Annotated in this window: 57 protein-coding genes and 1 pseudogene (2 of these 58 only partly in view); 23 read left to right on the top strand and 35 right to left on the bottom strand. The window is 46.3% G+C overall.

The features are described 5' to 3' along the window. On the top strand, positions 1–256 hold the 3' end of the coding sequence (locus NYE69_RS02650) for an amino acid ABC transporter ATP-binding protein (protein ID WP_340923620.1). The gene continues 482 nt to the left of window position 1, outside the view; the window shows 256 of its 738 coding nt (coding positions 483–738); its start codon lies off the left edge, out of view; its stop codon occupies positions 254–256. A gap of 163 nt (positions 257–419) precedes the next feature. Here the strand turns inward: NYE69_RS02650 and NYE69_RS02645 are convergent, their stop codons facing one another. Next, positions 420–1,373 (bottom strand): Rpn family recombination-promoting nuclease/putative transposase, encoded by a 954-nt coding sequence (locus NYE69_RS02645; RefSeq protein WP_340923617.1) that lies wholly within the window; start codon positions 1,371–1,373, stop codon positions 420–422. Positions 1,374–1,921: 548 nt separating this feature from the next. Here NYE69_RS02645 and NYE69_RS02640 point away from each other — a divergent pair. From NYE69_RS02640 to NYE69_RS02625, 4 genes are all read left to right on the top strand, one after another. Continuing rightward, positions 1,922–2,986: a helix-turn-helix domain-containing protein gene (locus NYE69_RS02640; RefSeq protein WP_340923615.1), complete on the top strand. Its 1,065-nt coding sequence runs from the start codon at positions 1,922–1,924 to the stop codon at positions 2,984–2,986. Next, the gene (locus tag NYE69_RS02635; RefSeq protein ID WP_340923612.1) at positions 2,983–3,279 is read left to right on the top strand and encodes a hypothetical protein; all 297 of its coding nucleotides are present in this window, start codon (positions 2,983–2,985) and stop codon (positions 3,277–3,279) included. Before NYE69_RS02640 ends, NYE69_RS02635 begins: the two co-directional genes overlap by 4 nt. Before the next feature lie 168 nt (positions 3,280–3,447). Beyond that, positions 3,448–4,830 carry a helix-turn-helix domain-containing protein gene (locus NYE69_RS02630; protein WP_340923609.1) on the top strand — a complete coding sequence of 461 codons (1,383 nt, stop codon included), beginning with the start codon at positions 3,448–3,450 and terminating at the stop codon, positions 4,828–4,830. Positions 4,831–5,338: 508 nt separating this feature from the next. After that, positions 5,339–5,551 (top strand): aspartyl-phosphate phosphatase Spo0E family protein, encoded by a 213-nt coding sequence (locus NYE69_RS02625; RefSeq protein ID WP_340923606.1) that lies wholly within the window; start codon positions 5,339–5,341, stop codon positions 5,549–5,551. On the opposite strand, the gene NYE69_RS33605 is transcribed toward NYE69_RS02625, so the two are convergent. Further along, on the bottom strand, positions 5,493–5,846 hold the full coding sequence (locus NYE69_RS33605) for a GGDEF domain-containing protein (protein WP_445744811.1): 354 nt from the start codon (positions 5,844–5,846) through the stop codon (positions 5,493–5,495). The genes NYE69_RS02625 and NYE69_RS33605 overlap by 59 nt on opposite strands. A gap of 3 nt (positions 5,847–5,849) precedes the next feature. Between NYE69_RS33605 and NYE69_RS02620 the strand changes: the two genes are divergently transcribed. Beyond that, the gene (locus NYE69_RS02620) at positions 5,850–5,996 is read left to right on the top strand and encodes a hypothetical protein (protein WP_340923602.1); all 147 of its coding nucleotides are present in this window, start codon (positions 5,850–5,852) and stop codon (positions 5,994–5,996) included. On the opposite strand, the gene NYE69_RS02615 is transcribed toward NYE69_RS02620, so the two are convergent. After that, complete coding sequence (locus NYE69_RS02615; protein WP_340923599.1) at positions 5,986–6,222, bottom strand: hypothetical protein; 237 nt, start codon at positions 6,220–6,222, stop codon at positions 5,986–5,988. The genes NYE69_RS02620 and NYE69_RS02615 overlap by 11 nt on opposite strands. A gap of 33 nt (positions 6,223–6,255) precedes the next feature. Continuing rightward, positions 6,256–7,650 (bottom strand): family 4 glycosyl hydrolase, encoded by a 1,395-nt coding sequence (locus NYE69_RS02610; protein WP_340923596.1) that lies wholly within the window; start codon positions 7,648–7,650, stop codon positions 6,256–6,258. Between the two features lie 154 nt (positions 7,651–7,804). Here NYE69_RS02610 and NYE69_RS02605 point away from each other — a divergent pair, with 154 nt between their 5' ends. After that, entirely contained in the window at positions 7,805–8,671 is an 867-nt protein-coding gene (locus NYE69_RS02605; protein ID WP_340923593.1) for an AraC family transcriptional regulator, read from the top strand. A gap of 1,223 nt (positions 8,672–9,894) precedes the next feature. Here NYE69_RS02605 and NYE69_RS02600 read toward each other — a convergent pair. After that, positions 9,895–10,308, bottom strand: a complete 414-nt coding sequence (locus tag NYE69_RS02600; protein ID WP_340923590.1) for a hypothetical protein — start codon at positions 10,306–10,308, stop codon at positions 9,895–9,897. Between the two features lie 153 nt (positions 10,309–10,461). Between NYE69_RS02600 and NYE69_RS02595 the strand changes: the two genes are divergently transcribed. After that, positions 10,462–10,638, top strand: coding sequence for a hypothetical protein (locus NYE69_RS02595; RefSeq protein ID WP_340923587.1), 177 nt, complete (start codon positions 10,462–10,464; stop codon positions 10,636–10,638). A 42-nt stretch (positions 10,639–10,680) separates the two neighbouring features. On the opposite strand, the gene NYE69_RS02590 is transcribed toward NYE69_RS02595, so the two are convergent. The 8 genes from NYE69_RS02590 to NYE69_RS02555 form a co-directional block, all read right to left on the bottom strand. Continuing rightward, positions 10,681–12,018: a 6-phospho-beta-glucosidase gene (locus tag NYE69_RS02590; protein ID WP_340923584.1), complete on the bottom strand. Its 1,338-nt coding sequence runs from the start codon at positions 12,016–12,018 to the stop codon at positions 10,681–10,683. A gap of 761 nt (positions 12,019–12,779) precedes the next feature. Then, positions 12,780–14,057, bottom strand: a complete 1,278-nt coding sequence (locus tag NYE69_RS02585) for an IS110 family transposase (protein ID WP_326045729.1) — start codon at positions 14,055–14,057, stop codon at positions 12,780–12,782. A 765-nt stretch (positions 14,058–14,822) separates the two neighbouring features. Continuing rightward, positions 14,823–15,818 carry an N-acetylglucosamine kinase gene (locus NYE69_RS02580; RefSeq protein WP_340923573.1) on the bottom strand — a complete coding sequence of 332 codons (996 nt, stop codon included), beginning with the start codon at positions 15,816–15,818 and terminating at the stop codon, positions 14,823–14,825. A gap of 7 nt (positions 15,819–15,825) precedes the next feature. Further along, positions 15,826–16,818: a LacI family DNA-binding transcriptional regulator gene (locus NYE69_RS02575; protein ID WP_340923570.1), complete on the bottom strand. Its 993-nt coding sequence runs from the start codon at positions 16,816–16,818 to the stop codon at positions 15,826–15,828. Positions 16,819–16,913: 95 nt separating this feature from the next. After that, positions 16,914–18,338, bottom strand: coding sequence for an ABC transporter substrate-binding protein (locus NYE69_RS02570; protein ID WP_340923567.1), 1,425 nt, complete (start codon positions 18,336–18,338; stop codon positions 16,914–16,916). Positions 18,339–18,394: 56 nt separating this feature from the next. Further along, positions 18,395–19,282, bottom strand: a complete 888-nt coding sequence (locus tag NYE69_RS02565) for a carbohydrate ABC transporter permease (RefSeq protein WP_340923564.1) — start codon at positions 19,280–19,282, stop codon at positions 18,395–18,397. Then, on the bottom strand, positions 19,283–20,137 hold the full coding sequence (locus NYE69_RS02560; RefSeq protein WP_340923560.1) for a carbohydrate ABC transporter permease: 855 nt from the start codon (positions 20,135–20,137) through the stop codon (positions 19,283–19,285). Positions 20,138–20,703: 566 nt separating this feature from the next. After that, positions 20,704–20,913 (bottom strand): hypothetical protein, encoded by a 210-nt coding sequence (locus tag NYE69_RS02555; protein ID WP_340923557.1) that lies wholly within the window; start codon positions 20,911–20,913, stop codon positions 20,704–20,706. A gap of 346 nt (positions 20,914–21,259) precedes the next feature. On the opposite strand from NYE69_RS02555, the gene NYE69_RS02550 reads away from it, so the two are divergent. From NYE69_RS02550 to NYE69_RS02525, 6 genes are all read left to right on the top strand, one after another. Then, positions 21,260–22,516 carry a S1C family serine protease gene (locus NYE69_RS02550; RefSeq protein ID WP_340930249.1) on the top strand — a complete coding sequence of 419 codons (1,257 nt, stop codon included), beginning with the start codon at positions 21,260–21,262 and terminating at the stop codon, positions 22,514–22,516. A 149-nt stretch (positions 22,517–22,665) separates the two neighbouring features. Further along, positions 22,666–23,247, top strand: coding sequence for a hypothetical protein (locus tag NYE69_RS02545; RefSeq protein ID WP_340923554.1), 582 nt, complete (start codon positions 22,666–22,668; stop codon positions 23,245–23,247). Between the two features lie 196 nt (positions 23,248–23,443). After that, positions 23,444–23,611, top strand: coding sequence for a CxxH/CxxC protein (locus NYE69_RS02540; RefSeq protein ID WP_063836288.1), 168 nt, complete (start codon positions 23,444–23,446; stop codon positions 23,609–23,611). 129 nt (positions 23,612–23,740) lie between these two features. Beyond that, positions 23,741–24,436 (top strand): hypothetical protein, encoded by a 696-nt coding sequence (locus NYE69_RS02535; RefSeq protein ID WP_340923547.1) that lies wholly within the window; start codon positions 23,741–23,743, stop codon positions 24,434–24,436. A gap of 122 nt (positions 24,437–24,558) precedes the next feature. Next, a complete protein-coding gene (rlmH, locus tag NYE69_RS02530) occupies positions 24,559–25,038 on the top strand; it encodes a 23S rRNA (pseudouridine(1915)-N(3))-methyltransferase RlmH (protein ID WP_340923544.1) in 480 nt (159 codons plus the stop codon). A 172-nt stretch (positions 25,039–25,210) separates the two neighbouring features. After that, positions 25,211–25,669, top strand: a complete 459-nt coding sequence (locus tag NYE69_RS02525) for a hypothetical protein (RefSeq protein ID WP_274337832.1) — start codon at positions 25,211–25,213, stop codon at positions 25,667–25,669. 455 nt (positions 25,670–26,124) lie between these two features. On the opposite strand, the gene NYE69_RS02520 is transcribed toward NYE69_RS02525, so the two are convergent. Continuing rightward, positions 26,125–26,586, bottom strand: coding sequence for a DUF4365 domain-containing protein (locus NYE69_RS02520; RefSeq protein WP_274337830.1), 462 nt, complete (start codon positions 26,584–26,586; stop codon positions 26,125–26,127). 73 nt (positions 26,587–26,659) lie between these two features. Continuing rightward, the gene (locus NYE69_RS02515; RefSeq protein ID WP_274337829.1) at positions 26,660–26,887 is read right to left on the bottom strand and encodes an HTH-like domain-containing protein; all 228 of its coding nucleotides are present in this window, start codon (positions 26,885–26,887) and stop codon (positions 26,660–26,662) included. A gap of 220 nt (positions 26,888–27,107) precedes the next feature. On the opposite strand from NYE69_RS02515, the gene NYE69_RS02510 reads away from it, so the two are divergent. After that, positions 27,108–27,401, top strand: a complete 294-nt coding sequence (locus NYE69_RS02510) for a hypothetical protein (RefSeq protein WP_340923536.1) — start codon at positions 27,108–27,110, stop codon at positions 27,399–27,401. Here the strand turns inward: NYE69_RS02510 and NYE69_RS02505 are convergent, their stop codons facing one another. The 10 genes from NYE69_RS02505 to NYE69_RS02460 all read right to left on the bottom strand — a co-directional run bounded on the left by NYE69_RS02505 (position 27,402) and on the right by NYE69_RS02460 (position 39,436). Continuing rightward, complete coding sequence (locus NYE69_RS02505; protein WP_340923533.1) at positions 27,402–29,072, bottom strand: recombinase family protein; 1,671 nt, start codon at positions 29,070–29,072, stop codon at positions 27,402–27,404. It abuts the gene before it with no gap. After that, a complete protein-coding gene (locus tag NYE69_RS02500; protein ID WP_274337826.1) occupies positions 29,069–30,628 on the bottom strand; it encodes a recombinase family protein in 1,560 nt (519 codons plus the stop codon). Before NYE69_RS02500 ends, NYE69_RS02505 begins: the two co-directional genes overlap by 4 nt. A gap of 11 nt (positions 30,629–30,639) precedes the next feature. Then, on the bottom strand, positions 30,640–30,792 hold the full coding sequence (locus NYE69_RS02495) for a hypothetical protein (protein ID WP_274337825.1): 153 nt from the start codon (positions 30,790–30,792) through the stop codon (positions 30,640–30,642). 383 nt (positions 30,793–31,175) lie between these two features. Further along, the gene (locus tag NYE69_RS02490) at positions 31,176–33,029 is read right to left on the bottom strand and encodes a DNA primase family protein (protein ID WP_340923528.1); all 1,854 of its coding nucleotides are present in this window, start codon (positions 33,027–33,029) and stop codon (positions 31,176–31,178) included. Then, positions 32,981–33,529 (bottom strand): bifunctional DNA primase/polymerase, encoded by a 549-nt coding sequence (locus NYE69_RS02485; protein WP_274337823.1) that lies wholly within the window; start codon positions 33,527–33,529, stop codon positions 32,981–32,983. Before NYE69_RS02485 ends, NYE69_RS02490 begins: the two co-directional genes overlap by 49 nt. Before the next feature lie 35 nt (positions 33,530–33,564). Further along, on the bottom strand, positions 33,565–34,602 hold the full coding sequence (locus tag NYE69_RS02480) for a hypothetical protein (protein WP_274337822.1): 1,038 nt from the start codon (positions 34,600–34,602) through the stop codon (positions 33,565–33,567). 315 nt (positions 34,603–34,917) lie between these two features. Further along, positions 34,918–35,574 carry a hypothetical protein gene (locus tag NYE69_RS02475; protein WP_340923524.1) on the bottom strand — a complete coding sequence of 219 codons (657 nt, stop codon included), beginning with the start codon at positions 35,572–35,574 and terminating at the stop codon, positions 34,918–34,920. A gap of 108 nt (positions 35,575–35,682) precedes the next feature. Further along, on the bottom strand, positions 35,683–36,183 hold the full coding sequence (locus NYE69_RS02470; protein WP_274337820.1) for a JAB domain-containing protein: 501 nt from the start codon (positions 36,181–36,183) through the stop codon (positions 35,683–35,685). A 315-nt stretch (positions 36,184–36,498) separates the two neighbouring features. Beyond that, positions 36,499–37,806 (bottom strand): hypothetical protein, encoded by a 1,308-nt coding sequence (locus NYE69_RS02465; RefSeq protein WP_274338500.1) that lies wholly within the window; start codon positions 37,804–37,806, stop codon positions 36,499–36,501. A gap of 49 nt (positions 37,807–37,855) precedes the next feature. Next, entirely contained in the window at positions 37,856–39,436 is a 1,581-nt protein-coding gene (locus tag NYE69_RS02460; RefSeq protein WP_274337818.1) for a hypothetical protein, read from the bottom strand. Between the two features lie 220 nt (positions 39,437–39,656). Here NYE69_RS02460 and NYE69_RS02455 point away from each other — a divergent pair, with 220 nt between their 5' ends. Continuing rightward, complete coding sequence (locus tag NYE69_RS02455) at positions 39,657–40,025, top strand: helix-turn-helix domain-containing protein (RefSeq protein WP_274337817.1); 369 nt, start codon at positions 39,657–39,659, stop codon at positions 40,023–40,025. Positions 40,026–40,256: 231 nt separating this feature from the next. Here NYE69_RS02455 and NYE69_RS02450 read toward each other — a convergent pair whose 3' ends face one another. Genes NYE69_RS02450 through NYE69_RS02440 form a run of 3 tightly spaced genes read right to left on the bottom strand, consistent with a single transcriptional unit; the run spans position 40,257 to position 42,124 of the window. Further along, positions 40,257–41,288, bottom strand: coding sequence for a hypothetical protein (locus NYE69_RS02450; protein WP_340923514.1), 1,032 nt, complete (start codon positions 41,286–41,288; stop codon positions 40,257–40,259). After that, complete coding sequence (locus NYE69_RS02445) at positions 41,289–41,705, bottom strand: hypothetical protein (RefSeq protein ID WP_274337815.1); 417 nt, start codon at positions 41,703–41,705, stop codon at positions 41,289–41,291. After that, a complete protein-coding gene (locus NYE69_RS02440; RefSeq protein ID WP_274337814.1) occupies positions 41,702–42,124 on the bottom strand; it encodes a hypothetical protein in 423 nt (140 codons plus the stop codon). The genes NYE69_RS02445 and NYE69_RS02440 overlap by 4 nt, the downstream gene beginning before the upstream one ends. A 396-nt stretch (positions 42,125–42,520) precedes the next feature. Between NYE69_RS02440 and NYE69_RS02435 the strand changes: the two genes are divergently transcribed. The 3 genes and pseudogenes from NYE69_RS02435 to NYE69_RS02425 form a co-directional block, all read left to right on the top strand. Further along, positions 42,521–43,270, top strand: coding sequence for a DUF5986 family protein (locus NYE69_RS02435; RefSeq protein ID WP_340923509.1), 750 nt, complete (start codon positions 42,521–42,523; stop codon positions 43,268–43,270). Between the two features lie 32 nt (positions 43,271–43,302). Beyond that, positions 43,303–44,463, top strand: a complete 1,161-nt coding sequence (locus NYE69_RS02430; protein ID WP_340923505.1) for a helix-turn-helix domain-containing protein — start codon at positions 43,303–43,305, stop codon at positions 44,461–44,463. 62 nt (positions 44,464–44,525) lie between these two features. Beyond that, positions 44,526–44,678: pseudogene (locus NYE69_RS02425) on the top strand (DUF2188 domain-containing protein); the annotation flags it as partial. 596 nt (positions 44,679–45,274) lie between these two features. Here NYE69_RS02425 and NYE69_RS02420 read toward each other — a convergent pair. From NYE69_RS02420 to NYE69_RS02395, 6 genes are all read right to left on the bottom strand, one after another. After that, the gene (locus NYE69_RS02420) at positions 45,275–46,471 is read right to left on the bottom strand and encodes a phospholipase D family protein (protein ID WP_340923502.1); all 1,197 of its coding nucleotides are present in this window, start codon (positions 46,469–46,471) and stop codon (positions 45,275–45,277) included. 270 nt (positions 46,472–46,741) lie between these two features. Continuing rightward, entirely contained in the window at positions 46,742–48,391 is a 1,650-nt protein-coding gene (locus NYE69_RS02415; RefSeq protein WP_274337811.1) for a class I SAM-dependent methyltransferase, read from the bottom strand. 331 nt (positions 48,392–48,722) lie between these two features. Beyond that, positions 48,723–49,898, bottom strand: a complete 1,176-nt coding sequence (locus NYE69_RS02410) for a hypothetical protein (protein ID WP_340923496.1) — start codon at positions 49,896–49,898, stop codon at positions 48,723–48,725. Further along, the gene (locus tag NYE69_RS02405) at positions 49,858–50,502 is read right to left on the bottom strand and encodes a hypothetical protein (RefSeq protein WP_340923493.1); all 645 of its coding nucleotides are present in this window, start codon (positions 50,500–50,502) and stop codon (positions 49,858–49,860) included. The genes NYE69_RS02410 and NYE69_RS02405 overlap by 41 nt, the downstream gene beginning before the upstream one ends. Before the next feature lie 1,674 nt (positions 50,503–52,176). Continuing rightward, complete coding sequence (locus NYE69_RS02400) at positions 52,177–53,673, bottom strand: monooxygenase (protein WP_278739313.1); 1,497 nt, start codon at positions 53,671–53,673, stop codon at positions 52,177–52,179. Positions 53,674–53,697: 24 nt separating this feature from the next. Beyond that, positions 53,698–54,099, bottom strand: coding sequence for a RidA family protein (locus NYE69_RS02395; RefSeq protein ID WP_036618356.1), 402 nt, complete (start codon positions 54,097–54,099; stop codon positions 53,698–53,700). Positions 54,100–54,333: 234 nt separating this feature from the next. On the opposite strand from NYE69_RS02395, the gene NYE69_RS02390 reads away from it, so the two are divergent. Together NYE69_RS02390 and NYE69_RS02385 are read left to right on the top strand one after the other, a co-directional pair. Continuing rightward, the gene (locus NYE69_RS02390) at positions 54,334–54,810 is read left to right on the top strand and encodes a MarR family transcriptional regulator (protein ID WP_036618357.1); all 477 of its coding nucleotides are present in this window, start codon (positions 54,334–54,336) and stop codon (positions 54,808–54,810) included. A 277-nt stretch (positions 54,811–55,087) separates the two neighbouring features. Next, positions 55,088–56,167 carry an ankyrin repeat domain-containing protein gene (locus tag NYE69_RS02385; RefSeq protein ID WP_340923485.1) on the top strand — a complete coding sequence of 360 codons (1,080 nt, stop codon included), beginning with the start codon at positions 55,088–55,090 and terminating at the stop codon, positions 56,165–56,167. Positions 56,168–56,238: 71 nt separating this feature from the next. Here NYE69_RS02385 and NYE69_RS02380 read toward each other — a convergent pair whose 3' ends face one another. After that, positions 56,239–56,682 carry a hypothetical protein gene (locus NYE69_RS02380; protein ID WP_340923482.1) on the bottom strand — a complete coding sequence of 148 codons (444 nt, stop codon included), beginning with the start codon at positions 56,680–56,682 and terminating at the stop codon, positions 56,239–56,241. Positions 56,683–56,842: 160 nt separating this feature from the next. Here NYE69_RS02380 and NYE69_RS02375 point away from each other — a divergent pair, with 160 nt between their 5' ends. Together NYE69_RS02375 and NYE69_RS02370 are read left to right on the top strand one after the other, a co-directional pair. After that, positions 56,843–57,409, top strand: coding sequence for a hypothetical protein (locus tag NYE69_RS02375; RefSeq protein WP_340923479.1), 567 nt, complete (start codon positions 56,843–56,845; stop codon positions 57,407–57,409). Positions 57,410–57,586: 177 nt separating this feature from the next. Continuing rightward, on the top strand, positions 57,587–57,671 hold the 5' end (the start) of the coding sequence (locus tag NYE69_RS02370; RefSeq protein WP_340923476.1) for an SDR family oxidoreductase. 740 nt of this gene lie beyond the right edge of the window; 85 of the gene's 825 nt are visible here — the first part of the coding sequence; the start codon lies at positions 57,587–57,589; the stop codon falls past the right edge of the window.

The raw sequence follows: 57,671 nt of genomic DNA, 5'->3' as shown, positions 1-57,671 counted from the left end.
TTTGTTCGACGAACCGACCTCATCGCTCGATCCGGAGCTGGTGGCCGAAGTGCTGCAGGTTATTAAATCGATCGCGGAGATGGACACGACCATGATCATCGTAACGCACGAAATGGGCTTTGCCCGCGAGGTATCGGATCACATCGTGTTTGTCGAAGGCGGCCACATCGTTGAGCAAGGCCCGCCCGATCAATTTTTCAACCATCCGCAGAAAGATCGGACGAAGCAGTTTCTTAAAAACTTTTCAAATGGATAGAACAGGTTGATTTAACTGGAGACCGGATCCCGGAGGGGAGAAGGTTTCTTTTTTTTGACATATTATTCATGTTCCCAAGGATTACAAACCGAAACCTGGCAACGCTCGATGTCTTTAACGTTTCGGGTTACAACGGTTAGATTGTGGGAGTATTATCTTTTATTTAGTTCGTCTTATATAGCTTGCTTGTTTTCTTCAGTTTCGCCACCTGCTCTTCGGACAACCCCGTAACTTTGGCCACCAGCGATGTTTCCATTCCCTCGCGAAGCATATTGAGCGCTGTCTTTTCTATCCCTTGCTCGATTCCTTTCTCCAAACCTTTCTCGTACCCCAAACGACTCCATGCGGGCATCAGTTCCATAAGGGACTCACCTTCCTCCGGGTATTGTTCTTTCAACTCTTCCAGCAACCGCTTGTCTTGCTCGGGATCGGCATTGAAATACTGATCGGCCACCGACATGATCAGGGCCATTCGTGCATCATCCAACTTTCCTTGCAGCCTTAAAATCATCCGTAAATACGCCAGGCGTATTTCTCGCTCTTCTCCCTTAGTATAGCCCATTTTCGCCAGCAGTGCAGCAGCCACCGGATTGCCGGAATCGATAAATTGCCGCCAGGGTTGCTTTCGCAGTTCCACCTTCATATACTCAAACTGCAAAATCGGCTGCTGCGGCGTGCTCATAACCAGCGTATTCTTCTCCTCCTTAGCCTCGTCCGCTGTAAAAACGGCGATGGGAATAATGAGTTTATACTCCTTCCGATGCCGCTCAAATAAACGGCTGAAGTAGATGAACATTCGCTCATGGAAGTCGTTCTCCCGATAGGACTGCGGCTCAATGTGGATCAATATGTACGCATCCAACTCCAAGTATCTCGTCTCCAGCAGCAGATCCAGCGTCCGCTTCTCCTCGCCAACGATATCTACTAGCAGCTCCTGCATCAAAAAACGGGTATGACGATGATCGAGCAGCTTGTCCAGCTCAGGAAAGAACAGTTCAATGAACTCCGCAAAAAAGGTTTGCAGCAGCTTCTTAAACGCTTCGTCGTGCGGGGTAAACGTCCTGCCATCCGGCCATTTCGCTTTCTTTTCTCTTACGGCTAGTTCATAAGCACTCATGATTAATCCCTCCTCCTTCCTCTTCCATAATCCAACAATTTCGCAACAAAAAAAGCACACCGCCACAACGCCCCTTAGGCGCCAGCAAGTGTGCTTCACTTTTCGTTCGTTTTTTATATGTAAACTATATCATCGATCAGCATGGAGAAGCAATGTTATTTTTACTGAAACAAATCCGCGTTTACTCAGGACATTGAGGAGGCTATAACTTTTATCAAAGTTCTTACTTTCACGGTTTTTTTCCATTATAGCTTTCAATTACATTTGTTGGATCAACATTATACAAAAGTATAAGAAATAAGAATAGTGCTACTAATACTATTAATATTGAACCCCAAATAACTTTAGCTTTTCGACTAATTTTTATCAGCTCCCCTACAGTATTTAAAATGTTTTGACCTCCACTAGTAACGTTTCATACCTTATCACCTTATTTATTCTGACCCAATCATGCACATTTTTGCCTTATTGCTCCATAATGCAGCTGGCCGTATTATAAAATTAGTGTATATTATTGTTCCGGTTTATTTGGTGAAGGAGGGGCCTGCTTGAAATCCGTGGCTACGATTCGCACGCAATTGGAAGAGTATTTGAAAAGCAACCGGATGACGCTGAATCAGTTTTCCGGAAAAACGCAGATTAACTCCGGGACGTTAAGCGGGATTATCAACGGTCATCGCCCCATTGCCATGCAGCAGCTGGACCGGATCACGGCGGGGATGGGATTGCCCGAAGGTTTTTTCTATGAGGCGTATATTGAAGAATGCTTTTTTCATGCTGCGCCGGATTGGCGCAGGTTGGGCCCCTTTTTGAGGCGATGCGCCGAGTTGAACAAGCTGGAATGTATTGAGCGAATGGTTCGGTTATTGATGGACAACCTCTCCTATATTCCACTGCTTTTTGATTTGGCCGAACAGTTTTTTCATGAAGGCAAGCGGGAGGCGGCCGTACTATTGTACGAAGCAGTTTCGGAGGGTGAACGGATGCAGCACTCCGAGCGGCTGGCGCTCTGCCGTTACCGTTTATTTACATTAAATTTGTCCAAGGACCAAAACAAGAACTTATTGCTGGCTGCCCAATTTGAACCTTATGTGGATCGGCTGGATGAACCTTATCAGTTGGATGGGTTAAATGATTTACTTAATGTGTTTCTTTCATTGCGTAGATGGAATAAGGTCAAAGAACTGGCGGAAAAATTAAAAGTAAGGGCAACTATTTATTATGAGATGAATGGTGGTAAAAAGCCGGCGGAAACCAAAAAACAGATTATTTTTTATGTTTTATATGCCTATTTAGAATTAGGTGACGCACTTTTCAATTTAGAAGACTATGAAAATGCGTTGCAATATGTTTCCCTGTATAAGGACTGCGATTGGGTGAAAAATCCAAATGAAGATGAACTGGTCGTGATTCACCAGTTTCAGGAGTTTGCTGAGGGCAATCGTTATCTGTATCAATTAATGTCGGGAAAGTGGAGGTTTTGCCGGAGTACGAGAGGTATATTTCTACCCGGGAAAACGAAATTTTCATCGCTTTATGCGAGATTGTCGTTGCGGCCAACCGGTTCGATTTTAACATCGATTTTATACTTGAGAAGTACAAGACTTATTTGAATTACCAGGAGCAGCACAACCGTGTCGGAAAAATCTTCGAACAGTATACTAAAGACCGTTACCTAAATTTATTAACGGGTTTGGGGGAATACTATTTAAAGAAAAAAGATTTTGACCGGGGCTTGAGGTTTGTCCTGGATAGTTTGGCGCTCGCGATTAAAATCCGCAGCGGACACGGAATGCTGAAAAGTGTAGAGTTGTTTGGACAATATCGAAGGTATGCCTCTGATGAAGTAAACCGGGAGTACAAACGGTTATATGAGAAAATGAATTTTACGGATATCAGTGTATAAAAATTAGATTACCTTGATCGGTCCTGCACCATCGAGGTTTTATTTTTTTAGAAAAAGTTAATTTTATAACATTTATTTCCTTTTCCTTATTGACCGATGTTATATTAGCCTATACTATTAGTCATATATGGTTGTTTATTCCATTATTGTGCTAAAGGAGGTGTTCACTTGAAAGCGGCAACGATGATTCGCTCCCAGTTGGAGGCTTATTTAAAAAACAAGAGTATCACGCTCAATCAATTCTCTGAACTTACGCAGATCAATTCCGGAACGTTAAGCGGTATTATCAATGGGCATCGGCCTATTGCCATGCAACAGCTTGACCGGATTACGACGGGGATGGGGCTCCCCGAAGGATATTTTTATGAGATGTATATTGATGAATGCTTTTTTCAGGCCGCGCCGGACTGGCGCAGATTGGGACCGTTTTTGCAGCGGTGCGCCGAGCTGAATAAGCTCGACTGTATTGAGCAATCGGTTCGGTTAATGATGGATAATCTTGCTTACATACCGTTGTTGTTTAACTTGGCCGAGCAGTTTTTTCATGAGAACAAATGGAAAGCGGCTGCTATACTTTATGAATCAATCGCAGAAAGTGAGCAGAAGCAGCATTCTGAGCGGCTGGCGCTTTGCCAATACCGGTTGTTTACGTTAGGGTTGTCCAAGGATCAGAATCGAAATTTGTTGCTGGCTTTGCAATTTGAACATTTTGTGGATCGGCTCGATGAACCTTATCAACTGGATGCGCTTAATGATTTAATTAATGTGTTTGCTTCTCTGCGTCGTTGGGATAAGTTAAAAGAATTAGCAGAAAAACTGAAAGTAAAAGCAACCATTCATTATGAGTTAAGCGGGAGCAAAAAATCAGTAGAAACCAAAAAGCAGACCATTTTTTACATTTTGTATGCCTATTTAGTGTTGGGTGAAGCTCATTTTTATTTGGCTGACTATGAGAATGCATTGAATTATGTTTCTTTCTATACGGATTGTAGTTGGGTGAAGCACCCCGATGAAGATGAAATTGGTGTGATCCTTCAATTTCAGGAATGGGCAGAAGGTAATCGTTACTTATATCAATTGATGGCTGGCAAAGTAGAGGTTATGCAGGATTATGTAGAGTATATTTCCACGAGGGAAAATGAAATCTTTCCGGCACTTTGCGAGATCGTAATTGCGGCAAACAAGTTTGATATAAATATTGATTTTGTACTTGAAAGATTTCAACCCTATCTAACATATCAAGAACAGCACTACCGATTCGGGAAAATTAGCGTGCAATATACCGATGATCGGTATGCAAGCTTATTAGCGGGTTTAGGTAAGTATTATTTAAACAAAAATGAGTTTGACCGAGGACTAACGTATGTCCTTGACAGTTTAGCATTCGCTATTGAAATTTGCAGCGTCATCGGTATGCTTAAAAGTATAGGGCTATTTGAACAAAACAGGGATTTAGCAACTGAAGAGGCTAACCGGCGGTACAAAATTTTAATTGGCGAGGTGCAAGAACTGAATGAAAAGAAAATTGACTTTATTAATAGCTGCATGTAGTCTGACGGCAGTCGTAACGGCACAGGTTATTTCACTTGTCCCTATTGGAAAACAGCCCAATCCAGGCATCACAATAAATGGCCACGGCTTGGGAGCTTAATTTCAGACAGAAAAAGTGCTCTTGGATTTTTTAATCCGGGAGCTTTTTTTATCTCGACCAAGCTGAACACTTTCCATACTCGCAAGAAGAACTACCAACTTAGCTTATTCAACTGCAAAAGTGCATTCTATCCTCCTTAAATTACCGCTCTAGGGTGATTGGAATGCAAAACTACATTTGAAAAGGGGCTATTTGATAAAAAAGAGAATTTTGACGGGAAATGAAGTGCACATTTGCATTTGGCGAGCTATGATCGGGGTATTTGGGCGGAAATGAGGTGCACTTTTGCATTTCGTGGATTGCTTAACAAGTCCTTAATCCATGTTCTCTCACTCCCTCCTCCCTCTGTAAGAAAGTTCCATTGCTGACAAACGGGCCACACCCTGGAATTAAACATCATAAATTAGAATGGTGGCGGTAGGAGGGAAAGCGTTGATGGAAAGCCCCGAAAAACTAAAAATAAGGATTGAATCAGCCCGAAGGAGGCTTGTCCAATTAGAGAGGATCTACGGGATCGGTCACGCTCTGGTCCTGAAACAATCCGTACGGTTGGACGAGCTCATTAATCAATATAACAGGTTCGGCAATTTGATGTCGGTAAAGAAAAAAGCCGATGTATAAACATAAACGAATCGACTTTATCATGCGCCCCTGCGTATTGGGCGGCGCCGAAGCTTGCAGTAATTGGGATGAACTCGCCAGCAGTGCCATTACCCAACGGCTCTCCCTCCAAAGCAGTTCGGAGCCTTTCCGCGACTTCCCCAGCTTCCCGGATGGAAGCCCCCGGCAGGCCGATGATAAATTCCTCGCCGCCATACCTGGCAAACAAGGCCCCCGACCGAAAAATAGTCCTGTACACTGCGGTGATATGCCTTAGGGCTTTGTCCCCGGCTTCATGGCCGTAAGTGTCATTGATCTTTTGGAAAAAATCGATGTCAGAATGAAGGAGCAGGACGTTCCCGCCGCCGCCGTTTCCTCCAGCAAGTTCAGGCCCTGCCTGAAAAAATCCACTCGCTTGCCAATGGCCTGGCTGCCGATCTCCGGCATCATTCCGGTCAGCGCTTGATCCCCGCCAGCGAGTTGCTTGACAGCTCGAACGCAAATCCGAAAATGTAAATGCACAAAGCAGCCATGTAAACCATAAAAGTCCGCGCAAAAGCGATGTTTTTGCGATTGATGAAGGCGTAAATGCCGAGAAACAAGGAAAATACGCCGGAGGTGGCGACAAAGCGTAATATATACGTTAGATTGGGGCTCCCATTGGTTATTGTTCTCCATAACTCGGGAGCCACAGGCACCCCTATTTTACGATTTATGAGTGATCATCAGGCCTTCACGTACGGTTCCAACAGCCAATCCGGCAAATAAGTCTTGGTGTTGTTCAGCATGGTCACGAAAAGCTCCTCCGCTTGCTCCGGCGTCAAGGCGGAGAGCAGGGGATCGTTCATGAACGCCCGCAGCGCCAGCGCCCGGTCTTGGTTCAGCGAAGCTTTGACCAGCGCCTCCTGGTTGTAAACGTGGCGGATGACCAGGTTGTTGATATCGTCCGGCAGGCTGCCGGCCAATACCGGCTGCACGCTGTCCGCGCTGAATACGGCGTTGGTCTCGACGACCGCGCCCAGCGGCAGCGAAGCCACCTGACCACGGTTTGGCAGGTTGACGTTGGTCACCATCGGCCCGCTGGCCCCAGTTAAGCTGCGCAGCATGGCGATGCCCTCTTCGCCGCTGTTTTTCAGCGTAAACGTTTCTTCGCCGGAGACGAGGCGACGGCTGCGGTCCATCAGCTTTTTCTGGTTATCGATCCGCCAGGAGACGGAGGTTAGCCCGAACTTCCAGCGTTTGACGTGTTCGGGACCACGCAAGTACCAGGTGTGTGGCAGGAATTCGGCGAGATGGCGGTCCCCGGCGGCGGCGATCAGGCCAAACCGCAGGAACAGATCGAAATGGATCCGGTTGGCGGAGGCGAAGCTGTTGTTGATCCAGTGGTCTTTATCGGCGTGGCCGCTGAACCCTTCCGCGGCGTATTTTACAGCAAATTCACGATAAAGCGGGAACAGGTCGGCGCCCCGGTAAGAAGTGCGGTCGAGCCAGGTGAAGTGGTTGATGCCGAGCACATTCACCTGGATGTCCTGACGCCGCACGTCTTCGATGCCCTGCATATTTTTAAGCATTTCGGCGAGCAGGGACTGCGTGCCAAACACCTCATGGCAGCAGCCAAACGCTTTGATGCCCGGAAACACTTCGTACAACGTGCGGGTCAGCACGCTCATCGGGTTGGTGTAGTTGATGACCCAGGCGCTTGGTGCGTGGTCGCGGATGGCAGCGGCGATCTCGGCGTACATCGGGATGCTGCGCAGCGCTCGAATGGCGCCGCCCGGACCGACGGTGTCGCCGACGGACTGATACACGCCATACGCTTCGGGCGCATGAACATCCGACTGCATCTCGGCGAACGTGCCGGGCAGAATCGAGATGATGACGAAATCGGCTCCTTTCAGCGCTTCCGGCAGCGTCTCCACTGCTTGGTAACGCCAGCGGCCGACGGCCTCGGGATGCTCTTGCAGCCGGTTGCCGATTTGCTCGTTAGCTTTGGCGGCCGCCAAGTTAATATCGTACAAAGCGACGGTCCCCGAAAGCGCCGGCTCTAAAGCCAGGTCGCTCATCAACCCCCAAGCCCAGCCGCGTGAGCCGCCCCCGATATAAGCGATTTTCAAATCCATCGATTTATTCACTCCTTCGTGTCGTGTTACAATTACGATAGAGCAAAATGAGAGCGATTACAGCACGATTATTGCTGAATTGATCGGCGGATTCTACATTTTTTGCTGAAATGGACTGGAGAAGTAAATCCAACTGCGGCAGGGGGGGACCGGGATGAATATGGAAGGGCAGCTCGCGCCCATCGAGCGGCGTTTCACGATCGAGGCGGCCAAGCAGCCGGGCCGGTTTACCATGGATGGGGAGCATTTTCACGATGCCTGGGAAATCTACTATTTGGTGTCCGGGGAGCGCTGTTATTTTATCAAAAATCAAACCTATCATATCCGCGGCGGCGATGTGGTGCTGATCCCGCTGGACGTGCTGCACAAAACTTCGCCCTCCGGCAGGCTGTCGCAGCCTCATGAGCGGATTCTGATCAATTTTCGCACGGAAGCGTTCGCCGGTGATCTGCCGGGCAGACAAGAGGAGATCAACCGCCTGTTCAACGATTATCCCGTGATGCGGCTAACCGCGGAGGAACAAAACTTCATGCAGCCTCTGCTCGCCCGGATGCTTGCCGAGCAGAGCGGGAGGGGGACCGGGTACGAGGATTATTGCCGGCTTCTTTTGTCACAGCTGCTGCTAACCCTGGTACGCTTGGCGGAGAACCGCCCAGTTGATCATGGGGAAGCGGAGGCGGGGAAGCGGCCTTACCGGGAAGTCACCGAGGTGGCCAAATACATCACCGCCCATTACGAAGAAAACCTCAGCCTAAGCGGGCTTGCCGGCCGGTTCCACCTCAGCGCGTATTACCTCAGCCACATTTTTCCACGGGTGACAGGGATGACGCTGGTCGCTTATATTAACCGTGTCCGCATCGAGCAGGCTTGCCGGCTGCTGCGGGAGACGGAGCTGCCGGTGACGGAAATCGCCTACCGCGTCGGCTACCAAAGCGGAACACATTTCGGCCGCGTGTTCAAGAAGGCGAAGGGCGTCTCGCCGCAGGGGTATCGAAGGGAGCAGGGGATGTTGGGGGGATAGGGCGGGGGATCACGTGGGAAGGAGCTCCCTTATTTAGATGAGCCATGTAAAAAGGACCCCAAAGCAGGATCCCAACCTAGAAAGCAGCGCTTGATAGTTAAGCCGGTAACCGAAAGTGGCAAGAAATATCGGCAGATCAACATCCGCTGTCCGGACGCTTTGCATGATTATCCCGTTTGATCCGGAAGCAGAGAGGAAGATAAATTCAGGAGAAGAAAATAGGTTTGGGAGCAGCAGATATGTTCGTGATCGTTAGACAGGTTTGTGAGAAGGCGGTTTAGGAGAAGTGAAGCAGACCTAACGGGAGGAATGGGGCAAGACACCGGGAAAAATGAAAAGGACCGTGATTAGCCCCCACCCTCTCCCCCCCTGAACAAGAGGGATAATCGTGCAAAGCAGCATGCAGGGATACCAAGACACGAACGCTATAGACAGCCACCTCAGAGCCAAAGTCATAATTTATTTTTTATCCTTATGTTTTTCGCAGAAGCGGGGATGATAAGATCAATTGTATTTTTTGCTTGAGTTGTATATTAATACGAGTATCAAGGAATATATAGAAGCAATGATTGGAGAAATGGTTATAGCCTGTAAATAAGTTAAAACATGGAATGAAGGAGCTAAAAAGATAACTATAAAGATGATGGTCATTGTTACTCTTATAAACAAATATTTCTTTACATAATAGACAAAAAAGAACTGAAAAGAAATCACGAAATAGAATAGAGATATAAAAAAGTAGTTCGTTATGTCGAGCGGACTCATACCGGAAATCATAAAAATAATTAAAAAGGGAATTAAGTAAAAGCAAAAGTGGGATATTGAAAATAAAAAGTTATGCATTCCATTTTTACTTTTATTGTAGATGTAATGTAAGGAGATCCCAGTGATCAATCCAGGTGTGAGAAATATATAAGATAAATCTGATCTGGTTATAGTGCCAAATTGATGATAATCATATAGGAAAGAGAGACCTATTATTAGAGAAGCAATAAAATAGACAATTATTAATTTCAATTGAAGTCGATACATTGGAAGCACTCCCAATAAACATAGTTTTGAGTCTGACTCCCCAAAAACAGGGAAGCCAGACTCATCTTCATGTTATTATTCACTCGCCTTGCGGCAATATAGCGATAACTGGCAAATCAGGATTTTGCCAGTTATTATTCTGCATTATAATTATCCCATTCCCACCCTGAGCGGCAAGATTTATAACTCTTTCATAGGTAGCAAGACAAATTCTTGTCAGTAGTATATTTGCCTTCTAACACACCTTTATTGATGTCCTTTAAATGGGATTTGATACCTTTGACAACTTCTTCTTTATAACCTTCTTTAATCGCTGAGTCAGCATCTAAGTAGAGGGTTCCATCACTCTGTCTGACAATGTAGTGGTCAAGTCCAACAACTTCAGGTGGTATCTGTGCATGAAATTGTGAAACTGAGTGTACCGGTGCTCCTTGTTGAGAAACTTCATTGGCAGCAAAAATGGAATGGCCGGAATAAGTAGTGCAAACCCTAGTGCGGCAGTAGCAGTTTTGATAGTAATTTCCCCATTTTAACTTACATCCTATATACTCACTGCAAATAAGTAATAACCCATATGAGCGGAATGCATCTGTAACTTTCCTCATATCTGTTTGTTATTTTTACATGTCTACACCTACGACTCTGCCGGAACCCGCTAATGGTAGATTTAGGGGATATTTTGCTAAAAACGTTGGGTCATTTCAAATATTACGGACTCACGGAAGTAAGCAGGGCGGAGGGGAAGCCGTAAAAGCGAGGTGCGGGTCGCAGGGTCGGAAATTACCCGGCGGCTGGTGGCGGAAATCGACCCGTGGGCGGAGGCATGCCTTAAGAATGATTACCTGTTTTACGATTTGCGGCATAATGAATTCCGGGCGATTCGCGATGAGGAAATGCGAATCGCCCGGTGTATTTTGAGGGTTTATGCGATGTAGATTTAAAGGATGACCCTGATCCGCCGCACTTCGCGGGTTAGTTTAGTTAACGCCTTTCGCTGCGGCCGCTTCCTTCGGGAAAAAGCTCGGCAGGAACTCCTTGTTCGCCTCCAGCATTTCATCCAACATGCGGATGGCCGCCTCGACGGACGGCACCAGCGGGTGATGGGCCAGCGCCTGAAGGGCGAGGCTGCGGTCGCCGGTGACGGCGGCGTCGATGGCCAGCTGCTCGTAGGTTTTGACCGCGTGGATCAGCCCTTTGGCCATCGGCGGGATTTTGGTCAGCGGCAGCGGGAGCGGGCCGTTTCGGGTCACGACGCAGTTGACCTCGATGCAGGCGTCGTCCGGCAGAAAGTCCAGGATGCCGCGATTGGCCACGTTGAGCGTCTGGATATCGTTCGTGCCGTTGTAGAGCGAGCGCATCAGATTGACCGCCGCCTCCGAGTAGAACGCGCCGCCCCGCTGCTCAAGCTGCTTCGGCTTCTCCTTTAGTTCGGGATCGTTGTAGAGCTCGAACAGCTCTTCTTCAACGCGCTTCACAACCTCGGCGCGGTTTTGCCCTTGTTTCAGGGATTCCAGCTGCTCCTCCAGCATCGCGTCGGTCATGTAAAAATATTTCAAATAATAAGAGGGCAGGGCGCGCAGGGATTGCAGAAATTCCGGATTCCATTCCCGGGGCGGCACGTTTTGCGCGCTGTAGCCGGCCGTGTCGGCCAGCATGTCATCCAGCTTGTCTTCGCCGTTCACATCGATCCGCGACACCCAATGCAGGTGGTTCAAGCCGACGAATTCGGCATACACCCGGTCCGCAGCTACGCCGTATTTGGCCGATACCTGCTTGATCAGGCCGATCGGGGCGTTGCAGAGACCGATACTCTTCACCTTGGAATACTTGTGAATCGCTTCGGTCACCATGCCTGCCGGGTTGGTGAAGTTGAGCAGCCACGCGTCCGGCGCCAGCTCCTCGATATCCCGGCACACGTCCAGCAGCACCGGAATCGTGCGCAGCGCCTTCATCATGCCGCCGGGACCGGTCGTCTCCTGGCCGATCACGCCGTATTTCGGCGGAATCGATTCATCGCGTGCCCGGGCGTCCAGCATGCCGACGCGCATTTGCGTGCTGACGAAATCGGCGCCTTCGATCGCCGCCCGGCGGTCGGTCGTCAGGTGTACTTTGATCGGCAGTCCCGACTTCTCGACCATTCGTTGGGCCAGATTGCCGACAATGTTCAGCTTGCGCAGGCCGGGCTCGATGTCGACGAGCCACAGCTCGCGCACCGGCAGCTCCCCGTAATGCAGGATGAAGCCTTCGACGAGCTCCGGCGTATACGAAGAGCCGCCGCCGATGACGGCGATCTTCAAGCCTTGTTCCGTTGCCAAGATCCATCACTCCTGTCGATATTATAAGTTCAATTTTAATAAAAAGCAGACCCTATCGACCTTATTTATCCCTTACAAGCATAATAAGGATTAATCAGGCGCATTCAGGCACATTCGGGCATGTTTTGGTCGTTTTCGGGCAAATAAGCACTAGCGTTGCATTAAATTCTGACAAGATACACAAGTTACACAAGACACACCTCTAACCCCAACTATTCTAACGGTTGCCATAACCGCTATGCGGTCAAAAAACGTTGATTTCAAATTGTAACGGTTGCCATAGCGCTTATTTCACTGAAACCCGGCTATTTTTGTCTAGATTAAGGTAATTAACGGCGTTCACAACCGTCCCTCGTATTTAAGAAGTTTTCTCACGAATACTCACTTATTCGCAGGATTTCGCTACCTTGAAAAGCGAAGAGATGGGGGAGCTCCGGACAAAAAGCCGTGGTTTCTTGCAAAAGGGTGTGCAGGAACAGAAGTCGTGCATCTTTGCACTTCTCCAAAAAATGGTTTCCTGCACCCTCCACTCGGCCCCTGGAGGTTCACCCTCCCATGTCTCTACGGGTCTTCGCCCTTACATTCCTTCGTTGTACCTGTCCAAGGCGTGGAGACCGATTGCGTTTAAAAGATGGGTCATTTGCCCTTACGGTTGCGAAACTCGGTTCTGTGTTGCTTTCTTTGTTCGAATCCTGCGAACGAGTCAATCTTCGTATGACGACGGATTATCAGCCAGGCTCGGTTACGTCAATAGATTTAGGCTAGGCGACTCGGTGGACCGCTATCTCGGAGCGATACGGTTCCCCCTTCTGAACCATGCCAATGAGGATTCGAGCGAGTTTGCCGATTAACTTGGTGATTGAAGCCATCTTCTTCATTCCTTTCTTCAGGTTGTACTCATGCCATCGCTTAAAGTCCGGATGTTGGCCAACCAAGCCCAGCACGCCCAGGTAGAGATACTTGCGAAGCATGCTGTCCCCGCGCTTGGAGAGCTTGATCTGTCCTTTGAACTTGCCCGAAGTACGTTCCGCTAGATTCAGACCGGCCCGGCGCAGCAGTTGACGCCCATGGGCATAGTTACGCAAATCTCCGGCACAAGCCAGAAGGGCCGCGATCGTTATGGTTCCAAGGCCTTTAATACTTCGCAACTGCCCAGCTAGCGGAATACAGCCTAGTAACTTCTTGACTTCCTGCTCGATCTCCTCAAGCGACTTGACGGCATATTCATACGCATCCAGCAAACGCTGCAGGTCACGCCGCGCTTCTTCAAGTGCCTGTATATCGCCGATACTATGTGCAGCCACCAGAAGAAGCCGGGCGGCCTTCGCTTTGCCACTTACTCCGCCCGCACGTTTCATCCCTTGCTCACGCCAAGCTTCGATCACGTCATCCGTACGAAGACCCTGCAAGTCGGACGGCAACGGAAAGGCGCGGAGCGACGCCAGAGAACGCAAAACTGTCCAATCCGGGAAGACCGAACGGAATTCCGGAAACTTCAGATCGATCCAGCGGATAATGCGATTTCCCAGGCTCACCTGCTGCTTGACCCAAAATTCTCGATCACTCATAACCGCCTTGAGTCGTTTGAAAACAGCCGCCTCTGGCGTATAGTCCGTGTAGAAGCCTCGGCTAACTACGTCGGCAATGTTCAATGCATCCTTGGGATCGTTCTTGGACGGGCAATTGTCGCGATTTTCCTTATTACGATGCACTGTTACCGGGTTCACCAGTACCACCGTGATCCCTTGCTCCCGTAACCAATTCGCGAGATTGAACCAATAGTGGCCTGTGGGCTCCATGCCGACGATGAGTGAGGATAGATGGTGTTTGTCCTGTACGTCACACGTCCAGCGCAGAAGCTTCTCAAAGCCTTCCCGCGTGTTTGCGAACGACAGATGGCGTGGTGTCAGGACACGCCCCCGAAAATCGGTCACTTGGGCGGCATGAACATCCTTGGCGATGTCAATCCCGATGATCGCATGCTGCATGGTAATTCGTTCAATCCGTTGATTTGTGGTTTGAATTCGAGTAGACTTCATAGTAAGCGCCTCCTGATAGGTTTTAAGGGCTTTTGACCCGTCGACACCCCTATCATACGAGGCGCTCCTGTTTTTTTCAAAGACGAAATCTTAACCTACACAGGAATGTTTAGAATTTTGAAAGGGGCTTTTTTCGGAAAATAGCCGCTGCTACAACCGTTAGATCTTCTGCAAGCTCAATTTTAGTTCGAACACTTAAGCCTTTGCGGGAAAACTGAAATATATCAAGGCAACAAGTTGTCTTGTGCAGGGGCTTGAGTTTATGCAACGCCAGTGGCAGATAAGGTGTTTCCGTTCCGTTAAGGGCGCTCCTGGTCCCTTAGCCAACACAATCAGCCAGCACAAGATGAAGTCCTCCGTTCCCAGGGCCAGCCGACCGTGAAGCACCGTTATTTAAGTCGAGCGATAATAATAGCGGCACTTCAGGGTCTTATTTTCCAAACTTGAGTAATTGGGTGGTCATTAGCGGATTTTTTTGTACTTATTTTCCAACCAACGGTGTGAAAAGCAGCCATTTCCCTGCGACTCGAGAAAATAGAGGCATAAAATGTTGCTATTCCACTCTAATGGGGGCTTGCCGCCGAAATAGGGGCATTTTTTGCCGTTATGTCAAACCAAGCCGAGCCAGGTCGAGCCAAACCAAGCCGATTCAGGTCGATCCAAACCAAGCCGAGCTAAGTCACGCCAAACCAAGTCGAGCCAAACCAAACTAAGCCAAGCCAAACCAAACCAAACCTGCGTAATTTCAGGGGCTGGAGCCGTCCGCTAATGATTGTTGGAATAAAGTTTGATTTCATCAAATTCGCCGTACCGCGACATTTGGGCGTACACTTCACCGGCGACGGCGAGGCCGTCGGCCTCCATCGCGAGCCATACCGCCCCGACGACGGGCTCCGTGGCGAGCGTCACAACCGCGGCGTGCGGCGCTGCCGCCCGCACGGCCCGCTCGATCGGACCGCGGATCCAGCCGCAGTCCCCGCGCGTGAGCAGGCTGCCGGCCAGCACGACGTCGAAGACGTCGAGCTCCAGCCCCAGCCTGCGGATCACCGCCGCCGCCGACTTGCCCAGCTCGTCGCCCTGGCGGCGCAAAATCTCCAGCGCCACCGCGTCGCCCTCCGCGGCGGCGGAAAACAACAGCTGGGCCGCGTCGACCGGCACGGCTTTGCCGTGATCGAGGAAGTCATGGAACATGTCTTCCACGTTCGCGTACCCGAGCATCCCCAGCAGCAGCCCGGTCAGCCGCGTCGGCTGCTCCCTGCCGTCCCAGGCGCGGATGACGGAGCGGAACACCTCGATGTTCAGTGCGCCGCCGCCGCCGAAATCGCCGTACATATAATCGAAGCCGCCGCATTGGTAAAACGCGCCTCGCGGATTGCGGCCCGCCGCGTTGGTGCCCGTGCCGCAGATCAAGGCGACGCCGTAAGGGCGGTTCGTTCCCGCCCGCAGCCCGATCATCGTGTCGCAGTCGATCGTGTATTTCGTGAACCCGATCCCGCGCACAAGCGGATGGAGGACGCGGTAGTCGGCTTCGCGGTCAGCTCCGGCCAGGCCCAGATAGGCGTGGCGCAGCTCCTCGATGCGCAGCCCGGCTTCGTCCAGGGCCATCCGGGCTGCTTCCCGGATGCTGCGCTCCGCCCGCTCGGCGCCAAGCTGGTGATTGCCGTTTCCGCTCCGGCCTTTGCCGAGCACATTCCCGTGCTCATCGGTCAACAGGGCGTAGGTTTTGGTGCCTCCCCCGTCGATCCCCAAATAATATCCCAATCGTAAGTCACTCCTTGTTCGCGGTCGTCTCCCGGACGATCAGCTCCGGATCGATCCGCAGGCTGGCGCCGCGCTTCATTTTGCCGTCGATGCGCTTCAGCAGCATGTCCGCGGCGGCCAGCGCGATTTTGTCGGCGGGCTGGCGGACGGTGGTCATGTGAGGCCGGAGCCGGGAAGCGATGAAGTGGTCGTCGTAACCGACGACCGCTACCTTCCCGGGCACCTCCACGCCGGCTTCCATCAGGGCGTTCACGACGCCGAGGGCGATGTTGTCGTCGCCGGCAAACACGGCGCCGGGCAGCTTGTCTTCGCGCAGCCAGCGCTTGCATGTCTCGTAGCCGAAGGCGATATCGAAATCGCCGTACACGATCTCAAACGGCTTAAGCCCTTGCTCCTCCAGCGCCTGCATAAAACCGCCGCGCCGCTCCCGCGTGCTGCGGAACACCTCCTGGCCGCACAGATGGGCGATGGAGGTATGTCCCAGCTCCAGCAGATGCCGGGCCGCCGCATACCCGCCTTTCCAATTGTCGACCGTCACGGAGAAGGCGTCGTTCTCCGGCTTCTGGTGATCGATCAGCACATACGGAATCCCGCGCCGCTTGAGCTCCAGAATATAATTGTCTTCATCCATCGGCGAGAGGAGGAGCAGGCCGTCGACCCGGTCCTCCTGAATCAGGTAATGATCGCCGCCTTCGCCGATCCCGGCCGAAACCGAAACGGCCAAATAGTAGCCGTGCAGCGCCAGCACCTCATTAAGCTCTTTGACCACCGCATCGAAAAAAGAGTCGTGCAGCGTCGTAAGGATTACGCCGATGATGCCGGTTTTGCCGCTGGCGAGGCTGCGGGCGGCCGCATTGGGGCGGTAATCCAGCTCCTTCATGGCTTCGAGCACCTTTTGCCGGTTTTTCTCCCGCACGGTTTCCGCCCCGTTCAGCACACGGGATACGGTCACGACCGAAAGCCCCGATTTTTTGGCAACGTCAAAAATACTAACCTTCATTTCGATTTCTCCTTGCGGCAGATTTTCCGTTCCTTGAAACCTTTTTGTTAGCTTTAGTATAACAGGCCCGGCTTATCGTCCGCTAAAACATCAGACTATCGCTTAAGAATTTCGGTGATTTTTTTCTGAATCGCGGGCATCACTTCCTCTACCGTTTTATGGCCGGTTTCGATCGGCTGCATCTCATTGATGAACATGTCGTTGATTTGCGAGTAATGGGTGACCAGGTGATTGTAGGATTCGAACCCGTATTTCGTGGCGCCTTCGTAAACTTTCTTCACATCTTCCGGATTGACGCCTTCAAAAAACTTGTAGTACGTTTCGGCCGCTTTCGCATTGACCGGCGGATTGCCGCCGCTCAGTTCGATCGACCGTTCCTGCACTTCGTCCGTCAGCAGGTATTTGATCCACTCGAACGCTTCCTGCGGGTGCTTGGAGTCTTTCAGAATCAGCAGCGGATCGACGAACAGCGTGCTGCGCACCTTCTCGTTGCCGCCCCAAGGCACCGCGGCTACGCCCGTCTTGAACGGAAAATCGTTGGCCCCGGCCAGATTCCAGGAGCCGCCGACGGACATCCCGATCTTCCCGGCGACGAACGGATCGCCGTTTTGGCCGGCCACGCTTTTGCTCCATTCGGACGTGGGGGACACTTTGTCCTTGAAAATCAGCCCAAACAGTTTATTGTAGGCCGCGATCACCTCCGGCGAATCGAAATACGTTTCCGACGGGACGCCGCCGTTGGTCCAGGTGTCCGCGGAGTAAGGCTCCGCGCCGAAGTAAAGCGGGCGCATGTCGCGTTCGGCCCAGGTGAAATCGACGCCGTACTGCGTTTTGGCGATGTCGTCGGAGATGACCGTCAGCTTCTTGGCGTCCTCGACCATTTTGTCGAACGTCCAGCTCTTGTCCTCGAAATCGCTGGGCGGATAAGGGACGCCCGCGGCGTCGAACATATCCTTGTTGTAGAGCATCAGCGTAACGTAGATGTTTACCGGAATGCCGTAGGTGCGGCCCTCGACCTTGTAAATCTCCATCAAATGCTCGGGAATGCTGTAGTCGGCGGCGTTAAAGCCGTCTTCCTGCATCAGATCGGTCAGGTCGAGCAGCATGTTTTTGTTATAGTATTCGGCGAAGCCGCCGTAGCCGTAATGGCTCGTGACATCGGGCGAATTGCCGCCGGCGATCAGCGTCTGCAGCTTGCTGTCGAACTGCTCGTAGGGCGCTTTTTCCACTTTGACTTTAATATTCGGGTGGGTTTTCTCGAATTCCGGGATCAGCTGCTCGATAAACGTCCGGTCGGGCGAATCGATCGTGTAGTGCGTGATCGTCACCTGCCCGGTGCCGCCGCCGGAGTTGCCGGCGCCGCCCTCGGCGCCCCCGCCGGAACCGCCCGGGCCCGGGCCTGCGCCGAGGTCGCCCGCCGATTTGCCCCCGCCGCAGGCCGACAGGATGGCCGCCAGAAGCAGGATCGCTCCCAATAAGGCGATAAAGCTTGGTTTGGTTGCTGCGCGCTTCTTTTTCATAAAACTCAATTCCTCCTTGGTTTCAAGTAATTCGCTGCCGCACGCTCTCGCGGCCGTTACGACTTGATGCCGGTGAGTACGATGCCTTCGACGAATTGCTTCTGGGCGACGGCGAACAGCGTGACGATCGGAACCATCGCAAGCACGGACGCCACCATCAGCAGATGCCACGGCGGGATGCGGAACCGCGACGAGGTGAGGGAGGCCATCCCGACCGGAAGCGTAAACAGATCGGACGAGCTTAAGTAGAGCACAGGGGTCAGCAGGTCGTTCCAGCTGTAAATGAAAGCAAAGATCGCCACGGTCGCCAGGGCCGGCCCGGACAGCGGGAGGGCGATTTTGTACCACATGGCGAGCTCGCTGCAGCCGTCGATGCGTCCGGCGTCGAACAGTTCCTCGGGCAGGGTGGCGAAAAACTGCCGCAGCAAAAAGATGTTGTACGCCGACCCGAAAAACGCCGGAACGATCAGCGGCAGGAACGTATCGATCCATTGCAGTTTGGAAAACAGCACGAACTGCGGAACCATGATCGCCGGATAGGGCAGCATCATCGTGCTGAGCAGCAGCATGAACCAAAACCCGTTGCCGCGGCCCCGGTATCTGGCGAACCCGTAGGCGACGAGCGCCGAGGACAGCAGCGTGCCGAAGACGGTGAGGATGCCGATGGTCAGACTGTTCTTGTACAAGGTGGCGAACTGCAGGGTGTCGAAGATTTCGGCGTAATTGCCAAAGCTCCAGCTTTCCGGCAGAAAAGTCGGCGGAAATTTCAACATCTCGCGCTGCGATTTCAGCGAGGTCGAAACCATAAAGAACAAGGGCAGCAGCATCAGGAACGTCGCCGCGAGCAAAAGAATAAGACTGGCGATTTTCACCGCGTCCGGTTTTTGGCGGGGTCTAACCGTGGAAGTTGCGGAGCGGGGGGTGGCAGCCGGAAAAGAGCTCATCTATCGTCTCCCTCCTTCGTAATGAACGTAACGGTTGGAAAGCTTCATGATGAGGGCGGTGCAGGCCATGACGGCGATCAGCAGCATCCAGGCGAGCGCCGACGAATATCCGGCCCGGTATTCCTTGAAGGCGCTGGTGTACAGGTTGTAGACGTAAAACCAGGTGGAATAATTGGGGCCGCCCTGCGTCATCACGAACGCCTGCGTGAACACCTGGAACGAATCGATGATCCCCATGATGAGCTGGAACAGCAGCACGGGGGAGATCATCGGCAGCGTGACATTCGCGAAGATGCGCAAACGTCCCGCTCCGTCGAGCTTGGCGGCTTCGACCAGGCTGGACGGCACGCCCTGCAGGCCCGCCAGGAACAGGATCATTCCCGAGCCGGACGTCCACAGCGTCATGATGATGAGCGCGTACAGCGCGGTGCCCGGGTCCATCAGCCAGGCCGGGCCGGGAATGCCGAACCAGGACAGCATGTAATTGAACAGGCCGATCTGCGGATTGAAAATCCAGTACCAAAGCAGCGACATCGCCACCCCGGAGACCATGCTCGGAAAATACATCGCCGTCCGGAAGAACCCCCGCAGCGGCAGCTTCTGATGCAGCAGCAGCGCAAATCCTAGCGCCAGCAGCAGTTGGACCGGCACGCTGATGAAGGTGTAGCGGAGCGTGACCGCCACGGACTGCCAGAACAGATCGTTGTGGAACATCTCGATGTAGTTGGCGAGACCGACGAATTCGGGCGGGTGGATAATGTCGTAGTCGGTGAAGCTGTAATACAGCGATGCCAGGATAGGATACAGGGCAAAAACCACGAAGCCGACAAGCCAGGGAGAAATGAACAAATACATGTAGAACGTTTGCCTCCGGCTTTCACGATGAATCACGGAACCACCAGCCTTTCTCGGATAAAGTTAAAGCGCTTTAACTTTTGTTGAAAAATATATTACAAAAAGAGGAATAACCAAGGATTGTTTGCGAATAAAATTAAAGGGCTTTAATTTTCTTCGGTGATTATCCATATCATAGGCGATCGGCGGAAAATAATCAACCCTAAATTTTTATTTTGGAATCGCTTTCTGTAAGGATAGCTGACGGGAGTTTTGCGCTTTTGAGGGGAATCCGACCTGCACCGGTTGAACATATGAAAAATCTACGCTGGAGATATTGTTTGTGTCAGGTTATATTACGCGTTGGTTATAGGCATTGGCAGAGTTGCGGCGGACAGTCCAAACAGGCCGTCTGCATTGCAGAGGCCTGTTTCTAAAGCGCAGAAGCCCGCTTCTAAAGCGCAGAAGCCCGCTTCTAAAGCGCAGAAGCCCGCTTCTAAAGCGCAGAAGCCGCTTCTAAAGCGCAAAGGCCAGCTTCCAAAGCATCCGCCGAAAGCGGAAGAACAGGGGCCGAGCCGGGGAGCCGGCTAAACGGAAGGATAGGGCGGCGGAGTCATAAAGCCGTCGATTTCCAGCGCCTTTTTCTCGATTTCTTCGCGCGTTACGATCCCCTTCTCCATCAACAGCTCGATCATCGCGCTGAGGGTCACCAGCTGATGGTAATGCTCCTCCTTCATATCGGCCAGCTTGGCCAGAACGTTCACTTCGTTCATGGGCGAAGAATGATAGGATTTCATAGGTACCTCCTTAAAGTTATAAATTAAGGCGAAAATCCGAAAATTACCTGATAGAAAAAGGCTTCAGTACCATCAAAATATGGTAAAATAAATCTATCAATCTATCGCTTTACTATAGTGTAGTCCGAAATGCAGTCAAACATTCCTATTTTTAAGAAAAAAAACGCAAAACCCCCGTGGTGGCGGCAACCCGTAAGCGCAGCGCGGCGTCAGGAGAATTGATGAGCGCCTGACATATGGCTTTGCCTTATAGGCATAAAGTTGAAGGGGACCTTTGTTTTGCGTGAAGCGTTCTAAAGAAAATGGCGGCCGAGATCAGGGACAGAGTATGGAGGGGGAGAAGACGATGGGATTGTTTGACGATGATTTTTATTCGACGAAAGTGCCGGGGCGGCGACGCTTGCGTATGCCCGAGGACGGCAAACGTCGTTGGCTGGAGGTGCGGCGCGGGCAAGGGCTGTCCACGCTGCAAATCTCATTGATCTCTTCCGTGTTAAGCGCGGTTGTCGCCGTTTTATTGTTCAGTTTTATTGTGGGGCTTCCTTCTACTACCTCCAGGGAAACCGCTTCGGCGGGGGCGGCCCCGAATACCGCGAATCCGTTCGACCGGATCAGTTGGGCTGCGGCCAAGGCGGCTCCGGCGGTGGTCAGCATCCTGAATCACAGCGAGCTGTCGCACGGGGATCCCGAGCGGGCGGCGCTCGGTTCGGGCGTGATTTTCAAGAAAGCGAAAGGCAAGGCCTACATTATCACCAATACGCATGTCATTAGCGGTTCCGAGGACCTGGAAGTGGTGACGAGCGACGGCGTTTCGCACAAGGCCAAAGTGACCGGCCAGGACTCGATTAACGATATCGCGGTGCTGGAAATCGGCGATAGAGGAATCCATTCGGTGATCGACGTCGGCGATTCCAACAAGCTTCGCGCCGGGGAGACGGTTATCGCGGTCGGCAATCCGCTCGGGCTGAGGGGAACGCTGACGTCCGGCATCGTAAGCAATACGAGCCGGATGATACCGGTCTCGCTGAACCAGGACGGGGTTTACGATTGGGAGCAGGAAGTGATTCAGACCGACGCGGCGATCAATGAGGGCAACAGCGGCGGAGCGCTGGTGGACCTGGACGGGCGGCTGATCGGGATCAATACGATGAAGATCGCCGACACCGGCGTGGAAGGGCTGGGCTTTGCCATTCCGGTGAACGATGTGATGAAGACGGTTGACGATCTGCTGCTGCACGGCAAAGTCGTTCGCCCCTATATGGGCGTGTATACGCTCGATCTGGATAACCCGTATTCGCCGATCACCGACGAACAGCGCCAAGATTTGAAGCTGCCAAGCCACGTTACGGAGGGCGTCATTGTGCTGGAGGCCCACGGTCCGGCGCTGGCGGCGGGGCTGAAACTGAACGACGTGATCATTCAGCTCGACAAGCAACCGATCAATTCGACGATGGAGCTGCGCCGTTATCTCTATGAAAACAAGAAAATCGGCGAGGATTTGCAGGTCAGCTATTACCGGGACGGTAAGCTGCAGAGCGTCATGATGAAGCTGACCGACAAGCCGTCGGACGAAGAGATCGACGCGGGGCTTGAAGATAAATAATTGACTTGTCCAAGGCTTATGGCCGCAGGAACGATAAAGATTCCGTTACATCAGGAAAGCCGTAGAGCAAGGCGACGGGGGTGTAGCCGGAATCTTTTTTATTTGGGTGACCTTTCCTTTTAGGGAAAGAACAGAGGGGAGATGTAGGCTTGAAAAAAATATTTTATTTGTGGCTAGTTGCTGTTTTCCTGTTGATTAACGGATGCATGATGGGAAAACAGACTGATGCCCCGCCTGTTCCCGGGGATGTGAATATCGATCAAAAACCGAAAAATTATGCAGGATTAACAATAGCAAAAGATGGTGTACAGTGGGATCCGGGTTCAGAAAATTCCAAATCTTTTGAAGAAATCCTGCTTGAAGTACCTTTTAAGGTTCAACTTCCCTCACCACCTTTTGGGGTTACCCATCGAGCGGCTGAGATTGTTCCTGCGCCTTTTGATATCATTCGATTAACTTTTGCAAATGTTGATATTGGAGAGCAGCTAATATTATCCATTTCCAATTCAAAGGACAACTCAAAGCCCGAAGGAGAAGGGGGTCCCAAATTAAGCAACGGGAGTCAAACCTGGATTCAAAGTAATCGGGATTTTAGCGGGCTATATTGGCGATATGAAGGTTTAACCTACGCCTTAGCGTCAACCAAGGTGGAGCATGGGGCTTTTGTTCCTTTGTATGATATTTCTGATTTAGTTGAAATTGCAAATACGATAAAAAATAGTTCACAGTAAGACAGATATGTATATTGCTCTTACTCGAGGTACGGGTGAGAAAAATAAGTTAACAGGAACAAGGAATTGCCCTTTGCATGCGGCTTGGGCGGTTCCTTTTTTTCGCGGAGTATGGTAGAAAGGATAAAGGACAACCTGTAATTACGTGAAGATTCCGCCGGGCAGGCGGTTGGAAGAGAAAGGATGCCTGGAATTTATGTATGTCGTTTGCAAGGATCATGTGGAACTGGCGATTGATATGTTCGTGGACGAATTCGAGGAGGCGCCCGACGTGGTTGATTTGGAGCACACGAAGTTCATCGACTGGGAGCCGCCGGTGAAGTGCCAGGAATGTGAGCAAGAGGCGCGGTTTTTGGTGGTATGAGGAAACGGAGGCGGTTTTCTCCATGGGGGAAAGCGGCCTTTTTCTTTTGGGCAGGTTTGCCGCCTAAATAGGCGGACTCCGGAGAAATCTAATGAGTAAGTAAAAAGATTTCCCGGAGGAGTGAGGTCAATGAACCCGAAATGCACGCTGCAAAGGTTGGCGGGGGTGAGTATTCTTTTCGGCGGGCTGCTTATGCTTGCGGCTACGCTGATGCACCCGCCCGCGACGAATCCATGGGCCGGTAACGAGGTGCTGGCCATGGTCGATAAGATGAGGACGTACTGGCAGTGGGATCATGCGCTGATGCTGACGGCAGTGCTGCTGTGGCTGGGCGGATGGTCGGCCGTCGCGGGGATGTACCAGGAGAAGCCGGCCGCGGGACTTGCTTCCGGTTTGTTTGTATCGGGTTTGACGATCTGGATGCTCATCTTGGCTATGGAAATGACCGTGACGCCGGTCTTGTCCGGGCAGTGGGCCCGTGTTGCCGGTTCCGGCGCGGATGCGATCGGTGTAGGGTTGTTTGCTTTCGGCATTATGGCGGGGGATTTAGCCATGCTGCTGGCTTGGCTGGGCATTTGCCTGCTCGGCGGGGTTTGGCTAGGGTTGAAGGATCGGGCGCCTATAGGGCTGGTGATGATTTGGATCGGCATCGCCGCGGGCATTTGGGGAGCGACTGGCATCCCGGCCGCGCTGCTGCTCCCGGATTGGAGTCTGGTTCTTCTTCCGTTGACCTCCGGTCCAGTGTTTGTCTGGACGCTGGTTGCGGGATGGATGATGGCGAGAAAAAATGGAAGCGAGCGCTTCGAACATAAACGGGGACTCTGAACGGCAGAGGGAAAAATGGTGGCGGATCAGCACGGTTAGTCGGGCAGGCTGCCTATAGATTTTGCTCTAGGATTGGGCGGCTTTGATCCGCTGATACATTTACGAAGCTAAGGGGATTGAACATGTACATACAAATCATTGCCGTCGGCAAATTGAAGGAAAAGTATTTGGTGCAGGGGATCGCTGAGTATGCGAAACGTCTTACGCCCTATGTGAAGTTTCAAATCGTCGAGGTCCCCGACGAGAAAGCGCCGGAGACGATGAGCGAGGCGGAGGTGCTTCAGGTGAAGGAGCGCGAGGGGGAACGGATCCTCGCGCAGATCAAGAGCGACGCGCATGTCATCGCGCTCGCCATCGGCGGCCAGCTCTGGAGCTCGGAGGAACTGGCCGCCGAACTCGACCGGCTCGGCACGTACGGGACGAGCCATGTCGCGTTTGTGATCGGCGGCAGCCACGGGCTCGCCGATAGCGTGCTCAGCCGCGCGCAGCAGCGGCTGTCGTTCGGGCGCATGACGCTGCCGCACCAGCTCATGCGCCTCGTCCTCACCGAGCAGATTTACCGCGCGGTGAAGATTAATCGGGGGGAACCGTATCACAAGTAGGGCGAAATTTCATATCTTCACTTGCTGAGCAGATCATATCGTGGGTTGTAAATCACTATTCTAAATGTTCCAGATGTTCAAAATATACTAATTTGAAAGTTTTAAATTGACAGGAACATTCAAATCAATTACTATTACACTAGAAGGACATTTTGAATCCGGGGGTAAGGGCATGCAAACGACATTTCAAGTGGATCTAGACAACGAAAGGGAAGTGGAGAATCTCAGGCAGTTACTGGATTTGAGGCTTAAACAGCTTCGAAATGAACGCAGTGATTCGCAAAACGGCGAGGGTGGAATTGAAGGAAGTGTAAACAGAGCAAATGCAAAGCTTGGTAACATTGAAATTCTCAAGCAATTTGCTAGTGAAGCTTCACCAAATCAACATAAAGTTCTTAAATGGATGAAGGAACACCCTGGTGAGGTTTCGGCGCATGTCCTGAAGCGTGAAATGCCGTTCTTGGCACCCCAAGGGGCACTTCCTGGTGTTTTTCGACCCGGCAGATGGCAAAAGCTCTCTGGTGGAACAAAAGACGGTTTCCCCTTCTTACAGATTGCTTGGAACCACACTGAAGGTTGCGGAATATATCGAGGCCTAACAGTAGAGGAAGCTGGCATTCTGGACTTGTGAGGATCAAAAATATTCAGAAGTATTATAGTTAAGAAAGGATGATTTCAGTGAGCAATTTACCCGAAAATTACCGTAAACGCTGGACCCAAGAGGAAAATGAAAAAGTAAACATATTCGCTGATAGTTTGAGTTCCCAACAAGAGCTTGCTGAACGTGGTCCGGATTTTGCTGCTTCAATGGGAAGACCGGTAAGTACAGTACAATATAAGGTCGAGAAGCGAAGAAATTGGTATAGTAGAAATACGAATAGAAATTAGTGGTAGAATTAAGAGATCATTGGAAGTTATAATAGTTAGCTATTGTCCCTTGGCAGAGGGGGTTTCCATACAAAGGAAACCCCCTTTCGCCGTGCCGTCTAGCTTGTCTATTCCTACTCATGCAGGCTATAACGACCAAGAACGCGGCTCTTTAGGCGGAGTCCTCGGTGTTGCTCACAGCTTTCGCTTCTGTCGGAACTAGCAAAAGTCTTTAATGGATTCTTCAAATTTAAAAATCTCCAAAATGTCGTAGTTCCTGTTTGAGATGTTAATTCCGTATTCCGGTTTGCTTTTTTGTCCAGGCTTGTCATAGTTTCGATCAACAAAAACTTCATTTGGTGCTTTCCAAACTTCAGCGGGCAACAAGAAAAAGTCGGGCATTTGGCCATCCATGAAAATAACAAGAGCTAAATACAAATTACTATTTTGAATATTAAACTTACTCTTTTGAGCAAAAACATATCCCGTTCCTCGAAGAGATTTTACCTGAATCTCTATGAATCTGCCTGTTTTATCCTTAACAATAAAATCAATACCTCTATCATCTACTTCGGATGAAAATACTTCGAGACCATAAGATGCAAATTCCATCTTGGCAAAGTACTCAGCATAACGACCTAATTGCAATGAATTAAGTGCTCCCCAGTTTGTATTTGGCATGAGCGATCAGTCCTCCAAATATAAAGTGTTAATATATTATTACTTAGACGACCAAATGGCCCGCTTAAAGGGCTTATTCTCTTGTGATCACATATTCGGAGAGTTTTACTCCCTTGCTTACTTCCGTTGTATATGATTGACGTATTCCAGAAGCAACCACAATCTCTTTCACGCCAAACCCGTTTTTGAGAATAACATCAGCATATTTAATACCGAACAGATGTATCATAGCGACTTGATTCCCGTGAGGCGCACTTCGATACATATCCCTAAGAATTTTTCCAAGCTCAGTTACTGTCATGAACAATCCGTCCCTTCTGAATATCAGTTTACTATTGCTTCTGTTGATTTCAGCGGAAATCCTGCTAGTTAGTAGATTAGATGGTGAAAAGTTCAAATATTATATGAATAGAGTTTAGGATCTGGATCTAGAGGGAAAGCGCTTTGCCAACAAAATCCTTGCATAACGAGAATGATTTGTATACGATAGGCCTGCCAAATTAAATAAAGGGGACGCTTCTATGAAACTGGACATGCAAGAGCTCATTAATTTTATCATGCAAGAAACAGGTCATTCAGAGGAACTCGTCGAAGTAATATTGGATTGTGAATTGGATTTTTTACGGAGTAAGGGACTGGTTATGGATGGACCACCCGAAAATGAATCGGAACATTCGGAGCCTATTATTATTGATACGGACGAAATGGAAGCATATATTGCAGAAAAGTTGAAGGTTTCTAAAGATATTGTCGGTGGAGTTCTAGGCGGGGAAGATGCCTTTATGGAGGCTAAAGGTTTGGTAGAGTACGAGTAATTAGATTACAATAGAAATCAATTGCTTAAGCCGTGGGGCCTTTCCAGACAAAGGAAAGGCCCCTTCTGCCATGTTGCCAGCGGAAGGGGCTACACTTAAAAAATGCTTTTCGGTATCTTCATTAAACATGAGCTCGACATGTTCTACACGGCGCTTACTATCCAGCGTGATCTTCTTAACGACGAGATGCAGTAGGGTCTTTCGTTGTTGAAATGGTGAATTTTGAAGCAGGGCATCGAAATTCGTCATAAGGGAACGTACAAGTTCGTAGGGTACAGGATCTGCCTGATCGTCTTGCAGTTCCACTTCCAGCTTTGACCTGCGAGCAAGCTCGATATCGAGTTCTTTGTTTAAAAGGATCAAACGTTCTGAAAACAAGTTCCGGTCTATGTCGTTCATTTCATATAGTTCAAGGTATTTTCGTTTCTTTTCTTCCAGCTTGGAGATGCGGGTCTGAATGGCAACCAGTTCATCGCGGAGCGGCTTGGCTCGTCCAGATCGGTGTTCATTGACTCTTTTAACGACTCTTTGCAGAACCTTTGGATTTACCGCCGCTTCGCGAATCCGAGAGGTCACGGCCTGTTCTGCCTCATGTTTACGGATGCTGTTGGCGTGACAGACCGAACTGCCTTGACTACGGAACCGACCGCAGGAATAATACATTCGGGTAATTTTTGTGCCGTCCTTTGACCGATTGATCGTGCGGCTGGCGGTCATTGCTGCGCCGCATTCGGGACAGCGTATGAGTCCGGTAAGCAAATATTCTCCTTCAAAGCGTTTCTTGGGCAATGACCCCTTCTTTTTTCTCAGGAGTTTTACCTTATCCCACAATTCCTCGGTGATAATCGGAGGATGATTGCCATCAACGAGTATAGGCTCATTGCTTATACCCTTACGCCTTCTCTCTGCCCAGTTTTCGTAGCGATTGTAACGGATTTTGCCTATAAACATTGGGTTGTCCAAAAGATCTCTGATTGCTGTAGTGGAGAAAGGCTTGCCGGTTTTGGTTCTGTGGCCTCGGTGGTTCAGTTGATTGGCAATGGTTTTGAGGCCATGTCCGGAGGCATACTGCTCAAAAATATAGCGAACGATGGCTGCTTCTTCCTCAACCACAACAACCACCGATTTATTCTCCCTTGAATCGCCTTTTCCTTCAATGACCTTATAGCCGAGGGGCACCTTACCATTATGACGTCCGGTTTTTGCGCGTTGGCGATGGCCCATTTTCACATTATCAACAATTGTATTCCGTTCCAATTCGCCTACCGCACCCATCATTTGAAGAGCAAAGCGGCCCATGGGGGTTCCGGTGTCAAAATTCTCTGAAAAGGAACGGAAAGCAATGTTGTTTTTCTCCAGCAGATCGACAATATGAAGCAGATCAATATTTTTTCGAGCCATACGATTGAATTTCCAAACAATAACTTCATCAAACTTCGCTTCTTCGGCATCTTTCAGCAGCCGTTGGAGCTCATATCGTCCCTTTATGCTTTTACCACTGACACCTCGGTCTACATATTCACCGACGACTTCATTCCCGTACAACTCGCAGTATTTTCTCAAAGTATCAAGTTGAGCATCAATTGAATACCCATTTTCTGCCTGATCTTCCGTGCTTACCCTAGAATAAATGGCAACTTTCCGTACCAACTCTTGATTTTTCTCTATCATCGATGTTCACCTTCAATTTGATTTGTTGGAATATTGAGATTTAGAAGTGCTTCCGAGCCATGAATAACTGCTTTGCTGATGTCTCGATTAGCTGGTAATGTGATCTTTGCAATCATCCTTCGAAACAATGATTTTTGCTGTGTGGGTGTTGCACCTTGTAATACGGGTTGAAAATCGGAAAGCACGCGGCGAATGCGATCAATTGGAATAGGTTGCTCTGGATCACTGTCGATCTTCCGCTCTAATTCGGTCTGCTCTTGTTCCAATATGCTTATTTCAGATTGGAGATTTAGAAGCTTGTTTTTTAGTTCCTGACTGTCAATGTGCCCATCCTCAAAAAGCTCATAGCAACGTAGGTTTCGTTTCTTTAATGCGGAAATTTGAGTTCCTATTTCATTAATCCGTTTTCGGAAGGGTTCCAGTTTTCTATCCCGTTTTTGATTAAGTTCTATTGCCAATTTTTCCGCAACCGTAGGATGGCAAAGAAAATTCTGGATATGCCTGCCTACCAAATTCTCAGCCTGGTCGGCTCGCACATGATGAGGTTTACAAACTGCCCTGCCTCCAGAACTGTAACGACCGCATATATAGTACCGATCAATGTGCCGCATTCCATTCTTTCGAGTGCGTGAAACGTGAGATGCAACCATGCCGCTTTCACATCCAGGACATTTTAGTAATCCGGTAAGCGGGAATGTATCGGTAATGACTTTACTGGGCGGTTGTGAACGGCTTGCCAGTCGCAATTGAACCTGTTCCCAGAGCTTCATTGGAATGATGGGCTCGTGTTCTCCTTCTACAACCTTTTTAAGGCCCGGGGCGCTACTGTCGGTGTAGGAGATTTTTCCGATGTAATTCACATTTGTTAAAATACCGCGTACTGAAATGCAGCTAAACGTTTTTCCTCTTTTGGTGCGAACTCCGCTACTATTTAGCCGATTTACTATGGCTTTCAGCCCCAGACCGCTGTCGTACCATCCGAAAATGTTACGGACTAGCTTCGCTTCGTCGGGAATAATCTCAACACGGGAAAGGCTATGATTTACTGAATGTGGAATCCACTGATAGCCAAGCACCTGATTGCCGCTGTTCCACGTGCCCAGCTTGTTGCGCCGCTGCATTCCGAGGCGAACATTCTGTGCAATTTGTGCCCTCTCATGCTCGGCAACGGAGCCGAGCATCTGGAGGGCAAACTTTCCCATGGGAGTATCCGTTTGGAGATGTTCTGTCAGGCTGTGAAGTGTAACATCATGCTTTTCAAAGATTTCGGTAATGTACAGTAGATCCGTCAGGTTGCGAGAAAGACGGTTCAGACGAAGGCAAATCACTTGCTGGAAGAGCCCTTTACGAGCGTCTTCCAGCAACTCGGTTAGCGATGGCCTGCCTGAAATGGACTTACCTGAAAGTCCCGCATCGACATAGAGCTTGTAGACACTCGTCTGCGATTTACGGCAATGATCGTACAAGGCAGCTTTTTGCGCCTCCAGACTAAAGCCATGGACTTGTTCATCCGTTGATACCCTTATATACAGTGCGGCATTCATTTTTACTATCATGCACGACACCTCTATGCTGCTTCTTGCGACGACTGAGTAGAGAGTTTGTCCGCTCCAGTGGAGACATCCTCAGCTTTTAGGTAGTGGCAAATCATGTCCGCCAGAATGTCGATGAATAGCTCAAAATGGTGTGAAGGGTCAGTGTGATCGAATGTTTCCTTCATGCTTGTTCCCCCTTAATGATGATTTTAATAGTATCAAATTAATAATTTCAGCTTGAAAAGGGCTTTGTTACCCCTGCTACCTGGGTAACGCAATCATTCGCTTCCGTTGCGCTTGATTTTTAGACTGTCTTTCGGGAGATGTCTTGCGTGGTCTGGACTTTTCAGCCGGTTGTGTCGGTTGTGTCGGTTCCGTAAGCCGTTTGTTTGCCTACAGGTGTATGCTGGTGGTCTGTTTTTTGGCAGGGGGGATATTTCATTTGACCGACACAACCGACACTAGTCTAATCAGAGCCTTGCCGCGTAAGGGCCCTGACTGTGTCAGTAGAAGCTGTAAACCGACAGTTGAGCGCAGCAGACCGAACCACCCGGGACAGCACACTGGTTTAGGTGATATCCTCGATGTCGCCTACCGAAACACTTTCATTTAGTAGAGTATTTGGGTTCTTCATTAGCTTGATACCTTTGGTGTAACGACCATCCCCTGCGTTGCCTACCTCTGTTTTGATGCCCTTGCTTTGGAGAATTTCACGAATGTTTCGTAGTAGCCGGATTTGGGAATATTGAGCCAATGATCCGTGTCCCTGCCTTTGGCACCACTGCTTGAAGGAGGTTCCAATATCTTTGTTTTTCACGCGATCTTCTGGGGAACCCTTAACAATCATTTCATCGACGAAGCATTCTACAGGATTCAACTCTTCGCTAAATTCCTTGAGAAGATTATTAGCGGCTTGTGACTTGGTAAAGCGATACCCGTTTGCTTCCAGTCGTTTCAGGCCGCTCAATGCAAAATTTAGAATACCTGACAACTCTTCCGTCAACTTGTTCAGTAGGTTTACGTCAGCCTTTTCTTCTTTAAAGGTCTTGTTGAACGGAAGGATTACAAGGCGACGGAGAAAGCCGTAGCTTTTATCCTTTGTGTAAGGAAAGTTATTGAGTGCAAATACGAGCTTGCAGAACGGCTGGTAACTGAAACCTTGTTCATGCTTACGTTCCACGCGGATTGTATCGCCTGATACGATTGATTTGAAATAGGTCGTGTCGAAGCCGGATTTACCCACTTCATTTTCGGTAGCGAGATTGAGAATCTTATCTACCAATTCAGATCTGGCAAAGGAATTATCAAGCTCTCCGAGTGAAACAGAAGAGACATTTTCGATTCCGCAAAGCCGTTTCAATATCTCAGCCAAAACACTTTTCCCGTTGCTCCCTTTTCCATAGAGGATAAAGGCTTTGTGCGCCTTTACTTCTGTGGTGAGGCAGTATCCCAGCATTTCCGCAGTCAATTCGATAAGTTCTTGATCGTTTTGGAAAATATCACTCAGATATTGTAGAAACGTCGGGCATTTAGCAGTAGGATCGTAATGAATGGGCACCTGAATAGTTGAATAGTACCTTTTATCGTGTGGGACCAACTGATATTCTTCAAGGTCCAGCATACCGTTGGCCAAATTAATCATCTTTCGGTTTGGATCCATTTTATCTACCCGTGGAGCTTCGACCTTGAGCGCCGAAATATAGTCTAATTCCAGCTTGGGGGTCCAAGAGTCAGGAACAAAGCTATGCAGTATTCCACGAAGGATACGGGAAACCCTATTGGAATCTTCGAACTTCCATACGCCAGATGACTGGTACACGTAAAAGCGATCATTTGAGTAGATTAGATCAAGTTTTTTTTGAAGAATGTACCGAGCGTAAATATTGCCGTTTATTCCGATTAACCTTCCGGTTTTCTTGGAAACTTCAAGCCCAATTTGGCTAGGATCTACCTGTTGTTTCCAGGAGGGAGTTGTGGCAGTATAGCTGCTTAGTAAAAATCTTGCCGGGCTATTGGTTATTGTACCTTTCTCGTTTCGTCTCAACTGACCGGCAAAGCATTCCGCAATCTTTTGTTCGTCGCATCCCAAGGTTCGGCAGCGTACAAATCTCTTTTTCTCCGACTTTTGAAGGTCCCTAAGCCGCTCTTGGCTGCGTGGACCATGCTTAATGGATGCCTTTGAAAACTCCAATGCAGAATCGGCACCAGCAGAGTGGAAAAGAAGTGAGAGCCATTTGAACCATGTTTCTTCATCGAGGCCGCTTTGCTGCTGTGTAGTCCAGTCTTCGGCAAACACTTTACAACGGGAGACAAGTTTTTGAAGTGCTAGATTGGAATCGGCGGTAAGGGTTCTGGTCTGTTTAGTCATCCTATTTACCATCCATTCTGGAGCGGCTGCGGGATGTAGCTGCTGTTGATCCATTGGTATCTACCTCCGTTGGCATGAATTGATGGGGGAAGGATGGTCTGGCATCCTTCTCCAAGAAGACGGCATTCACTGTGGGCTTGCGAAGTATCCTGAGTCTGGTCGCTGTTCAGAGTGTATTTATCGGGAATTCGGTACAAATACCGCATTCCATTATTGGGAGTTTGAAACATCCACGTAGTTGGCAGATCCCCTCCACTGAGGTGACGGAGAAGGCGTTTACCGCCTTCTCCGTCAACGTCAATACCAACGAGCCCACTTGGACTGCCAAGCAAAAGTCCGATGTTAAAGCAACTCCAAGTATCGATCCATTCTTTAATTCGTTCTTCGTTGGGTGCTTTGCAATGTTGCCAATTTTTGATTAACGGGCGTTTACCCGGTCGATCACAAGTGGCTTTATGTCTACCTGTCATTCCGTCATGGTCATGTGAACAGACGGGGAAAACCGGCCAGCCCATCTCTGCATAAGCGTACATCGCTTTAATGATTGTTTGCATAGTTCTGACCTCCTTCAGGTATAAATTCTTTAAAATCAGTATTCCGTGTAGGTCAATATGAACTGAACGCTCAACACATCCAGGCTTAAATCGTGGAGAACCGGGATCACGAATGGGGAGAGAATCTCCTGAATATTTGCGACAATATCAGAAACTGTGTTAGCAAACGGGCCTTCTGATGACTTGCATTCAAGGTAAATGTGTCCACCAAACACCGTTGTCTGCAATACGTCAAAATGCTGGTTGACCAACTGAAGGATCTTTCCCGCAGATTGCCCCGCTGGGATATTCAGGTTAATTCTGAACGTAGGCATAAAGAAGATTGTGCGGGTAGAGGCTTCAAAATTATCAGGAAGGTTTATATCGAAGCCAATAGGCGCAGGGAGTTGGCTTTGAACAGCAGCCTTCAAGTTCTCCAAGTCATTATCTTCTCGAAAATAGCCCATGATCGTCTTTTCTCCATCTGACTGATAGGACGCAAGGAGGCCTTCAGCCCCATTGAATATGTCCGCGATTTTGCGTGGGAGAAAGTAGTAATCGTAGAACCAATCCTCCCGGCCACCTCCACCATCAATAACGGAGAAGCTCACGTCTTCCACTAGGAGACCCAAGACATCGACCAAATAGTTGTAAACGTTGAGTCGAACCTCTTCGACTTGTTTAGAATCAAAGTCCCCAAAGCAGATAAGTGTTGTTGGAAACCAAAGAACTTCGATTATGAAGTCACTCTCATAAAAATCCATTCTTGAACCGAAAGGCGATGATTCAATCCGCCGACAGGCTTCACTTATGAGGTGCTTACCGTTGTCCGATGAAAAGGGGGTGTTGTCGATACCGGTAATCACCAGCGAAATGTTATCCAAGTGCTTTTCTTGCAGATAACGGTCGTATTCGGTAGCCAACATCCGATAGAAGCCTAGGTCGGGCTGTGCGTCGGTCAAATCTAAGCCTTCAATACACTTCAACTCATCCAGTAGTGAGGGACTTACCTCTGCTTCGGACTTAATGTTTAAGATCCGATTCTGAAGATCGTAGTTCTCCAGAAATTTGATTGCATGAATACGATTTGCCATCAGTAAAACCTCCATTTAGTTAGATTTACCGCTTGCTATCTGCACTGCGGTATTTGTTCACCTTGCGATGAACCATGGCTGGAAACGGGCGCTTGTCTAGAGCGCTGGTAACCAGCGTTATTCGATTATCAAAGAACGGAGGATTTCAAAGCTGATCAGTACGAGAGGTGCTTCGAAATCTTATGGACAAATCATAAATTGATCAATAATCGAAAAGTATGTACTATTTTCTTGTGGAAATGTGGTTTGAGTACACAAACGTTCGTTCCTATACTAAAAAAACAGCAGCCGTTCGGCTGCTGTTATGCATGCAATTTATTCATTTCCTATTTGATTGTACCATTGCTCTTCATTCATTTTCCTTATGACAGCAGAGGCTTTCTTTATCGCCCTTTGAATCTCATTTCTGTAAAACTCAGTATACATTGTGGCACGATCTTCGGGTACTTTTTCGGCTATGTAAGTGAAGTCCTTCATGAGGCGTTCAGTAACTTCCATTTTCAATTGGTGGGCAATAATGAGGCGAATCTCTGATGAACTATAGAATAAATCGTAAAAATTAGCATAATCATCCATGTTTTTTTCCATATTTGCAAAATCAGCCCGATCAATAGCGTCCTTTGTTTCGATAAGATCCTTAGCGTACTCGGTGATCTTGTCATAATCCTGATTTTTGAAGGCAAGACCGGTTTTATAGATTGAGATATGACGAATTAAGAGCATGATTGCCGTCTTTTGGCTTGAAGGAATTCGAATCGGTGAATTTTTCTTAGTTCGATAATCATCCACACTTTTGCCTATAAGCGAACAAGCTTCTTTGAAATTGGCAAGAGTATTCCGGTATGCGCGTTCTTCGCTGATGTAAGGGAATATCTCTTTGGACAGCGACCTTAGAGAATAGTAATCTTTAGGTTCACTGGATTTTTTAGATTTTGAATAGTGAGTGCGTCTATTGTACGGTTTTGTTTCCACCCTATTTAGCCCCTTTCGTGTAAATGATATCAGGAATAAGGAAGGTAGTCCAAAGTCGAGAGGGAGGATGGAAAAAAAGAACGAGGTAAAATCCCCGTCCTGTTATAGTTATATATAATTCTTTTCCTTGAGTGAGCAATAGTCTGTGTCTGCAATTATGATATGGTCCAGCAATTCAATACCGAGAATTTCCCCAACTTTACATAGTCGCTTTGTAATGGTGATGTCTTCCGGTGAAGGCGTTGCACTGCCGCTTGGATGATTATGGGCGATAAGAATTGTTGCGGCATTGCTTAGTAGGGCTGTCTTAAAGCATTCCCGGGGGTGCACGATACTAGCATTAAGAGTGCCAATATGACTTGTTGTAATCGAGTTGACTTGATTTTTGGTGTCCAGACAAACGACAATAAAGTACTCTCTGTCTGCATCTTGGAGAAATGACTGCAAGAGCTTTACGGCATCCAGGGGTGACCGAATGACCCGCTCCGGGTAGAGGAGCGAAGATTCCCTAACGATCTTTAGGCTGACGATATTGACTCGTTTGGCAGGCAGTTTATTTTCGTTGCAATTATCCAATGGCATTTCAAGTTGCTGTGGGTAAGGGTACATAGCTTACTCCTCCTTAAAAAATATGAAGGCACCTAATCCGTTTAATGGATTTGGTGCCTGAATAATAATGACTTCTGTAAAGGTTCTTGTATCTTTCGTTTTATACGTTCCGTATCTATGTTCCTACGTGCCGCACGCCGAGCGTCTCGGCGTTATACATGGTTATAATATACACTTATAACTATATTTGAAAGCATAGTCTCATGAAAGAGATTCCTGTCATTTAGTAACTTGAATATGGTGATAAATCATCTGGGCGTTATCAGAAAAAGAAGGAGCTATCGGTATTACCACCGATAACTCCTTATATATTCATTACTCGTAATCTGCCAACCCAAGATAGTGTAGGGAAATGACATTCTCGAATCCCTGCATGTATCCGTATACGTCGCGGTGCTCCCACATCTGATTGGCGTACTCGACCTTAGCGTCATGGAAACTTTGTAGCCGCATTTTCCCCTCATCAAGTCCTGCATAGTAGTGATAGATGAAATAGTATGGATTCATTTCCTGCAGCATCTCATAAGTAACAGGTACGTAGTCAAACCATTGCCCTTGTTCATTTTCTTCTACCATAGTCCAGACGTAGTTATTCATTCCGCCCCCGTTAGACGCCATGCCAGTATGCGAGATAGGGTTAATCATCTTTCCCTTCGTCAGGCCGTCATGGATGATGTTGTCCGAACCAAGTCCCTTAGCCGGGCTCAACCCCCAGAAAAACGCGGTGTAATAGTTAGAGGTCAGTCCGCTTTTTACAGTCGAGCGGCTCATAAACAATTCCTTGTTCTGTTTCGCGCCTTCTCCGTCACCCAAACTATTTACGACAAGGTCCATGACTCCCTTTTTGTTCTCTTGCACCAAATTGGCCTTCAAGTCCTTGTAATATGTGCGAAGGCCAAAATTCTTGAAGAGGCCAAATTCGTCCTTTAAACGATTCGTAAAGAAGGCCATATCGTTTTGTGCCAGGTTATCCTGAATATTAGTCGGAACGCTCAGCACAACAGTCGGAACGGACTTACCTTCAATCTGCTTACGGTAAGCGTCATAACGGTTTACATATCCGGCAATTTCACCCTTCGTCAGAGGCAAGCGGGATACAGGCCATTCGGGGATGAGGGTGAGTGGAGTATTCTTTTCGAAAATATCAAAGACAGCTATGTCGGAATTCAGATATTTACTGTCGTTCTTGAATGTCGAGTAGAAAAAGTCGGTAACGAATGTTTCACTGTCGTTGAATTCGACACCGTTCCATCTTTCGGTGGGTGCCATGGCTTGTACTTTATGTACATACGAGAAAGAGGGAACGTCATTAGCCACGCCGAAGATTTGGACACCGGCGACTTTTCCGCCGATCTTCTTCTGCTGGGCTTTCAGGGCATCAAGTAATTTAGTAGCTTCCTTGTAGTTTTTTGCGTCGAACAAAACATTGTTGGTGCCTTTGAACTTAGTGGTGTACTGCTTAATAGCTGCAAGGTCCTTAGCGTCAACCCTTGAACTATTGTAGACGAAGTAATAGTTGCTCTTTTCTGCGGCCGCTGAACTTGCATTGGCAATGCCGCCGAGAGGAAGTAGAGTAAAAGTCAATAGAATGAATAGCATGGACTTCCAGTAAAACCTCTTCATATGTAGCTTGCCTCCTGGTTCTTTTTGAATATCCGCTTATACTCACTGGTCACTGTTTTACGAATGTGTTGTTGCTGTATACATACTCGTCAAACAAGCCTTGAGAGCCAAACGGAAGCAGTATCTTGTTACCTTCGAGAATGACATCCGATTGTCCTTCTCCGTACCAAATAAGATCTAGCGGCTGTGTTCCATTTTCAGTGAATGTGTAATTGTAGCCGAAGACCCAGACGTAAGTTTCCAACATGCCGTCACTAGCTGCGATGACAATTTCAGGGGCCGTATCATCTTCGAAATAGTAATGGTTAATGTAAAGGCTAAAGCCTTCTCTCAGATCCCCAAATTCATCGAAGGGACTTCCGCTATCCGCGTTTGTATCTAAAGTGAGATTCCATCCTTGTCCAAGATTTTCGCTCATTGCAAGAACCTTTATGCCGTTGGGTGAATCTAAACCAACCTGTAGCGTTACATTCTCTCCGTCGAACTGCAGAGGCAACGTTGTATCAGGATCAGCGGGACTCCATTTGACGAAACTTGTCAAGTTAATTTCTTCAGATGAAGGTGTTACGGGATTGTTGGAATCTACATTAGAATTCTCTATTTGAGTTGCTGTTTCCTCAACTTCTACTGTTTGTTCTTGTTCTGGTTTGTTGCTTTGTTCTGCTGTCGCTGGAGACTCTACACCCTTGTACTTATCGACCATATCGGCCAGAAAAACATACCAGTCAGAGGTATGTAAGATTTCACCGTCAGAGGATGTTTCTACAGCCTCAAAATGATTTTCACCAAAAACCTGAAAAACAGTTCGGATGGAAACTTTTACGTCTTGATCTGAAAGTGTCGCTTGGTACATGACAAACTTGTCCAAATCGTTGCCTTCTTCTTTGACTTCCTTCCATTCAACGTTACTAAAATACTTATCATTCTCAAGCACCTGGCTCATTTTTAAATCAGTACCTGTGATGACCCCATTTTTTACCCACTCGACATACTTATTGTCCGCTCCGTCTCCAGTGCCGCCATTGGATTGTATGGCAACCATTAGAATGGCAAGAGCCACGACCGCCGCGCTAGCAAATAGAAAAGCAGTTTTTTTCTTGTTGCTTTCCTTGATTGGAATAACCGGCTGCGAAACTGCATGGTTTATCCCGTTTTCAGCGGTTACCGCTATTTCCAGGTGTGTATTGACGATTTTCGTTATTTTTTGAACAAAGTTGTTAGCGGCAGCTTTTGAGCCAGTTAGGATGCGAAATTTATTGCCTTGGTGATCGGTTATACTTACACAGGTATTAAACGTTCGCCATATGAATAATGCCGTTAGCAGGAGAGGCCAGAACGACATGCTGATTAACGTGACAATAACAAACAGGATGGAGAAGACAAGATCAAACCAGTTGATTTTGGAACTGAGTGAGACGCTTTTAATGTTTGAAAATGGTATATCGGTACTCTTAGGACTATTAGGAAAGGCACCTAAAATAAAGTTTTGCACAGTGATTCTGAGCCTGTCACTTAAAATAGCAACATTGCTCTTCTTCTTAAGATAGGTTAAATAACTAAAGCCGCCATTCCAGACAAAGGAGTATCCTCCTGCGCCTTCGTTTGTTTGAGTCATTTCTTGACTGTTCATTGTACACCTCTTCTAAATTATTCTTGATCGAATTGAGTGTAGTCTTGGTCACATGAAGACCTTTGACCTTATATGACTGATATACTACCAAAGGACTAACTTAGGTAATATATCCCCATTGTAGGCACAATAAGTGTTTTAATCAATGAATTTTATAGTTTAATGATCTTTCTGTGTGAGTGCTGATTTCCCTACCCTTAACTAATAAGGGGTGGGTGGAATGTCAGCTTTTTTGCAACTTGTCGGGGCACGAATTAGACAACTGCGCTTGTTACGTGGGATGTCCCAGGCAAAATTAGCAGAAGCCGCAGATTTGCAGGTTTCGTATATCGGTGGGGTAGAACGCGGTGAACGAAACATATCTTTGAATACATTAGAAAAGATAGCCTCGGCACTCGAGGTTGAGCCGATAGAAGCTTTAAAATTCGGACAACTTGATGAAGTGGAAGGGGTAACTGAAAAGCATCATATACTCAGCATGCACCTATCTCTTTTAGAAGAGAGAAGTCTGGCAGAAGTTAAATTGGTCCATAGAATTACTAAAGATATGATCAGTACCTATAATGAATTGGAAAAGGAAAAGTATTGATCGGCATATCAACCATACAGATTTCTTTTAAAGATTAATGAGGCGGAATACTAAAGGAAAGCGAAGGGCTTGTAGTCTAAATTAGACCGCAAGCCTTTTTGATTATCGAGAAGTTAGCTTTAAGTACCGCCGAGGTTTTGGTATCAGATAAAGACCTTTGTAAATATCGAAAACTGAATTGTCTCGTGTTCGAACAGGGTCAATTAACCTACTTTCACTAATTACTAAAAATCACAGCTTATTATTATTTTTAATGTATTTTGGATTGATGGTGACGATATGATCTGCATAGCTGTCATAGAATCTCATGTCCCGGGTAGACTGGTTGGCTTGTTGCGTAAATATATCGACAATGCCAGGATCATCAAAGTGGAAATAGTCCCTGTTTTTTTGCCTTCCGAACATGGAGATTAGAGCATAGTTGTAACTACCGGCATTACAAATTCCGCCGCTACCAAGAGGAATTAAGCCCACTATGTCTTGTACGGTAAGTTTATCAGTGTTTTCTTTCTTTGTTTCTAATGTAAGTAACAGGCAGGCAAACAAAATATCTGCATTTGCTTTTTCCGAAATCAGATGTATGTTAAACCGGCTACTATCGACTTTCTCCCAATCAAGTGAACTTACGGTAGGCTCAAGGCTGCTGGTTTTAAGGACTTCACGATATCCATAGGCATACAAAAAACGGCTCAGCTTCAAGGGAGTTTTATCGCCGAGGATGGGTTGCATCTTAGGTAAGAGCAGCCGGTAAAATTGGGTATATTGATCCACAGCAGTAGAAATTTTCTCAAAATCTGTGCATTCGTCTGATAGCTCTACTTCCATGAACAAATCGTTCATGCCTTTGATCCGGCGGGAATCAGCAAGCTCTACCTGCTCGGGACATAGAAGATGGGCGAGAAAGGCAACGGTATTGAATGCGTGTTCCCCACTTCCAAGCAAATCTGTCCAATAATTGATGATACGTATTGGTTCCGGTTCAATTTGCTCGACAAACCCCTTCCAGTGACTGACAACAGCCAAATGAAGCTTTTTATAAGAATAGAGAATACTTTGCTGCTGCCATTTGCCGCAAGACCAAGAAAGGGCAGACCGCAGTGTATTCGAATCGACGTTTGCAGGATCACTGAATTGTCGCTTCCAGACGTCCAACGGTTCGATCGGATATTTGGCAAAGGGGAAACGGGCTAAGTGCTGCTCATGATGGTTTTTAATAAGCGCAATGAGAGCCTTCCTTTTTGCATCAGTGAGTTGTAGGGACATTCAAAAACTACTCCTTTTTGTGAGTTGATAAGTTCCAATCGAATTAGTAATTAGCCAATGCTCTGCCTCTTCGGAGTGGAAGCCTTGTAACGTAAAAAACGTCATGCTGCACTCGTTGTCCAGCATGATGTAGATTTTGAAGAGGCTACTGCCATCGTCAAAGGTATGTTGTTCGATGAATTCGGGGTAAAACGTACCCAATGCACATAAAAATATCATCTGGTCATCATGAGCAGGGATTAACTTGTCGGTTGTCTCCAATAGGAAGAACCATTGACCAGGAGGTGGGAAGGGTTCGTCTTCAAGTGCCAAACATATTTGTTGCATGTAATTCTGGATAAATACTAAGCAGGGGTGGGGAAATGATTTGCTCGCGTACAGATTTAAAATTGCCTTGTCCGACGTAAGATCAATCATGTATCTGATCCCTCCTGAACATCTTCTTTTCTGGAGTCTCTGTTATGGATCGGGTTGTGAGATTTGGCCGCTGCAAGTGCTTCTGGCGAAACATAAAATGGTTCAGCCAGCTCCGACACCCATCCTAACGCAAGCTCAATAGGGCTTCCCTCGACAGCCGGAGGGCCGTCAGCCCATTTTTCTTCGAGAGCGAATTGAATTTTGTCCTCGCTCATTGTTACATATAGATCCGTGCCGTCATAATAAGGATTTACTGTGTTACCTTCCTGAAAAGTAAGAGCGATCCGCACTTGGTGTACGGATCGCTCTCTAACTACATATTTGGTTTGTATTTCTGAGATTGCAAGGATGTAGATGTCGCCATCAGAGTTAAACGTCTTTTCAAGTAGTGATAGCAATTGATTATATTTATTATCCATGTAGTCCTCCTTGTATTATATTCATAGTAATAATATATGATTGATGTAGTTTTTGTGGCGATTTCATATTTGAACTAATATGGTCTATTGTAACGAACGAGATAGGTATAAGTTAAGGAAATAAAGAAGTTCGTATTTTGTTACGTGAAATAATGTACGATTCTATCGCAATCGCCTTATCTGTTTAGGAAATATTAATCTTGCATATATTTTATTGTAGTTCAGATTATTGGCGAGTTAGCTTTGTTTAATATTTGTGATTAATGATGTTTAGAATTAATTAAAGTGAGGAATTCATAATCCCAATTTTATCAAAAATAAAACAAACAAGTCATGAACTTGACTTTTTCTAATATTTATGTAAAATAAAAATATAGATTGGGAGGTGTTAAGTAAATGGTTGATGAGGATTTCAAGCTTCTTCCGGATGATTATAAGATTTCTGTAATACAGGCCATAACTGACGCGAAAAGAATTGATATTAACGAGTTTATTAAAGAATTCGAACTGGAGTCCTTTAACGGGATCGATTTCCTGGTATGGGATTTTATTAATTCAAATCTAATTAGAAATGCTGCTGACGAAAGATTAATTTCAATCAAAGTAAAAAGAGGCCGGTGGACACTCGTATTACTTTATGATACTGAGTTAAAGTATCTGTACACTCTTATGAAACACAAGCGATTTAAGCAATTACAAGATCAAAGAAAAAAACGTTCCACTGCTCATTACATAGACGCCCTTGCCTTGCTTAATGACGGCTTGTATGCCGCTGAAGATCAACTTCATCTGTTTGAGGATGAAACTTGGAATGAAGGAGTAAGGAGTCTTCTACATCGAATAGTTCGGGAGCATCGAGATGAAATAGAACGATTCGTTGTTATCGGCTTCTCAGCTTCTAAGGATGATATAACGTCTGTTTCAGCTATTATACCCAGCTCGGAACTTGGAGTTGTCCATGAGGTTGATTGGAGCGAGTTTATGCCTACGAACTATGGTTCAAGTTCTGTTACAATTGAATATACTCCTGCTGAAGAGGAGGATGAAGATATACCGCTGAAGCTTAAGGATCAACCTGAGACACATGATGATTCCTTGGTTAATCTCAAGAAAGATGGCAATAATGTAAAAGGCGAAGAAGATTGAGATGTGGCGGTTCTTTAGGGAGGAAGACATAAATGCCTGATGTAAAAGTATTTAACGGTGAAAGATTAAAAGCCGCCCGTATATATAGATCAATGACCATTGCCGAGTTGGCAGAGGCTGCTGACGTTACAAAGCAAGCAATTTCATCATATGAGAATGATAAAGGGAATCCGAGCTTAGAAACCTTATTAAAGTTGATTAGTGCACTTGGATTCCCGCGTGATTATTTTTATGAGGAAGATAAAGATAAAGTAAAAGTCGGTAACACATATTTTAGAGCCTTGCTCACAACAAATAAAAAAGATAGACTTTCACAGGTCGAGAAGATAAAAGTTTTATCAAGAATATATCATTTTCTTAACAGATACATTGACTTTCCTAAACTATATATTCCTAAAATTGATTATAACGCAAGCATAGAAGAAAAGGCGTTACAGTTAAGGGAGCATTGGGGGTTGGGGCTAGATCCAATTGCTAATATGGTTCGTCAATTAGAGAAGTATGGTTTTGTTGTCACTTCTTTTGCTACGGAAGGCAGGACAATCGATGCTTTCAGTCAGCGACAAGAAGTTAACGGAAATGAATATTATTTTGTTGTGCTTGGAAGCGATAAAAATAGCGCTGCTAGAAGACAATTTGATGCTGCGCATGAGCTCGGTCATATAATACTTCATGATTGGTCATTAGACTTGGAACAAGTTTCGAGAGAAGAGTTTCGTCAGCTAGAACAAGAAGCAAATCAATTTGCTGCTGCTTTATTGTTACCAAGAGATTCGTTTGTTAGTGATTTAATTTACCCAAATAGGTTGGACTTTTACGTTGAATTGAAAAAGAAATGGAAAGTATCCATAGCTGCAATGGTAATGCGAGCACATCAATTGAAGGTAATCAACTCTAATCAGTATCAATATCTTCTGAGACAGATTTCAAAGAGGGGTTGGAGGACGAAAGAGCCTTTGGATGATATTATTGCAGTCCCGCAGCCAACGGTACTTAAAAAGGCAATAGATGTTCTTATTACAAATGATGCATTATCCGGTGATCAGCTTATTTTAGAACTTTCCCGCCATGGACTGAGCCTAAACAGGTCCGAGATAGAGGCTCTGTTGGGACTTCAAAAGGGGACTCTTAATAATAAAAATCAAGGGAGTCCAATAGTAACTTTAAAAAGAAAAGAGAGTAAGGAGGAATAGGAAGATGAAAAAGTAACCAACATGTGACCCCACATCATGATGGTGGTTAGCAAGTAAAAGGAGCCGGTAATGAAAGAGCAACTGTACGAACAAACACTCAGGCAGAAGCTATATCACGAGCAACTGAAATTGCCAGAAACCAACGATCAGAAGTTGTGATTCGTCGCGAAAGTGGTCAGATTAGGGAAAAAAATAGCTATGGAAATGACCCATAATCCACCAAGTTCGATGTAGGTTCTTGATGTGGCCATTCAGGTTGTTCCACTTTTCCATGCGTCAGGAACGGATCCTGAGCTTGAAAATTAGATAGCACTCTGCAAGCTCGTGAACCGGGAAAATCGGATCGGGAAATCATACTGCCCATGAAAGATTAGGATGCCCCTCTACCCAGAGATCCTCCCATATAAAATATAAATTCTGCTGTTTGATTTTCCAGATTTCAGACATCAAGATGTCATTTCCATGAACACGGTGTTAATGTCCCCACATGGTCTGTAGGTACGAAGTATTTGTCTCTCACAATATCTACACGCGTTGAGTGTTAAAAACCAGCATATCCTTATCATGCAGGAGAGGTATTTCCTTCTGTTTAAAGAGTATAGTTGATGATTTTCTTTGACCTTTATTGAATGATTTAGAGCTGAAACTAACATAATCCAGTTCCCATCGCCATTTTGGATTTCTGTTCAAATTCTGCCTTTTAAGGCGCTTTATATTTTTCATTGCAACCCAACTCACTTAATTTCTCCTTAAAACTTTTTCGTCAAACTTAACCCCATTACGCCTTGAGCGTCATGGGGTTAGTTTGCTCCTACTGAATTTCAATTAAAAACTCATCTGCAGATCCAAGAACCTGAAACAGAGTAAGGTGCTTCTCTAACAGATTGCGATTGGCAATAAGTTTCTTGGCATTGCCCCACAAGAGGTGGGTCATAGGTTGCCGTTGCTCGTACGTTTTGGTATCCGTTCTTGTGTCGTGCTTAAGTTCCAATTTATACTCACCGTAGTTTATTCCCTCAATAATGAAGTGGAACTTTGCTGTTGCGTACTCAAAATGGCTGTCCTTTCCTGGCCTATTACTCCAGTTGAGGTGTTTAAAGACATCTTCACGAAAGTAAGTCTGTTGGTCTATATCATACTGGCCCTTTTTTAAGAGCATGGAGCCGGTAACATTTGTTGTAGTACCGGTAGGCACATTCAAATCCCTTTCTCTTAATTCTTTACTCATCCATACCTCCCTAAGTTCCATACTTTTATTATCCAAGATTGCAACAGTAGCGGGATCTAAGATTTCCGTTTGCTCTACTTGGTGCTTACGATCCATATTATTAGCCGCTTTTCTTGCCTTGGCAGGTAAAGACACCTTCTCGCGTTTTAGCAGCATTACAGGGGTTACTTCTTCACCCTTTTTATTTCTGCCGACATTTGATATCTTTTTAGGTTCCGATTCATCAATAAGTTTTCCTTCGTCAAACAACAGCTGGATAGTTTCTTTGCTACCGATTTTTATAACATTCTCTGGGAAGTTAGCTTTTAATTCAGCAAATACGTTAATGAAGCTTTGAACATATTGATTGTCATCAAAATTGTTTTTCAGATCGAGTTCTGTGACGGAACTCGACTCCAAGTTATTTACTAAACCACCATAAGTTAAATTTGCACTTCCAACAATAGAAACCGCCTTGTTAGAGTTCATTGACAAGAATGCTTTGGGATGGAAAATAAATCTGCTGCTTCCCGTGTCAACAGCGTAAGTTTCCACACCTAGTTCAAATAAGCTCTCAAAACCTTGCTTGGATGTTATACCGTTTCTCACCCCAATAAAGGCTGTTATTTTATCATTAGCAGCCTGCAGGGGCTCTCTAAGCAAATAAACCCCTTCACTGGTTAGAAAGGCCGTACTAAGGATAATTTGATTGGCATTTTCAAGCGACAGTAAATCCTCCACTGCTTTCTTGTGGTTAAATTCAGCGTTCATTCCTTGCATTAAAAACTGCATCTTAGCCATAATTGCATGTCACCCCACTTGGTTTCTGTAGGTATAGCATATTATATTCTACAGAAATTATCAAGCGGGATTTATTAAACCTGGAGTGAAAAGTGCGATTTATTGCTATTTATCGTTGAATATCCATGTTTTACTGTAGAAATATCGAGTGGACATTCTACAGAATTTTTAAATTAAGCTGCAGAGGTATAATGGTAAGTACATAAAAAAGAGCCCTCCCCGTTAAGGAAAGGACTCTTTTGAATAGGTTGAATAATATATTGGGGGTTGCTAACGTTTTCTTCCCCGTTCTAACCGTCTGTTTCGTAATAATAACCACATGTCCCTGAACGCGGTGACAGTCTCTACGGGTATATTTAATAATTCAACAAGTATTCGCTTGTCAATCTCCGGAAGTATACCGAGTATGTCATCGTTATTTTTTACATGGTCATCGATCAAATGTAATAGTTGTTCAACATAATCGTCTGTTAATAGTTCAACTTGGAACAGGTTGGGGACAAATATCTTTTCGACTTCACCCGGTAATATCTCTAGTACGCCACCACCATAACTTCTGCCCTCAATTTCAGTAAAGGCAAGCGTTATACTGTTATAGTAAGCTAAAATAGCCCTTTTACTATCAATACCATCGGCAAATTTTATTCTATGCATTGTATCAGTACTTACAGCATTAAAATCATTAAGAACGAATTTTGGATAAAGGTAGTTCCTTCTCAAGAAGAAAGCATCCGGCGCCCAGATCGATGGGACCTGGTACCACCTGTTCCGAATGCGACACTTATATCCAGTGTTTTCGCCGCGCTCCTCACCTTCACTAATGTAACGTCTTTGCCCTTCGGGGTACTGTTCAAAATCAATAGTAGGGAAGTCCAGCAAATATGCTTTTGCTCCCCTATCAACATTTGCTTGCCAAACTTGTTCGTTGAAATATATTCCGTCCATACTAACACTTCTAGCTATTAAGGGCCTGGAGATATTGATCAATCCGTAATCTTCGGCAGTGGCACGGTCAACGCAAAAGAAGTCATTATTGCCGGTTGTAATTCCAATATCTACTTCCGCTATCTCATTAAACTGAATAAAATTAGCACTTTGCCTGATTTCATTTATTAAGACATTGTCATTTGTGCTTAAGAAATATCTCGTCCATTTCGTATTTGTAAATTCAATATCTACGAAAGGGACGGTATTGGTCTCGAAGTTTTCAACAAGATCTATTATGTTATTGAATTGGAGAATTCTTATCTGATGTTCTTCCGCATGCTCAACGTCCTTCTCTCCTAATAATAAAACAACCTCTTGTTCAATATCTTCGAAAACTAACTCACGGAACGTAACAATAGTTATATGCTGCAAGTTTCTCATTAAATAGTTTCTTAAATCTTCTGAGTAGGCAACCTGTAGGAGTTCGGCCGGTATAACTAAGCCGATTTTACCGTTTCTATCTAGCAGACTTACACAAGCTACTACAAAGGAAACCCAAGCGTTGATTAACTTATTTGATCTCATTCCATTAGATATTAAGATTCGAGACTGCTCTTCTCTTTGCTCTTCAGATAAATACTGATATCTTATATATGGGGGATTTCCGACGATAAGATCATACTTCTCGCCATTTAAATTCTCTCTGTACCAAGAATAGAAATCTTCGTGCATCACAGTAAAATGATCATTTCTTGTGGTCATGTTCTGCACTTTAAGCATTTCTTCGTGAATAATTTCAATAGCAGTACACGAGAAAGGTTGTTCAACCGCTAGGAGACTTTCAACAAATGCTCCATCACCACAACTTGGTTCCAACACTCGACGAACATTATTATCGGTAAAGCCCCATCTAGTAATAAAATCAGCTAAAGCCGGTGGTGTATAATATCCTCCCCGTAGCTTTTCAGCTGTAGCATTTTCTCTTAATAACATCAACTCACCACCCGCAATAATTTTAACACAAAACAATGCTCTTGCCTTGAATATATATAGATCCGCAACGTGTCCTCGATAAAACTAGTTTAATGAAAACGGAGCTTTAATGGCTGTCAAATATACAGGAGTAAACATGGCAGCAGTATTGAAAGGTGGAAACCGTTTCTGCCTCCATTTACAGATATAAAAAGCACACGTAAGCAAGGGGGGACCCTTGATTTACGTGTGCTTCACGTTGGTATTAGCATAATCCATAGATAGAGTTTTGTCAAGAAAGACGCGAACGTTCGTTCTGCTGGGAAGGGGGCAACTTTTATATGTGATATTCTTAAGGTTTGCAGGTTATATGAGCTTGGAACCCCAACTCTTTACACGTAGAAATAAAGGATGAGAGTAGCCAAAACAGTTGAATAGTTTGTGCCGAAGTGTTACCACCTTTTCTTAACTCATTGAGCTCAGATATAACTCTACTTTTTGAAATATAGTTTACTACGATGTATATATGACTTGTTGCGTTAGGATGATTCAGCGTTTTTGTGAAGCTTACAATTCCATTCTCAACGCTGTCTCCTTTCCGCATCATTGCAATATTAGACCTCGAGTATAGAGAATTCCAACGTTCTCTTTTCTGTTCAAGTTGGGCGCTTGATGGAATCATGTTCCCTATATTTTTTAATGCTTGAGCAATTACAACTTGGAAGTCGCTAGCTGAAAATTGGGATGATGCATACTTTGCATGATAAAAACAAACGCTTCTTTGATTATAAATGGAGATAAAGTCAGCAAATTCATTTCCAAGGTCGTCACAAAATAGATAATCCGAGTCAAGTGCTAGGACTGAATCAACAAAGTCGAAGAGAGTATTACTCTCAAATCGAGACATATTTGCTTCAACGGTTCCTTTTTCTGAAAGGATACTTCCAAGCGCTGGATACTCTTCTAAAACATTTATAAAAGTGTCCAAATTTGCAAGTAGTTTGTTGTCTTTAAACAACCTTTTGTTTGTATATACAACATCAAACTCAGAAAATGTTACTATAAAACTTTGCGTGTTATTTATGTAGTCAATGAGTCTTATTTCGGATGTGGCATAAACAATGTAGATGTTTTTTAGCTTAGACGAGCTGATTCTCATGGAACTTTTAAGTTTCTTTAATTGCAATCTTTTATCGATGGGGTTTGTTACCCGATATATAGCTCGTTCGGTTCCTTCAACTTCATTAACACTAACTTCGCAAAAAGTATTAAAGGAGCCTATAAAATGCTGAAAATCAATGGAACGTATTTTTTGATCGTCGACTCGGTACTCAATACGTTCAACATCGCCCCTATCTAATTGATCTAATAACTCTCCAAAGTGGAAAAGAATACTTGTGGGAACAAGTCGACCTAAGGTCTCTTGAACTTTTATAGGAGTGGAGAAGTTGTCCAAGTAGCTCTCCTGCGGTTGGAAATTCTCAATTTTATCCACTACCTGAATGACCCAACTGTAGGTAATCCTCAAAAGACCCCTTCTTACCCAATCGATTTATTTTTGAGGTATTTAAAGCAAGTGTAATCCTATTGCTATCCTGGTCTTTTATTCTGATGGAATTTAAAATGTACTTGCTAGCGTATATAGGCGAAAATGAACTCTTAAGGTCAATAGCTTCAATATTTCTTCTTCTTACCGCATTGTCGCTAACATCCATATTTGACATTGAAAACTTCTCGAAAAATGCCCTGTCACTAAGAAACAATCGTGAGATGGTGACATAATCAATTTCGTTTATGTACTCCGAAAGAAGCCTCTCTACACCACTGGCGTTTTTCTTGCTAACAATCAACATGTTAGAATAATGTATCAGTAATACGTAAGAATATTTTTGCTCTTCCTCAGTACCTTCTGAATCTAAGAAGCTAGGCTTTCCTTTCGTTTTAAATATGCACAATGAAAAGTTGATAACTTTATTTCCATAATTCTTTGTTTCGTTTACAACTTTATACACGAAACGTCCAGTTTTATTTTTGGCAACTGACTGAAAAACTGTATTGATGAGAGTTGAAGTAAGTCTGCCTGAACTACGATAAAAATAAGCCGCCTCATTCAATAATAAACGATCTATCATTAATACAGGCCTCCCACAATCTTTGCTACTATAGTACCATATCATGGGCAATTATGTCGATTTACCCACTATATTTAGTAGAGGAGGAAACTTTGCTGCTTAAAAATTGTGAATATTATGGGTTTAGGTACTAATAAACGTATCTAATATAAAGTCACTGTTCCTTTAGTGAGATCGCCTATTTTATAAGGCGGTTTCTTTTTTGTAAAGCGTGCCCAGCCAAGCACGCATCTTCTAGCCGGTGAAAGTCCGGTCACGGGAGGGGCCAAGCCCCCGTGTAGTTAGGATTCTTGCGTATGGCGAAATCTGTGCGTAAAAGCGAATCGACCAAAGTACCTGTCAGAGACAGGGCGAGCAACATGTCAGGCCGTAACATGAAGTGAATCCTGCCGCGTCGTCAAAAAGGCCTCGCAAGAGGGAGAAGAGGAAGCCGAATCTTGGGTATATAGATGAAGGCCATGGAAGCTGTTATGAACTTGGAGTGACAGCGAAGAGGGGATCGGCATGGAATGAAAGAGGATGCAGTGAACTGGAGAGACCCTCCCCTGCACGGGATTTTTTTTGAAACCGTAAAGAGACGCTCTATAAGCACGAAATGCGAAGTGAATTGTCTGCAGGAAGGGAGTCCGAGGGGCTCATACTACCGAGGAACGCAGGACAACACAACCTCCGGGAGGGAAGGAGCCTTGCTTTGTTCGAACTAATCAAGGAGGTACGAGTTCGTGAATGCCCAAAGGGCTAACGACACGCAAGGAAAACGCTCAATAACTCCAAGAGAAGCTATGTCATGTAGCCAATGCAGTAACTGCAGCACGCACATGAAGGAAGAACATCGGAAAGCCGTATGAGGGAAAACCTCACGTACGGTTTGATGAGGAGGGGTAGAAAATCTCTGCCCTTTACTCTAGGAATATAAGTTGTCCAGGGTTACTTGAAATAGCTACAAAGAGGATTTGGTTGGATCATTTAACTTCTTGGATTACTGCGTTTGACTTTAGCGGCAGGGGTTCAACTAGTGACAGAGCCGAATCCTTCCAAAAGATTTACAACAGTCTGCTCCGATTCCTGGAGAAGCTGCGACTGCTAATTCGCATGAGTATTTACTTAGTATCAGACAGTTGGTTAAAGAGTCACGCCTTGCCAAATCAGTAAATACTGAAAAATCCGATTGCAGGCTATAACATCAAATGGGGGAAAGGTCATGTAGCCCTCGGTTAAGGGAGTTGAAATGGTACATTGTATCGTTTCAACCCTCTTTTTTGTTTACGGATATACTACGATGGAGCCCACCCAAAGGGGGGGATTATTTAGAGTGCAGCGTCACAAGGAATTTCGCCTTTAAGATGATACGGTGAACCGTATCACAAATAGTGGTAAAGCGGAGGGCTAAAATTATGGTTGAAGCGAAATTACTATACAACGTAAAATTCTAAGGTTGAGAAGTGAGGCGGAATGCTTCCCGGCGAAAATGAACTGGCGGTACGTTTTTCCACTAGAGCGTGTCTTCAAAGCTAAGATAGCCATAACCTAGAGGAATTTAAGGAATCAAGTTTTATCCAATCTAAGGACAAGAACTTGATTCCATTGACGTAAAGGACAGTGCTTGTTCAATTATCTACAGACCTTGCCTTAGCCGGGTATAGGGGGAGGCGGTTACACACCTCAAACGAATCACTAATCCGTAATGTCTCCGCACCAGCGAGTGATTCCTTCATTTATTTTTTGCATCGGATTCGGATCTGATAGAGAAATCGCCCAGGCAATATGTCCATCCGGCCGAATAAGTGCCGTGTGGACGTCGTTCCAATCCGCGTCTGCCTCAGCCAAAGATGCATGTAAAACTTGGAGGTTGCTATACGTTTCCCATTGGCCGCTATTCTGTTCATTAGAATGGAAATGCAACAGAAGAAAAGTACCTTTGTGCAGGAACGGATAGGAGTTAATCAATTGCCCGTCTTTCAGCTTTAATCTGAGATCCTTGAACCGTTTCCCATTTAAAGGATGGGAAGGCGCTTCGGCGTCGGGAGCATAATGTACATCCATTGCGGAAATTTGTGCAGCGATCTGATAATTAGCCTCTGGTATTTGAATCAGATTAGCCAGCATGCTTCGCAGTTCCGTGATGGGAGGAGTCACGTCCAGAAGCAGGGTTTGGACCTCGGTATTCCGGAGCAAGGCCGTATTCCACGGGAAACGTTCGGTATGATAACTGTCCAATAGCCAGTCCGGAGCCCAGCCTTTGATTGTTCCTGCAAGCTTCCAGCCTAAGTTCATCGCTTCTTGTAAGCCGACGTTCATTCCCTGTCCACCGGCGGGAAAATGAATGTGCGCCGAATCTCCCGCCAAAAACAATCGACCATTCCGATAGCGCCCCGCTTGCCGCGTAGCATTTCCGAAACGGGACATCCATTTCACATCGTTCAATCCCAGGTCGCTTCCGGTCGTACGGATGATCGATGAACGAAACTCTTCCAATGTAACGGTCTCATCCTTAGAGATGTTACGTCTCTCCATATCGATAATTAAGATCCGATACAGATGATCGTTGATCGGCATGATGCTGACCAAACCTTTATCTGTAATCCGGGATATGACACTCATAGGAGCCAAATCAGATAGAACGGCATCCCCCAGAATAGCCGTGAAGGTCGCGTCTGTACCTTCAAAGGATATATTTGCATGTTTTCGAACCAAACTTCTGGCTCCGTCCGTACCTACCACATAAGCAGATCTTAACGTTGTTTCACCTTTAGGTCCGGCGATCTTAACGTCGACCCCATCCTCATCCTGATGCACAGATAGAGCCTCAACCCCTCTCCAGACCTCGGCGCCAAGGCTAAGAGTCCATTCCTCCAGCACCTTCTCCGTCTCACTCTGCGGTAAAAAGAGAGTGTAATTGGAAGAGGAATCCAACACCGAGAAATCCAACGGAGTTTCTAATCCGGCAAAATGTCCTCTCGAAAGTAAGCGGCCTTTACTGACTAATTGTGATTTCACTCCACGCATATCTAATATTTCAAGAGTTCGTGGATGTACGGTAAGCGCACGCGAATATGGGGTTGTCTCTTTTAACCGCTCAATGACGCAAACCTTTACACCGGCTAATGCCAATTCTCCAGCCAACATCATGCCGACAGGTCCGCCACCGATAAGGATGACTTCATATTTCATATAAATAACCTCTTTTCTTAAACATTATGGGAAGATCACGATAGCGTCTATTTCGATAAGCCATTCAGGATCGGCTAGTGCCTGAACGCCTATATAGGTACTTGCTGTCTTCGGCCAGTTAGAGCCAAACACATGAAATCCGGCGTCAAAAATAATCGAAATCAATTCCGGGTTGTGGTTTACCACAAAAATATTCATTTTTGCAATGTACAATGGTTCCGCTTGTGCGGCTTCTAATGCATGCTTTAGATTGGTGAACACTTGAATCGCTTGTGCGTAATAGTCCCCTGAACCGACCAATGCGCCTGCTTCATCTACAGCAACCTGACCTGAGATGAAGGCCAGTTTAGAGGCAGTAGTTACTACGACATGAGAAATTACAGATGTAACCTTATCCGTCAATGTCTTCGGATTCACGATTTCCATAGGCAGGTAAGCACCTCCTTCATTAATTATTGTTTCGTTAGAACCCTTTTATTGCTTGTTAAAAATAGCTGTGATAAAAATTATATATAATTTTTGTTTCATATGAAACAATATAATTGTATTGGGTCACTCTATATCCTGTCAACCCTAATCTCAATATGAGCATACGAGTTTGTTTCTTACGAAACAATCTATGATATAATAAAACAAATGAGTCAAGGAGCCAGCATAACCATGGATACTGCCAATAAAAACAAAGCTGCAATTCATGAATTTTTCGTTCAGTTTCTTGAGCAAAAAGAACAATATGAAACCCGAATAACTGCCACATACCTGGAGGATATCCGGAAGCATATTGAATCGGAATTCAGCTTGAATATGACGGAACTGCACACCATTGCGTGCATCGGAGAGCAGGAGCCGATCAATGTCACTTCCATCGCGGAAAGGATAAATTTAAGCAAAGGGAATACCTCCAAGATCGCAAATAAATTACTAAAGGCCGGTTGGGTGCGAAAAGCCCAACTCAACGATAACAAAAAGGAAGTGTATTTTCGGCTAACGCCTGTCGGCAAAAAGCTATTTGCTGCTCATGATGAGCTCCATGCGAAGGAAAAGCAAAGAATGAACGAATTTTTGGAAAGATACAACGAACGCGAGCTTGAATTTATCAAACGGCTGTTTGGAGATATGGTTGACTTCTATCGCTAACGTACCTCAAGAAAAATAAATCTTTCTCGATTGAAATGTAGGCATTGGCAAAACGAGGCTCCAGAAATCAGGTAAAAAGTAGGTAGATTAGGGACAAACGATCTTTATAATGGAAATAAGATCTATATGATCCGGGGCTAATATCAACTAACGGAAAAGGCATTTGAGAAGTCCAAGGGAAACGAAACAAATGATTGAACGCTTTTTTGCCTCACAGTACGGTCACTAATCAGCCGGACAAGGCGGGTCTTAGGATTTAAAATAAGGAGGGGTGTGATTGATCGTCCTGAAAGATATCGGCAGGTTCCAGGAGCTGCCGGAAATCGCGATGCATATTTACAGAGGAAATATTCCGGCTTTGGATGCCGCAATCGCAGCAGGCTGGGATATTGAGGAGGGCATCGAACTTAGTAAGCATATTGCACTTAGTCCGTTAGATCTGGCGCTCGTATCGCAGCAAATGGAGGTTGTAAAGCTGCTGGTAAAGCACGGTGTCAACCTGAATGTCCATCATAATCCAGCTTTTTTGAGAACTGTTCGCTATTGCGGGGAGGACATCGTCCGTTACATTGCAGCGCAGGGTGCCGAGATGGACAAGCTCAATCAAACGGGGTCAGGCGCCTATTCACAGGCCTACTATGGCAACAAAAAAAATATTCCGCTTATTCATGAGCTGGGATTGGACATCAAGCTGCATGGCGGTGAGGTAATGCGTCAAGCCGTATCGGACCACGACCTGAAGACACTCAAGTATTTGCTCGATCAGGGGGTGGACATCAATTATAATAGGCCGGATATGGTCTATCCTTATGGGGCGACTCCGTTAACGGTGGCTGCTCGTATGGGTAATATGGCCATGGTCAAATTTTTGATTGAACACGGTGCAGACGTTACTCTAGCGGAAAAAGACGGCGAGCGGCCGTATACGATTGCGGTCAGCAATAAGGATACGGTCATGGCTGATTATTTGAAATCGCTGGAACCGGCTGAATTTCATCATGTGGAGAACAAGAAACATGAGCTTAAAAAATATAAATTACCCGACGAACTGGTCAGCTTTCTTACAGGAGATAAGCTGCGCCTTGAGCTGGCGCAAAATGAATATGAAATCGGGTATATCGATTTTTTTACATTGACCGATACGATTGAGATGAAAGTCGGCAGGCAAAAGCTGCTGCGTCTTTCCGCCGATATCGACAATTACTCTGACCTGCAGTTGGTTTGGAACCCCAAGAATAAAGGCCGGATAGGCTGTTATGACGTGGAGCATCAGGCGTATGCGGATTTATGCAGCTTTACAGAGTTCCTTGCGCAGCCTGAATTGCACCTCATGAAGTTTCTTGAGGGAGAGTTGTAAAGTGACTATGGAGAACCAAACGAATATTTTAGAACATCCACTGGATGAGCAGGAACCCTATTACAAAGAAATTAGTCGGAAAAAAGAACCTTCTCCTTGGCCGAACTACTAAGCTCCATGGAAGCTGTCTTCCTGGCGAGCCGAAGTTCTTCTCTCTTTTGCTTCTCCGCTTTTTGAATGCTCCGTCTTAAAAAGTATTCCGTATTTTGAACACCGGGCTCTAACTGATCGGATCTGCGGAAAGCTTGAGCCGCTTCCTCATATCGCTTTAAATAATAAAGAGCAAAGCCTACCCGATAATGCCAGAGAGGATCCTGTTTACCCGCCTTGGAAATTTGATCAAATTGAGAGAGGGATTCCTCGTAAAGCCCCAAATTGTTATAAGCTCTGGCCAAATGGCTGATCGCTTCATAGTCCCGTTCTTCATCAGGAATTGCTGAAAGCGTATCGACAATTCGCTGATGTTCGTCTGCTTCATGCCACTCGTTCAATTGATCCATAAGCCTTTGTTCCATTGCAACCTCCCAATGAACTATAAAATAACTTCATATGTAGCTTGTAACCCCAACCTTTAAAATATTAACATCTAGAAATGAAGCATTCCAGGATTTTCCCATATGATACAATTAAGCTGAATTTATAGCTTTGAGATAAAAGAGGAAAAAGGAGTATTAAATGATCTGCAAATTTACGGAAGTGCTGAATGATCTGATAGACTATTTCATTCTCGGAGATATTTTGCTGCTGGAGAGCTGGAAACAGTCCAATCATCTTTCGGACAATTTAGCAATGGAGTTTACAACGAACGAAAGCGGCGATCATGCCGTGCTTGATGGTATCATACTTCCAATGGCAGGGATTGCGAACTATCCCTATACAATCATATTTAATCTTTCTGGCGATACACCGGAGTTGTTAAAATCAGATAGCCATTTACAATTTAGACGTGGCGGCTATTCGCTTAAAGTTGAAAACAACCTACTGATGTTGTTTACTTGGCGAATACTCGAGCAATTCACTAACGAAAGAGTCAACGCTTTGCTTCATCATTACCGGCAATACAAAAAGCCGATGATTGAAATTGAAAACGGCTGGTACAGCATAGAAATATTGGGTGGAGAAACGTTGCAGGATTCATATTATGAACCCACATTTGAATTTGTTTTGCAAAAGACAGAAAGGAAGGGGCCGGCGGAATTTGACATCCATTCAGATTTTAAGATTGACAGTTCCACCTACTAAAGTAGAAGTTTGCCAGCCCTCGCATCGGTTAAGCATTTAACTTGAAACCTAAAACCCCGAGTAAAGCAAGATCTGCATCATTGCAAGCGTGATTGGAGGCCGGGGGAATTTTATGCCTTGCTATAGAGTAAACTCTAGGCCCTATACTAAAAACATCCTAATGAAAGGGAGGATTACATGATGAATACAATCTTGATTACAGGGGCATCTAGTGGACTCGGAAAGGCAACTACCCAGTATTTTGCAGAACAAGGGTGGAACG

This window comes from Paenibacillus sp. FSL R5-0527, assembly GCF_038008055.1.
In the GTDB taxonomy this organism is placed as follows: domain Bacteria; phylum Bacillota; class Bacilli; order Paenibacillales; family Paenibacillaceae; genus Fontibacillus; species Fontibacillus macerans.
This window is presented reverse-complemented; position numbering and strand designations above follow the sequence as displayed.

What these genes read in the sequence shown, in the direction of transcription:
- NYE69_RS02645 (WP_340923617.1), bottom strand. Translation starts at nt 1,373, where the DNA reads ATGAGTGCTTATGAACTAGCCGTAAGAGAAAAGAAAGCGAAATGGCCG.
- NYE69_RS02625 (WP_340923606.1), top strand. Translation starts at nt 5,339, where the DNA reads ATGGTGGCGGTAGGAGGGAAAGCGTTGATGGAAAGCCCCGAAAAACTA.
- NYE69_RS02610 (WP_340923596.1), bottom strand. Translation starts at nt 7,650, where the DNA reads ATGGATTTGAAAATCGCTTATATCGGGGGCGGCTCACGCGGCTGGGCT.
- NYE69_RS02605 (WP_340923593.1), top strand. Translation starts at nt 7,805, where the DNA reads ATGAATATGGAAGGGCAGCTCGCGCCCATCGAGCGGCGTTTCACGATC.
- NYE69_RS02600 (WP_340923590.1), bottom strand. Translation starts at nt 10,308, where the DNA reads ATGAGGAAAGTTACAGATGCATTCCGCTCATATGGGTTATTACTTATT.
- NYE69_RS02585 (WP_326045729.1), bottom strand. Translation starts at nt 14,057, where the DNA reads ATGAAGTCTACTCGAATTCAAACCACAAATCAACGGATTGAACGAATT.
- NYE69_RS02575 (WP_340923570.1), bottom strand. Translation starts at nt 16,818, where the DNA reads ATGAAGGTTAGTATTTTTGACGTTGCCAAAAAATCGGGGCTTTCGGTC.
- NYE69_RS02570 (WP_340923567.1), bottom strand. Translation starts at nt 18,338, where the DNA reads ATGAAAAAGAAGCGCGCAGCAACCAAACCAAGCTTTATCGCCTTATTG.
- NYE69_RS02565 (WP_340923564.1), bottom strand. Translation starts at nt 19,282, where the DNA reads ATGAGCTCTTTTCCGGCTGCCACCCCCCGCTCCGCAACTTCCACGGTT.
- NYE69_RS02560 (WP_340923560.1), bottom strand. Translation starts at nt 20,137, where the DNA reads ATGTATTTGTTCATTTCTCCCTGGCTTGTCGGCTTCGTGGTTTTTGCC.
- NYE69_RS02555 (WP_340923557.1), bottom strand. Translation starts at nt 20,913, where the DNA reads ATGAAATCCTATCATTCTTCGCCCATGAACGAAGTGAACGTTCTGGCC.
- NYE69_RS02550 (WP_340930249.1), top strand. Translation starts at nt 21,260, where the DNA reads ATGGGATTGTTTGACGATGATTTTTATTCGACGAAAGTGCCGGGGCGG.
- NYE69_RS02540 (WP_063836288.1), top strand. Translation starts at nt 23,444, where the DNA reads ATGTATGTCGTTTGCAAGGATCATGTGGAACTGGCGATTGATATGTTC.
- NYE69_RS02535 (WP_340923547.1), top strand. Translation starts at nt 23,741, where the DNA reads ATGAACCCGAAATGCACGCTGCAAAGGTTGGCGGGGGTGAGTATTCTT.
- rlmH (WP_340923544.1), top strand. Translation starts at nt 24,559, where the DNA reads ATGTACATACAAATCATTGCCGTCGGCAAATTGAAGGAAAAGTATTTG.
- NYE69_RS02525 (WP_274337832.1), top strand. Translation starts at nt 25,211, where the DNA reads ATGCAAACGACATTTCAAGTGGATCTAGACAACGAAAGGGAAGTGGAG.
- NYE69_RS02520 (WP_274337830.1), bottom strand. Translation starts at nt 26,586, where the DNA reads ATGCCAAATACAAACTGGGGAGCACTTAATTCATTGCAATTAGGTCGT.
- NYE69_RS02515 (WP_274337829.1), bottom strand. Translation starts at nt 26,887, where the DNA reads ATGACAGTAACTGAGCTTGGAAAAATTCTTAGGGATATGTATCGAAGT.
- NYE69_RS02510 (WP_340923536.1), top strand. Translation starts at nt 27,108, where the DNA reads ATGAAACTGGACATGCAAGAGCTCATTAATTTTATCATGCAAGAAACA.
- NYE69_RS02505 (WP_340923533.1), bottom strand. Translation starts at nt 29,072, where the DNA reads ATGATAGAGAAAAATCAAGAGTTGGTACGGAAAGTTGCCATTTATTCT.
- NYE69_RS02500 (WP_274337826.1), bottom strand. Translation starts at nt 30,628, where the DNA reads ATGATAGTAAAAATGAATGCCGCACTGTATATAAGGGTATCAACGGAT.
- NYE69_RS02495 (WP_274337825.1), bottom strand. Translation starts at nt 30,792, where the DNA reads ATGAAGGAAACATTCGATCACACTGACCCTTCACACCATTTTGAGCTA.
- NYE69_RS02490 (WP_340923528.1), bottom strand. Translation starts at nt 33,029, where the DNA reads ATGGATCAACAGCAGCTACATCCCGCAGCCGCTCCAGAATGGATGGTA.
- NYE69_RS02485 (WP_274337823.1), bottom strand. Translation starts at nt 33,529, where the DNA reads ATGCAAACAATCATTAAAGCGATGTACGCTTATGCAGAGATGGGCTGG.
- NYE69_RS02480 (WP_274337822.1), bottom strand. Translation starts at nt 34,602, where the DNA reads ATGGCAAATCGTATTCATGCAATCAAATTTCTGGAGAACTACGATCTT.
- NYE69_RS02470 (WP_274337820.1), bottom strand. Translation starts at nt 36,183, where the DNA reads ATGTACCCTTACCCACAGCAACTTGAAATGCCATTGGATAATTGCAAC.
- NYE69_RS02465 (WP_274338500.1), bottom strand. Translation starts at nt 37,806, where the DNA reads ATGAAGAGGTTTTACTGGAAGTCCATGCTATTCATTCTATTGACTTTT.
- NYE69_RS02460 (WP_274337818.1), bottom strand. Translation starts at nt 39,436, where the DNA reads ATGAACAGTCAAGAAATGACTCAAACAAACGAAGGCGCAGGAGGATAC.
- NYE69_RS02455 (WP_274337817.1), top strand. Translation starts at nt 39,657, where the DNA reads ATGTCAGCTTTTTTGCAACTTGTCGGGGCACGAATTAGACAACTGCGC.
- NYE69_RS02450 (WP_340923514.1), bottom strand. Translation starts at nt 41,288, where the DNA reads ATGTCCCTACAACTCACTGATGCAAAAAGGAAGGCTCTCATTGCGCTT.
- NYE69_RS02445 (WP_274337815.1), bottom strand. Translation starts at nt 41,705, where the DNA reads ATGATTGATCTTACGTCGGACAAGGCAATTTTAAATCTGTACGCGAGC.
- NYE69_RS02440 (WP_274337814.1), bottom strand. Translation starts at nt 42,124, where the DNA reads ATGGATAATAAATATAATCAATTGCTATCACTACTTGAAAAGACGTTT.
- NYE69_RS02435 (WP_340923509.1), top strand. Translation starts at nt 42,521, where the DNA reads ATGGTTGATGAGGATTTCAAGCTTCTTCCGGATGATTATAAGATTTCT.
- NYE69_RS02430 (WP_340923505.1), top strand. Translation starts at nt 43,303, where the DNA reads ATGCCTGATGTAAAAGTATTTAACGGTGAAAGATTAAAAGCCGCCCGT.
- NYE69_RS02420 (WP_340923502.1), bottom strand. Translation starts at nt 46,471, where the DNA reads ATGGCTAAGATGCAGTTTTTAATGCAAGGAATGAACGCTGAATTTAAC.
- NYE69_RS02415 (WP_274337811.1), bottom strand. Translation starts at nt 48,391, where the DNA reads ATGTTATTAAGAGAAAATGCTACAGCTGAAAAGCTACGGGGAGGATAT.
- NYE69_RS02405 (WP_340923493.1), bottom strand. Translation starts at nt 50,502, where the DNA reads ATGATAGATCGTTTATTATTGAATGAGGCGGCTTATTTTTATCGTAGT.
- NYE69_RS02400 (WP_278739313.1), bottom strand. Translation starts at nt 53,673, where the DNA reads ATGAAATATGAAGTCATCCTTATCGGTGGCGGACCTGTCGGCATGATG.
- NYE69_RS02395 (WP_036618356.1), bottom strand. Translation starts at nt 54,099, where the DNA reads ATGGAAATCGTGAATCCGAAGACATTGACGGATAAGGTTACATCTGTA.
- NYE69_RS02390 (WP_036618357.1), top strand. Translation starts at nt 54,334, where the DNA reads ATGGATACTGCCAATAAAAACAAAGCTGCAATTCATGAATTTTTCGTT.
- NYE69_RS02380 (WP_340923482.1), bottom strand. Translation starts at nt 56,682, where the DNA reads ATGGAACAAAGGCTTATGGATCAATTGAACGAGTGGCATGAAGCAGAC.
- NYE69_RS02375 (WP_340923479.1), top strand. Translation starts at nt 56,843, where the DNA reads ATGATCTGCAAATTTACGGAAGTGCTGAATGATCTGATAGACTATTTC.